The organism is Ruminococcus sp. AM26-12LB, assembly GCF_003480785.1.
Taxonomy (GTDB): domain Bacteria; phylum Bacillota; class Clostridia; order Lachnospirales; family Lachnospiraceae; genus Blautia_A; species Blautia_A fusiformis.
The window spans coordinates 1-48,310 of the sequence record NZ_QUJX01000024.1 but is presented as its reverse complement, the minus strand read 5'-3'; the positions used below and the strand labels follow the sequence as shown (position 1 = coordinate 48,310).

Sequence of the window (48,310 nt, the reverse complement as noted above, 5' to 3'; positions counted from 1 at the left end):
TTCAATTACTTGCATAAATTCGATGGACGCGTCTTATATCCCCATAGTTGAAGCAGGGGGTTTTACGACGCATTGGATAAAATACTATATTCCAAAACGACACAAAAAAATCGCCGAACCCCAGTAAAATCAAAAGGTACAGCGATTTTTTTGTTTAGCAACTGTCAAAGACAGGAGTATAAAACGGTTTCTGACCAATGTCAAGCCAGAAAGATTTAAGCCCTCTTACACTGTCTGATTTGCCAGACAGAATTCTTATAATTCCGGAACCACTGTAGTCCATAGATGATTTCCTATTTTCTGGAAATCCCCCTCCAGAGACATTACAGTTACTACTGCATCCTTGTCAGGAAACGCCAGACAGAACTGACCATAATTTCCATCGGATCGATAGGAACCGGCTTCCGGATTCATTACAAACTGATATCCATATCCAAAACCGGAATATAGATTTCCCGGACTTCCTGCCACTGAATTATCCACCAGATTGGACGTTGCCATCTTCATGTACGACTCTGGCACCAGCTGTTTTCCATTATAATTTCCCTTGTGAAGAATCATCTGTCCATACCGGGTAAACTCATCAATATTCACATAAAGTCCATTAGCCGCATGCACATGCCCTTTCGGACACAAAGTCCAGTCTGGATTTCCAATTCCCAGCGGCTCAAAAAAGCGATTTCTCAAATATTCCAGAAGATTAACTCCCGCACGTTTTTCAATCGCACAGCTGATCATATAAGTATTAAAATTGCTGTACAGCCATTCTGTTCCCGGTTTTTTTATCACTTTCGCATTCTCGAAGAAATATCGGATCCAGTCCGGAGTTGTGTAACGCTCCGGCCAGTCACAGAAAAACAGAGAGCTTTCCAAACCTGTAGTCATTGTCAGCATATTTTCCAGCGTTACATCCCCCAGATATCCGTCCGGATTCTCCGGTGCATACTCTGGAAAAATATCCACAATCTTCTCATCAAGTCGAATCAGCCCTTCATCAAGTGCGATTCCTGCCGCACAGGACACAACACCCTTGCATGCAGACCAGGTATTCAGGCGGGTTTTCACCGGCATTCTTTTATATTCTGCCGTTAACTGTCCTTCACGCCATATCTGCGCATACATAACATTGAGATTTTCTTTTAAAGTTTTGATAGCAAATTCATTGATCAGGTTCTGGTCTTTATTCATAAACATTAATCCTCCCACACACTTGTTTCCATCTTTACATCAGGACTTACACTTCTAAACCATCCGTAAGCCATGCATACTACAATGGCTATCAGACTGATGATTACTACCGGAAGTTTCAGGCTTCTGCAAGAATTGATAAAAATGCAGATATATGCAAACAGGCTCAAACAGCAGAGGAAATAATATTTTCCGTTAGAAATATGCATTGGTGATTTTTCCCATGCTTCTGCATGTTTTTTCGGAAGCTGGAAATACGCATAAATCTGCAGAAATGCCAATGCTGATGCCAGAAGCATAATATTATTTACAACATCACTGATAGAAAAGTCCAGTAACACAGGTAATATTCCCATAAGATAAGTAAATGTCATCAGTTTCCAGTAAGCCCCTCTTCTGTTCTGAGCTGCCCATGATTTCGGAAGCCATCCATCTTTACAGGACTGTGCAACCGGAATACAGTTATTGGAAATTGTTGAATTAATGGATGAAGACAGTGCAAGTACCGGACCACCAATCATAAATACTGTGAAAAGTGCCGGATTTAAAATATTTTTTGCAACCAGGGTAAGCGGCTGTCCGGCTACCTGATCCAGAGGAAGCACACCACTTGCTACAATTGCAACACCGCCATATACAACCATCAGTGTCGGAATACAGTACAGAAGTGCCTTTGGAATATCTTTATGCGCTTCTTTTGCCTGTTTACCATAATTCATAATGCAGGAATATCCGTTTGTTGAATATACATACAGCATGATTGCGGAAAAGAATCCGGATGGACCATTGGAGAAAAAGTCTGGTGCTGTAAACTCAAACACCGGATTTTTCAGCTGGAGGCATCCCAGAACAATAAACAGACCAAGTGCAACAAACAGCAGGATAACCAGAATTTTCTGTACCTTCGCCATTACATCCACACCACACAGATTGATGGCAAAGAACACACTCAGGGCTGCAATTCCAAACCATTTCGCATTAATCTGCGGCCACAGGGAATTTGCATACATACCAATTGCCACACCATAAGTCGCCAGATTGATCGTCTGTGGCAAAAATCCTACTGCATACATACCGGCAACTCGTTTGCCGGCCATATCTCCTACCAGAGAATAAAATCCTCCTCCAAGTTTCAGTGTAGATGTGATCCATGGAATTGGTGCAATCATCATAAATCCCCAGATACATGCAGCTACATATGCCAACCATGCTGACTGACCAGTCAAAAGAATTGCCGGTCCGATCAGTGTCAGAACACCCGATCCAATCGCCTGTCCTACACCGATTGTATAAAGATCACTTCGTTTCAGGTAACCTGTTTTTTCTTTTATTTCCTTTACTGTTGACGACATAAAAGCCCCCCTTTTTTATTGACTTTAACATTAATAGTGTAATTAATTCTTTTTCTGACGTCATATGAATTATTTAATGCTATATTAACATCTAGGTTTCAAGATTTCTATTGACAATATTATTAAAAATACACACTTTAATTTGTGCATTATTTACATCTTTTTTATATTAAGAAGAATTTTTTGCTCCATTATATTGTAATCAAACTTTACACCTGTTATAATTTATTATACTAATCGTACAGTACAGGAGGTTTTCATGAAAATAGAACAGTTGATCCGTGAAAAAGTATCTTTCCTTTCTGCCGGTCAGAAGAAAGTCGCCGAATATATATTACAACACCTTGATTCATTCAGTTATTCCACCCTTGCGAAACTCAGCAAGGAAATTTCCGTAAGCGAAACCACTATCATACGCCTTGCCTATTCCCTGGGATTTGAAAGTTTTTCTGAAATGCAGCGTACTGTACAGAATGATATTCTTTCCGTTCCTACGGTTATAAAAGACGATTCACGGCTGGATAGCGGAAATTTTTATCAAAACATCATTGCCAATGAACTCCATTCCATGGAAAACTGGGCATCTCATCTGAATCAGGAAGATATGGATCAGATTGTTACCCATCTGAGCAATGCCAAAAAACGCCTCATTGTTGGTGCACGCTCTTCCTACAGTGCCGCTCTCTGGATGGGAACTCTGTTGAATCAGCTTCTTGGAAATACCAAGGTGGTTCACGAATTTTACGATTCCAATTTCGAATATCTCACAGAAGCATCCGAGGATACAGTTGTTCTTCTGATCTCTTTTGCCCGCTATACCAAATGGTCTCTGAAATATGCACAGATTGCCAAAAATCATGGTGCAAAGATACTCGCCATCACAGACAGCATTTCATCACCGGCATGGGCGCTGGCAGACCACGCTATCATTATAGAGATCAATCTCAATGAAATGGGATTTAACTCCTTCTCATGCCTCTATTGTCTGTTTGACAGTATTGTTGCAAAAATCCGCAAAACCAGGTGCAAATCCATCAGTACACGACTTCATGACCTGGAAGAACTTTATTCAGACTTTGATCTTTTTTACGAATAATAATTTCAGGGGGGGATTATCATGCAGGAAATTTTAGATATTTTTCTTGAGAAATCAAAGCAACATCATTCCAATATCATCTACGCACAGATATATAAAAATGATCTTCTAAAAGAAGAATTCAGACTTTTTCCGGTCAAAACCCGTTTAAATATATGGTCTATCAGCAAGCCTTTTGTTGCAATGGCCGCAGGTATCGCAGAACGTGAAGGACTGATCACTCTTGATGAATACATTTATCCCTGGTTTGAAAAATATTTCCCTTCCGACCCTTCTGAAAATCTGTACAAGATAAAGATCCGTGATCTTCTTACCATGTCATCCGGTCAGAAAGATCCGCTCTTTTTCTGCGATGGACCAGAGCGATACAGAGAAAAGGACTGGGTGAGATATTTCTTTCAGAATGATTCTTTTCCATATACACCCGGTACTCATTTTGTGTACAGCAATTTTTGTTCCTATATTTTATCTGTTCTTCTGGAAGAGAAATCCGGAACGGGTCTGCTGAATTATCTGCGATATCGTTTCTTTGAACCGGTTGGCATTCCGAATCCGGACTGGACCCTCTGCCCTCAGGGACATTGTATGGCAGCTAACGGACTGTATCTGACGATTGATGAATTGGCTCGTTTTGGACATCTGCTTCTGCATGAGGGTTCCCTGAACGGAAAACAGATCGTCCCAAAAAAATTCGTGATTGATGCCTGTCAGAAACATATCGATTCTTACAATCCACTGACGGAGCATCCGGATTACCAGAGCTATGGTTATGGATATTTCATATATATGGGACCTATGGAAGATACACTGATCCTGTCCGGCAATTACGGCCAATACTGCGTCGTTGATAAAAAACGTCAGATGGTATCCTGTGTCATGTCCCTGGATGGCAATGACCACAAAAAAATCCGTGATGACCTGGTGGATTCTCTTGCAGAATATTACGGTGTGAAAATTTCACATATATAAAAAAATGCCACTCCGCGGCCACATCATATGATATTCGCAATCCGCTAACGCTACTTGCTCATAAAAAAATGCCGCTCCCGCGGCCACATCATATGTTATTCGCAATCCGCTAACGCTACTTGCTTATAAAAAAATGCCGCTCCGCGGCATTTTTTTATATCACTAACCAATCCTCAATCATAGCTGTATTATGTAGCAGTACTGCCTCATTTCCCTTCGTTACAAAAATCCTCTGCACAAACACATCCACAACTTCACCTTCCCGGACGGGTTCTTCGTCAAGGCTTCTTCTGGCGCTGAGTGTGGTGTTTCCTACTCGGACTTTCAGTTCCAGGCTGCTGCCGCGGAATGCGACTCGTTCTACGATGCCCTCTGTTGCGGAGCTTTTATATTTCTGTTCCTCGTTCTTCTTAGTCACTTTTACAAACTCCGGACGGACAATGGCTTTTTCGCCTCCCGGAACTTCCTCGAAGTGATTGAACACCTGGTAATCATCGATCACAGAAGTCTGCCCGAAAAATCCCGCCGTAAACGCAGTATCCGGATTCTGATAAACCTCCAGTGGAGTTCCCTTCTGCTCGATCCGTCCACGGTTGGTAATAATAATTTCATCCGCCACCTCAATAGCCTCATCCTGGTCATGGGTAACAAAAATACTGGTGATCCCCAACTTCTCGATCATATCCTTCAGCCAGCTTCGAAGCTCCGTACGGATCTTTGCATCGATCGCCGCAAAAGGCTCATCCAGAAGGAGAAGCTGCGGATTCGGAGCCAGAGCCCGGGCAAAAGCCACTCGCTGTCTCTGACCACCGGACAGCTGACTCGGATATCTTTTCTCCAGGCCCTTCAGCCCGATCAGCTCTACCAGTTCCATAACCCTCTGCTTAATATACTTCTTGTCCGCCTTCTGCACCTTCAGGCCAAATGCAATATTATCATACACCGTCATATACCGGAAAAGAGCATAATTCTGGAACACAAATCCAATGCCTCTCTCGCTGGCAGGCACATCATTGACCACTCTTCCGTCGATGATGATCTCACCGCTGTCCGGCTGCTCCAAACCGGCGATCATACGGAGAATCGTAGTTTTTCCGCTTCCGCTGGGCCCCAGAAGACCGATCAGCTTCCCCTTTTCGATACCAAAGCTTACGTTATCAGATGCCTTGTAATCCCCATATGTTTTATTGATATTTTTTAACTCAACGTACATCGCCTTTTTCCCCCTTTCCTTTATGCTCCAGAACATTTCTTGCGATCAGAAGGATCACCGCCAGGATCACCAGGATCGAAGAAACCGCAAATGCCGGAACATACTGGAATTCGTTATAAAGAATTTCCACATGAAGCGGAAGTGTATTTGTTTTTCCACGGAGATGTCCGGACAGTACGGACACAGCTCCAAACTCTCCCATGGCTCTGGCTGTACACAGCACAACACCATAGAGAAATGCCCACTTGATATGTGGAAATGTCACCTTGGTAAAAATCGTCCAGCCTTTTGCTCCCATCAGTGCTGCCGCCTCTTCCTCATCGAACCCTATGGATTCCAGAACCGGTATGATCTCTCTGGACACAAATGGAAATGTGACAAAAATCGTTGCTAGGATAATTCCCGGAACTGCAAACACGATCTGTATCCCTGCACTTTCAAGAACAGAATAAAGAGGACTCTGCTTTCCAAAAACCAGGATATAGATAAGACCTGCGATAACCGGTGATACTGTAACCGGAACATCGATCAAAGTGGTAAGGAGCTTTTTTCCCCGAAAATGAAATCTGGTCATTGCCCATGCCGCACACAGACCAAAGATCGTGTTGCATACAACAGCCGCAGCCGTCGCCCCAATGGTCAGCTTCAGCGCTTTCAGCGTGTACTCATCTGTCACCGCCTGCACGTAGCACTGCCAGCCCTTGCTCAGCGCCTGGGTTACAACAACCACCAGAGGCAGTACCAGCATCACAAAAAGAAAGATCACGGAAATCCCGATAAGAATCCATTTCACCGGCCCGGAAGCCTGCTTCTTTTTTTCATCCATTATGCATCCCTCCCTCTGATACGTTTCGTATTTCTTGCCTGCACCAGATTCACACCAAACAGGATCAGAAATGATACTGCCAGTGTAACCAGTGCGATAGCTGTTGCGCTTTCATAGTCAAACTCCTGAAGCTTTGACATGATGATCAGCGGCGTGATCTCTGTATAATAAGGCTTATTTCCTGCGATAAAAACAACGCTTCCGTATTCTCCCAGGCAGCGTCCGAAGGCAAGTCCCGCCCCGGAAAGCATTGCCGGCAGAAGCTCCGGAAGAATAACTCTGCGAAAAACGGTGAATGGCTTTGCACCCATGACACGAGCCGCCTCCTCATAAGAACCGTCCAGCTTCTCCAGCACCGGCTGAATGGCCCTGACTACAAAAGGGATTCCCACAAAGATCAATGCCACCGTGATACCGATCCTGGTATATGCGATCTTAATACCGAAATTTGCAAAAAAGCTTCCCACCAGACCTTTATCGGATGTCAGGGATGTCAGTGAGATACCGGCAACCGCAGTCGGCAGTGCGAAAGGCAGCTCGATCATTCCATCCATGATCCTTTTTCCCGGAAAATCATATCTTACCAGCACCCACGCAAGGACCAGGCCCATAATAGCATTGATCACTGTGGCCGCAAATGCGGTAATAAAGCTTACATAGAATCCGCACAAAACCCTCGGCCGTGTGATCACATCAATAAATTCCCGAAAACTCAGCCGCGCCGAGTATACTGCCAAAGACGCAAGAGGGATCAGAACTACGATACTCAGCATCGCCAAAGTCACTCCCATTGTCAGTCCAAAGCCTGGTATCACACGTTTACTCTGTTGTTTCTTCATTTCTGTCTCCCCTCTTTTCTATTCTAAGTTTCTGATCTGTTACAAATTCCCGGTCTGCTGCAAATCTCTGACTCTTCTACAATTCTCTAATCTGTTGCAAATCTCTGACTCTTCTACAACTCTCTGATCTGTTATAAAATCTCAGGCTCTTCTACTCTTCATAGATCTCATCAAACACTCCGCCGTCTGCGAAATGCTTTTTCTGAACTGCATCCCAGCCGCCGAAATCTTTGATCGTTGTCAGCTTCACCTTCAGATCAAAAGTATCTGCATGCTTTTTCAGGATCGTCTGATCAATCGGTCTGTAGTAATTCTCAGCGATCAGCTCCTGAGCTTCATCGGAATACAGATATTTCAGATATGCTTTCGCAGCTTCTGCATTATCATGCTTTTTCACATTTTCATCTACAACAGCAACGGACGGCTGTGCCAGGATACTGATGCCCGGCGTTACGATCTCGTAATCATCCGGATTGTCCCTTACAGAAAGAAACGCTTCATTTTCCCAGGCGATCAGCACATCCCCCTGCCCGTTTTCCACGAAAGAGGTTGTGGCACCTCTTGCACCGGAATCCAGAACCAGGACATTTCTATAAAGCTTCTTAATAAAGGCTTTCATCTCTGTCTCGTTGCCATTATATTTCTCATTTGCATAAGCCCAGGCTGCCATGTAATTCCAGCGGGCACCACCGGAGGTTTTCGGATTGGGAGTGATCACTCCCACACCATCCTTTGTCAGATCATCCCAGTCGTGGATATTCTTCGGATTTCCCTTCCGAACAAGAAATACAATGGTGGAAGTATAAGGAGCACTGTCATCCGGATATTCATCGATCCATCCCTTGTCGATCAGACCGGCATTCCGGATCGCATCGATATCATATTCCAGTGCAAGTGTCGCCACATCTGCAGGAAGTCCGTTGGAAATCTCAAGGGCTTGCTTTCCGGAACCGCCATGAGATTGGATCACATCCACACTCTGACCTGTTTCTTCTTTCCAATATTTTGAAAAAATCTTATTATACGCTTCATAAAATTCTCTGGTCGGATCATAGGACACATTGATGATCTCCACGTGATTTTTATCCTTTGTATTGTTTCCCGATACTGCAAAAGTTCCTGCCAGTACCACTGCTGCCAGTGCGATACAGACACCTGCAATGCGTTTTCTTTTCATGATCTGTGTACTCCTTTACAACCACATTTTTATTTGGAAATCTTTTTCCCACCAATGTAAATGCTTCATTTCGCTGTCAAATCATACCTGTTCTTTCCGTTTACTCTGATTCTGTGGTTCTATAATTTTTTTTATTTGAATTGAATACATTAAACCATATTATTCCCATTAATTAAATATGAATATCTGAAAACGTTTTCACGAAAATACTCTGGTCATTGCGCAACTGCATCCTGTCTGTCACTATATCTGCGCATCCGCAATCCTCAGATACAATAATCGCTCCACATACTGTCCTCCACACTGCTGCAGCTGTTCCGTATCATCAGTCTGCCTTCCAGCTCCATTCGCACAATACCGGAATGTCCGCCCTTCAGCCGGTCCAGCAGCAGGTATAATGCAAATTTTCCCATATCCTCCTTGGGCAGGCTCACCGTTGTCAGCATCGGTCTGGTAAACTGTGCCTCCTGTATATCATCGCTGGATATGATCGAAGGCATATAATACCGGTTCCGAAATTTATTCAGGCACTTCAGCATTCCGATCGCCGAAATATCATTGGCACAGTAGATTCCGGTTGGCATGTCGTCCGACTGAAAGAACTTTTCCATGGCCTCGTAGCCCTCGGCCTCAGTCTGCTTTGTTTCGATAACATACTCCGGTATCACATCCAGATCATGCTTCTTCAGTGTTTCCAGATACCCGTTATACCGGTCCTCGCTGTGACACTGGCCAATATAACCGATATTTTTGTGCCCCAGGGAGATCAGATATTCCACTGCCGCTGCTGCGATCTTTTTCCCATCGCAAAGGACCTCATCCACTTCATAATTGGTAGAATTCCGGTTCACCGATACCACACTCTTATACTTCTTATTCAGCTTCTTCAAAGCCTCTTTATTACATCTGCCGATGATGATCAGTCCGTCCCTTTTCCCTTCCACCTCGTCATACATTCCGTCGATCAGCCGGTCCAGATTCTCCCTTCGGCACTTCCGGTCATCGGAAAACACAGACATATACCATACTTTGGAAAGAATGCAGTTTTTATCATGGATCTCACTTTCGATCACCCGAAGGAGCTCCGCAAAAAACGGATCCGTTGTGGAAGAATCGGTTCTTGTCATCAGGATATTGATGTACCAGGTTTTCTCCTGCTTTGCGGAAACGCCTTTTTTCAGATTCCGGGCCGCCTCGTTGGGCACATAATTCATCTCGATAGCTGTTTTCCATATCTTATCCCTGAGTCCGGAAACAGAACATTTATAATTGGGATTATTCAAAACTCTGGAAACCGTCGCCGGTGAAACCCCTGCCTTTTCTGCGATCTTCTTGATGGACATGTACCCGTCCCCTCCCTCTGAAAAAAGTCTGCCCGCTGCCAGTCCTGTAAGCTGCTCAACGTCATCTGTGTAACTCAGCATCATCAGTGTAACAGAACTTTTTATCATTTCTTATTTCATAGTAATTAAATATGTTTTATATGATAATAAGAGTTTTGAAAAAAGTCAATCTTATTTTGTGAAAACGTGTTCTTTTTTTGCCTGCAATATATAAAAACAGACTGAGAACCTGATATATATTCTTATCAAGCTCCAGTCTGTTTTGCGTACTCAAACATATAAGATATAACTATGAGTAAATAACAAATGCTGATTACTAATATCCTTTGAATTATTTAACCGTTACCTTACAGGTCAGTTTTTTGGAACCACTCTGAACGGTAATGGTTGCAGTTCCTTTTTTGATGCCTTTTACAACACCTTTGGATGTGACCGTTCCCCCATTTTCCAATTCATATTTATACCAAAATTATAAATTTCCCATCACATTTAATCAAGCTTTGTTTAGAATATTTTCGTCATATTTTGTCTGTTTACAGACATTTTTGAACATTTTTTTACTGTAAAAAACCTGGCAGCTGCACATGTGAAAACTTTTGCACCTGCTTTATTACCAAAATACCAAAAATACGACGTGCAGTTATTCAAAATAAATATCTGTACTTTCTTCTCCTGTTCATAATAATCTCAAATACTCTTTCTTTATATTCCTGCGGATAATAACTTTCCATATCCAATATTTCTTTTACATCTTTTTCATTAAATTTCAGCCTTATCTGCTGACCATACAATTCTTCTGCAATCTCGATCTGCTCATCAAAATCTTCACACAGAGTTTTTGATCGTGCCTCCTCCATCAGATTATTTATGTTTTCTTCCATCGGATAATCCATCTGTATATCTGATAGCAGTCCTGCACCGTTATCAAATATTGGACATAAATGATATTTTTCTTCTGCATCCATTAAGACTCCAATATTATGCATATGCCGATCTTCATTCATAAAAAATGTATCAATTGCCAGGATCTTACTCATATACTTTCCAAAATCGCTAATTCCCGTAATGCGTTCCGTCTGATCTACTATAAATTCCAGTCTTTCCGAATGTTCTGGAATCGTGAATAATTTTTTATAAAGACTTTCATTATAAAATCCATAAAAAAGTCTTTCTAATGTAATAAGTTGCCATCCCTCAGGCAAAAAATTTTCACTTTTACATCCCAGATATTTTCTTCTCTTATAACTAATCTCTTCTGTTTTATATAAAACATACTCTTCCTGTTTCAGTGAAGATTTTTCCAACAAACGTGAAACAACATATTCCACCAATCCCTCATATCCCATATAATCAGCTTTATACCATACATTGTTCCTGCACCATTTCAATTGGTTTCCTTTTGACGATTGTCTGTCATTTGTTTTGATATCCTGTTCAAAAAGCTGTACCATCTTTACCTCTCAATCCTGATCCAGAAATCATCCTCTGCCATTCTTCCTTCGGTCTTTTCTATGATCATAAACGGATCATAGAATGGCAGATTCAAATCTTCTAATACCAATTTTATTTTGTCTCGTTGTCTCGGGAAACAACGAGATTCCAGAAATTCCTCGTATTCTTCAAAGGTTGGTTTTTCATTTCGGCCAAATGCTTTTTTAATAAAATTGTTTGTATAATTATATATTTTTACTTTTCTGCCTCTCTCATCCACATCAATAATCGTACATATTTCACTCTTAAACATGTACCATAAGCGTATCGGATATTCTTTTTCCGGCACGCGGAGGTTTTCCTCAATCTGAGGATACTCGTTTAAAATATGAACTAATGTCGTAACCGGTCCTGTAATATCCCGATTTTCACTTTCCCATCTTTCTATTGTTTTCTGAGATACATTTACTAACTTTGCAAAATCTTTTTGTGTAAGCTTCAATTTCTTCCTTAAAATTCGTATATCTTCTGCCCGTATCGAATGTTTCACAGCATATCCTGTCATTTTAGATTCCCCCTTTTTTATTAATATACCCTTATTTTAAGGGTATAACAAGCTATTTTATTCCTTATTTTAAGGGTTTCTATATTTATAAAAAACCCGGCAGCTGCACATGCGATAACTCTCCATGTTTCATCTGCCGGGCTTCTGTTTTTATTTTCTTTTGTATTATTTCACTGTTATGGCAATTTTACGTACGCCTGCTTCATCGTTACTTCACCGTTATCTTACAGTTCAGTTTTTTCGCTCCGCTCTGCACGGTGATCACGGCCGTCCCTTTTCGTATTCCCTTTACAACACCTTTGGAATTTACCGTAGCGATCCTGCGATCCGAGGAACGGAAAAGAATCTTTTCGTCGCTGTAATACGGCACGGTCACTGCCTGGATCGTGTATGTTTTTCCACGAAGTATGGTTTTTGTTTTGGGCACGCCGGTCATCTTTGCGGTCCTTACTGCGGCAGTATTGTTCAAAAAACGGAACCCATTTTTCTTTGCGTAAGTCTGAGCAGTAGAACCCTTTTTTCCGGCAATGACAAAAGTTTTATTTTTTCCACTATTGAAATTATAGCCGATCGCTTCTTTTTCTATCACTGTTTTACTGTTGAGGATCGTAATCTTTTTCATTGCCAGGCAATCATAAAAAGCATGGCTTCTGATCTTTTTCACACTGGCAGGTACTGTAATATTCCCCAGTTTTCGACAATTACTGAATACACCGTTCCCGATCTCTGTAAGCTTCTTCGGCAACGACACCTTTCTGAGATCTGGACAAAAAGAAAACGCACCTTCACCAATAACCGTAACACTGTCCGGAAAGCTTACTCCTGTCAAACCGCAATGCCGAAAGGCCGCTCTTTCTATCCTGGAAACGCCCTGTCCAAGCGTAACCTTTTTCAGCTTCATATCCGCCTCAAATAACGATTCCGGTAATATTTTCACACTTCCCGGAATGCTGACAGATTCCAGATTGTTACAGTAACTGAAAGCATATTCATCAATTTTTGTCACAGTTTTCGGTACATCCAGGCTCATAAGCTTACTCTGGTAAAAAGCATATGCACTAATGCTTTTCAGTCCATCAGGAAGCTTGATCCTGGTGATCGCAGTATCTCCAAATGCTCTTACTCCAATACTCCGCAGAGTTCCCGGCAACGAAATCCTCTTCATATTTCTGCAGTCTGAAAAGGTTCTGTCACCGATTCCCGTGATCCCAAATGCAACGGTTACTGTTTTTATCATCGCTGATCTGTATGAAAAATCATCGGTAACCTTAACCTCCCCTTTTCCCTGTATCTGCAGGTTTCCATTGGAGTACAATCGGTAAACAGCTTTGCTTCCACAGGAGCCCTTCGCAACAAGCTTTGCAGTGCTCTGCACACCTGCTGCCAATGCTTCCTGCGCATATTCAGCCGCATAACCAGTCTGTGCATGTACAGCCACAGAAGATACACAGGACCCTGTCAGGATCATTGCCGTTGATAACAGTATTGCGATTTTTTTCCCAAACATAAAAGCTCCCTCCCTGAGAATCGATCGGATATCCACGATCTTCTCCCATGTAGCAACAAAAGGACCGACATACATCCGGTCCTCCTGTTCATTATTTAGAATCTGTTGGTTAATCCAACCACATACATATCTTCTTTATATTCCGGGATCTTCACAAGAAGTCCCTCTGCAGTATCCTCAGTTTCTACCTTCACTGCCGGGTCAAATGGTCTCAGCGCTCCGTGGTAGCCTTTGATCAGGAATTCATTGGCACCTTCCTTCAGATGATCTGCAAACACATTCAGATTTCCGTCTTTCTGTGTATAATGGAGCTCGATTCCACTCTCAAGCAGCTCAGATTCACGGTCACTGCAGCGTGTTCCGTAAATACCGTCATGGTTTACCTTCAGCCATGCACCCAGGATCTTCAGTCTTCTTACCTGCTCCTCCGGGATAGTTCCATCTGCCTTCGGGCCGATGTTCAGGAGAAGATTTCCGTTATTTGCCACTGTTCCGACAAGAAGTGAGATCAGATCCGGAACAGAGATCAGCTTGTCATCGCCTTCGTTGGCATTATAACCGAAGGATAAGCCCATTCCACGGCACATCTCCCATTTCTCATTTCTGTTTACAGAACCGGATTTATATTCCTTAGTAAGGAAATCGTGATAACATCCGTTGAAACGGTCATTTACCACACCCTCCGGAACCTTATTGTAATAATGTGCAAAGAAATACGGCATCATCTCTTCACTCTGTGTCGGCCATCCGATATCATTCCAGAACACACTCGGTGCATAATCATCTACAAGCTCTTTCATCTGATTATAGGAATAATCTGCATATGCAAATGTCGGGCTGGCTGTTCCAAACAGATCATCATCCTCAAAAATAGGATCGTTTGCATACTGCCAGTCGATCAGTCCGGAATAATACAGGCCCATGCGGATTCCTGCGTCACGGACAGCTTCTGTCAGCTCACCGGTGATATTTCTCTTCGGTCCCATTTCTACGGAATTGAAATGTGTATATTTACTTGGGAACAGGCAGAATCCGTCATGATGCTTGGTTGTCAGAACAACATACTCCGCACCTGCTTCTTTGAAGATCTCTGCCCACTGCTTCGGATCCCAGTTTTCAGCTTTCCACATAGGAATAAAATCTTCGTATTTGAAATCTTTTCCGTATTTTTCTATATGATGCTTATATGTAGGACCTTTTCCAATGTTCAGAGAATTGTAATACCATTCTGCATACGGATTATCCGCAAACCATTCCTTTGAATCAACCTCTCCCAGCTCCCATGTATGCGGTGCAAATGCCGGCACGGAATAAATTCCCCAATGGATAAAAATTCCAAATTTACAATCCTCATACCATTTTGGAACTGTGTGTGCATTTACAGAGTTCCAGTTTCCTGTGAATCTTACATCTCCCATAATTAAAATACCTTATCCTTTCTGTCCTTTCAAAAAGACATTATAATTTACTTGCTTCCCCCAACAGCTATTCTACTGTGATCTTCAATACCACCGGCATATCTCCCGCCTCAATAACCCCTCTTCCGCAGGAAATATCCAGTTCTTTATTTCTCGCAAATGCCGGATGCAGATCTGTTCCGAGGATCTCAATATCCCGGATCGTGGATTTCAAAAGCTTCATATCATTGCCAAGAGCTTTGATATGGATCTCTCCATCCTCCGGCCAGTGCAGAACAGTCGCATAAATATGATTGCTCTTACTTGTAAAACGGATATCCTCAGAAGTAAAGTGCTTATCATAGGTATCCGTGAAATGTCCCTCCGGAACCACCGTCGGTCCCTCTCCGAATGTCTTCCAGTATCTGGTTCCGTATATCGCCTCTCCGTTTACCTTCAGCCATTTTCCCATTTCTCTCAGGATATGTGCATCCTCTTCCGGAATTGTTCCATCCGGCTTCGGTCCGATATTAAGAAGAAGTGCACCATTTTTGCTGACTACATCGATCAGATCCAGCACTACATCGGAAGGCTTCTTATAATCATTTCCAATGGTATAGCCCCAGGAATTCTTAGCTACAGACGTATCATTCTGCCACAGATCCGGTGTGATATGGTCTAACTGACCTCTTTCCAGATCATTGACTGCGCTGCCGTAAACATATGCGTCAAATTTGGCATCAATGGCTGTTTCTTTTCCCCACTGTGCAGAACGGTTGTAATAATATGCTGCAAATTTACGAAGATACGGTTTCCATGCATACTGCTGGATCCACCAGTCAAAATACACGATGGATGGCTGATATTTATCCACGATCTCGCAGGTGCGGACAAGCCAGTCCTGCATATGCTCCTCTGTCGGAGGATTGTCATAAATATCACTCATATCTCTGGTGATTCCTGCTGCCGGCCCATAAAGATCCGCATATTCCGGATCATTGACATCAGCCTCCGGGATCTGACGACCTCCATTAAAGAACCAGTAATGCTCTGCTCTGTGAGAAGAAGCACCGAGAACCATTCCCTCTTTCTCAACCTCTGTCTTCAGCTCTCCGAGAATATCTCTTTTCGGTCCCATCTCAGCAGCGTTCCAGCGACAAAGGTCACTTGCATACATCTGAAATCCATCGTGATGCTCCGCTACCGGAACTACGAATTTCGCCCCCGCCTCTTTAAATAAGGCCGCCCATTCCTTCGGATCAAACTTCTCAGCCTTAAACTGAGGAATAAAATCCTTGTAGCCGAATTTATCCAGAGTTCCGTATTTCTCTGTATGATGCAGGTTCTCCTTAGAGCCTTTCACATACATATTTCTGGGATACCATTCATTTCCGAAAGCCGGAACACTGTAAACACCCCAGTGGATAAAAATTCCGAATTTATCTCTTGCATACCACTTCGGCGTAGGATGCTCACAGAGAGAATCCCAGGTATCCGTGTACGGTCCCTGTGCGATCACCTCATCGATCAGAGAAAGGTATTCTTCTTTTTTCATCTGTTCGTCCTCTTTACATCTTTTATTTATATTGTATGGATGTCTCTATGTTATCATCAAACCTTTTGGTTGTATATGCCCAACAATCCACAAATAAAACGTTTCGTTTTTATACAAAACATACAACAAAAAAAAGACCTTGATGATGTTTTTGTTCCAACTTCATCAAAGTCTTTTCTTTTTTACATAATATTCTCTTCGATCACCTTTTCGATCCGTCTCTTCACTTCTTCTGCGAGCTCTGTGGTATGCATATCTTTGTATTCCTCATAATACATCGGAGGAAGGATATGCACCTGTACGGTGATCCTCTCTGTAGAACCGGTATCAAAAGCCTTAAAGGAATCGATCAGTGCAACCGGAACGATCGGGCATTTCGTCTTGGTGGCAGTCTTGAAGCTGCCGCCCTTGAACGGTCCCGGATGATTTCCGTTTTTACTTCTGGTTCCCTCCGGAAAGATCAGATAATTACGACCAGCCTTCACTTCCCGTATTACATTGACAATGACCTGCATGGACTGCTTCAGGTCTTCCCTGTCAATGATAAAGGCCTTCATACAGGCAAAAACCTGCTTCAGAAAAGGAATCTCTCCAACTTCCTTCTTGGCAACTACCGAAAAAGGAACCGGGCATGCCCGGATGATCGCCAGCACATCAAACAGTCCCTGGTGATTCGGAAAAAACATAAATCCCTTTTCTTTTGGGATATTTTCAGCTCCATGCACATCAATATGGATATTTCCGCCTTCGATGGCATGCTCATCTACCAGTCTCAGGAATGCGTATTTCTTCTCTTCCGGATAATCATCTGTATGCGCTGCATACCAGCAAAGCTTGATCCACCAGTAAGGAACAAAGACTATATTTCTGAGCACCATCAGCAAAATCCGCTTCATTCTTACATCCTCCCGCCTCTGCTTTATCCGTTCAGTTTCCCTGCGATCTTATCCTCGTATCCCGGATTCTTTTTCAGAAAAACCTCATAAGCCTTTGTATAATCTGTATAGGTTTTCGTAGTCATAAATTTCTGATAATCCTTGGCAGCCTGCTGGCTGATCTTATCTGAAATCTCAGAAGGCGCATACAGATAATACTTTTTGTCCTGGACCTTTACAAGATAGGTACTGATACATGGATATTCCTGCTCGTTCTCCAGAACAAGATTATAGCGGATATAAACATAAGAATAATTTTTGTTTTCAGAAATGGAGCCACAGCTGTCGATATTTACATCCTTTACTCCATGGGCCTGAAAATATTTTATCGTGGAGGAAATCTCTGTTTTCGCCTCATCCGATAACTTATCCGCACTGTAACAGCTCTGCATCTTTTTATTCTTGCCTGCTGCTGCCGCTTTGATGTAGCCTTCCACAACCCCCTCCGGAGTTCTGTGGCTGATCTTTCCGCAACCTCTGGCCGCCAGAACGATCACCAGCAGGATCAGAATGATCCCCGCCAGTGTCGCAATGTGGACAAAATTCAGTTTTTTATTAGAGTATTTCAGCTTCTTTACTGATTTTTTTCTGCGTTTTTTCTTTGTCGTCGTCATGACTTATCCTCGACCTTATTCCTCTTCACTGCCTGTGACAGCTTCCTCTGCAGAGCCTTCTTCGTTATCGCCGGTTTCTCCGTCAGCTTTTTCGGTAGTTGTATCTGCTTCCGGATCTTTATCTCTTACCTTGGCGATACTTGCAACGGTTACACCCTCTGTAAGATTGATCATCTTCACACCGGAGGTGATCCTTCCAAGAACAGAGATATCCGCACACTGCAGACGGATAATGATACCCTCTGTAGTGATCATCATGATCTCGTTCTCTTCGTTGACAGCCTTGGCGCCAACAACATTTCCGGTCTTCTCGGTGATCTTGTAGCACTTCACACCCTTACCGCCACGGTTCTGGACAACGAACTCACTCATAGCTGTACGTTTGCCCATTCCGTTCTCGGAAACTACAAGCAGATAATCTCCCTGAGTGTTCAGCTGCATGGCAACAACTTCATCACCGTCAGTAAGATTCATACCTCTTACTCCCATGGACGCACGGCCTGTGCTGCGGACATCCGTTTCCTTAAAGCGGATACACTGTCCGTCCCTGGTCACAAGAATAATATCTTTATTATTATCAGTAGCCTTAACCTCGATCAGCTCGTCATCATCACGAAGAACGATTGCTGTAAGACCTGTCTTACGGACATTCTCGTAATCCTTGATCGGAGTTTTCTTCACAAGGCCTTTCTTGGTGGCCATCATCAGATAATGCCCCTCTTCATATTTACGAAGCGGGATCACAGCTGTGATCTTTTCTCCCGGTGCAAGCTGCAGAAGATTGATGATCGCAGTTCCTCTGGCTGTACGACCAGCCTCCGGGATCTCATATACCTTCAGTCTGTATACACGTCCTGTATTAGTAAAGAACATGAGATAATGGTGCGTTGTCGTCATCAGAAGCTCTTCGATATAGTCATCCTCAATCGTCTGCATACCCTTGATTCCTCTGCCGCCACGGTTCTGGCTGCGGAAGTTGTCAACGGTCATACGCTTGATATAACCAAGCTTTGTCATTGCGATCACTGTATTTTCTCTCGGGATCAGATCCTCTGTAGAGATATCATATACATCGTATCCGATGGAAGTCTTTCTGTCATCGCCGTATTTCTCTGCAATGGCAAGGATCTCCTCTCGGATCACCCGGAGAAGGAGCTTGCGGTCAGCAAGGATTGCCTGGAACTTGCGGATCTTCTCCATAAGCTCTGCATACTCAGCCTCCAGCTTCTCTCTTTCCAGACCTGTCAGTGCACGGAGACGCATATCCACGATCGCCTGTGCCTGCACATCTGTCAACTCAAAACGGTCGATCAGCTCCTGCTTGGCGATCTGTACGTTGCGGGAACCACGGATGATGCGGATCACTTCGTCAATATTATCAAGTGCCTTCAGAAGGCCCTCCAAAATATGGGCTCTCTCCTGTGCCTTATTAAGATCATACTGTGTTCTTCTGCGAACTACATTCTCCTGATGCTCCAGATAGTACTCCAGCATCTCTTTCAGGTTCAGAACCTTCGGTTCCATACTTCCATGATTTGGAACAAGAGAAAGCATGATCACACCAAAAGTATCCTGCAGCTGTGTATGCTTGTAAAGCAGATTCAGGATCACGTTGGCATTGGCATCCTTACGAAGATCAATACAGATTCGCATACCCTCACGGCTGGAATGGTCGTTCAGGTCTGTGATCCCGTCGATCTTTTTGTCACGGACAAGCTCTGCGATCTTCTCGATCAGACGTGCCTTGTTTACAAGGTACGGGAGCTCGGTAACCACGATACGGGATTTACCGTTTGGCAAAGTCTCGATATTCGTCACCGCACGGACACGGATCTTGCCACGTCCGGTACGGTAAGCTTCCTCGATCCCTCTCGTTCCGAGGATGGTCGCTCCTGTAGGGAAATCCGGTCCCTTTACGATCTCAAGAAGCTCCTCCATAGCTGTTTCTCTGTCTTCTTCTACAATGTTATCAATGATCTTAACAACTGCATTGATAGTTTCACGAAGGTTATGCGGCGGAATATTGGTTGCCATACCTACCGCAATACCTGTAGTACCGTTTACTAAAAGGTTCGGAAAACGTGCCGGAAGTACAACCGGCTCACGCTCTGTTTCATCAAAGTTCGGCTGAAAATCAACCGTATCCTTGTTGATGTCAGCAAGCATCTCCATGGATATCTTGCTGAGACGTGCCTCTGTATATCGCATGGCAGCCGCACCGTCACCATCCACGGAACCAAAGTTTCCATGCCCGTCAACCAGCGGATATCTTGTGGACCATTCCTGAGCCATATTGACCAGCGCACCATAGATGGAGCTGTCACCGTGCGGATGATATTTACCCATGGTATCACCGACAATACGCGCACATTTTCTGTGTGGCTTGTCAGGACCATTATTCAGCTCGATCATAGAGTACAGAACTCGACGCTGTACCGGCTTCAGACCGTCTCTTACATCAGGCAAAGCTCGTGAGGCGATAACACTCATGGCATAGTCGATGTAAGATTCCTTCATCGTTTTTTCCAGATCCACTTCGTGGACTTTGTCAAAAATATTATCTTCCATTCTTCTTTATTCTCCTAGATATCAAGATTCTTAACGAATCTTGCATTTTCTTCGATAAATTCACGTCTTGGCTCTACCTTGTCTCCCATAAGAGTGGTAAATGTCAGATCGATCTCAGATGTGGCAGCTTCGTCCATGGTCACACGGAGAAGGATTCTCTTCTCAGGGTCCATAGTAGTCTCCCAGAGCTGCTCGGCATCCATCTCACCCAGACCTTTATAACGCTGGATCTTATTGTTTCCGTCACGTCCGATCTCGGTAAGGATATTGTTCAGCTCATCATCGTCATATGCATACCATACCTTTTTGTTCTTCTCCACTTTATAGAGAGGAGGCTGCGCCAGGTATACATATCCCTGCTTGATCAGCTCCGGCATGAAACGATACAGGAAGGTCAGAAGCAGTGTTGCGATATGCGCACCGTCAACATCGGCATCGGTCATAATGATGATCTTGTGATAACGAAGCTTGGAAATATCAAAATCCTCATGGATTCCGGTTCCGAAGGCAGTGATCATTGCCTTGATCTCTTTGTTTCCGTAAATCTTATCCAGACGTGCCTTCTCAACATTCAGGATCTTACCACGCAGCGGAAGGATTGCCTGTGTGGCACGGTTTCTCGCTGTCTTGGCAGAACCGCCCGCGGAATCTCCCTCTACGATATAGATCTCACAGTTCTCCGGATTCTTGTCAGAACAGTCTGCAAGCTTTCCAGGAAGTGACATGCTGTCCAGTGCGGATTTTCTTCTTGTAAGGTCACGTGCCTTTCTGGCTGCCTCTCTGGCTCTCTGTGCAAGAACAGATTTCTCAACGGTAGCCTTGGCAACTGCAGGATTCTGCTCCAGGAAAATCTCCAGCTGTTTACTTACAACACTGTCTACCGCACCTCTTGCCTCACTGTTTCCAAGCTTCTGCTTGGTCTGACCCTCAAACTGCGGATTCTCGATCTTAACACTGACGATCGCAGTCAGGCCCTCACGGATATCATCACCGCTTAAGTTCGGCTCACTGTCCTTGAGAAGCTTGTTCTTACGTGCATAATCATTAAATGTATTGGTGATCGCATTACGGAAACCGGTAATGTGTGTACCGCCCTCCGGTGTATTGATATTGTTTACAAAGCCATAGGTGTTCTCTGTATAGGAGTCATTATGCTGCAGCGCAACCTCTACAGACACGCCGTCCTTCTCACCCTCACAGTAAATGATCTCCGGGTAAAGAGCCTCCTTGCTTCTGTTCAGGTAGCTTACAAACTCACGGATACCCCCCTCATAGTGGAATACCTTCTCGCGCTCCTGACCCTCTCTCTTATCCTCCAGAACGATACGAAGACCCTTAGTCAGGAAAGCCATCTCACGAAGTCTCTGTTTCAGGATATCATAATCATAAACAGTCTCCTCAAAGATCTCCTTGTCCGGAAGGAAATAAACCTTCGTTCCTGAAAGCCCCGGATCACAGTCACCTACCACCTTCAGCGGGTACATAGTCTTGCCACGCTCATATCTCTGTTTGTATTCCTTACCCTCTCGGTAGATGATAACCTCCAGCCATTCGGAAAGTGCATTTACAACAGATGCACCAACACCGTGAAGACCACCGGAAACCTTATATCCTCCACCGCCGAACTTACCGCCTGCGTGAAGAATGGTAAATACAACCTCAACTGCCGGAATACCAGCCTTATGATTGATACCAACCGGAATACCACGACCATTATCTGTAACTGTAATGGAATTATCCGGATTGATATCTACATGGATCTCCGTACAAAAACCAGCCAGTGCTTCATCGACTGCGTTATCCACGATCTCATATACGAGATGATGAAGTCCACGGCTGGAGGTACTTCCGATATACATTCCAGGCCTCTTACGTACGGCTTCCAGTCCTTCCAGGATCTGGATCTGATCCGCGCCGTATTCTGTATTCTCTGCGCCCATGTCATTCCTCCTGTTCTTGTCGTCCGGACGTGTTTGAAAATTCATTTCTGCAGAACCATAGCAGCTTCAGAAATCATTACATCAAATCCTGAGCAAGATAAACTGATCTGTTAATTTCAGGAAATACTGTATTTTCATTTTGCAGAAAGCAATTCTCAAACCCGCTCCGGAAGTGTCATTTATACCTGTAAAATAAATATTTTTTACATACGAATACAGAGTTTATTATAGCACAAAAAAGCCTGTATTTCCACGCAAAATCATAGGAAATACAGTCAAAAAAGTATCTTATTAAATGCAATCCCAAAACATAGCACAATATGCTCTTAAAACATATGGAATATTCAGCTACTCCGGCAAAAGCCCAAATTCCTTTAACAATTTCTTCTGGTATTCCGGATCTGATGCCGATCTTATAATATCAGACGTCCTCCCCAGCTCAGCAAGGCAGAGGATCAAACTGTTAATACTATGTTCTCCCCGCTGCATTCCCTGCTGCATTCCCTGCTGCATTCCCTGTTGCATTCCCCGCTGCATTCCATCCTTTATTCCATCCTGCATTCCAATTCCATACCCTTCATCATAGCCAGCCTGTAAACTTTTTCTTATCTTTTCCTCGATCTGATCCTGTATGATCCGATTTAATGCTTCACACATACAATCCGCCTCCCTGAATTTTTCTTCATTAGCCCTTACGATCATCTGCATAACTGATTCGTACAAAGGATTTTTCTGCTTTTCTCTGTATTCATTGAGAAGTCGTTTCATATCTTCCTTATCTTTTATTCTATCAGTCAGACTTCTCAGCCACAGATTTTTCTTCTTTGACAACTGCTCTGTTACAATGACCTGGATTGGGATCTTAGATCCTGTTACGTAATAAATTCCTTCTTCCATCTTTTTTACCCGGCATTTCCAAAACTCCCTCAAATGACGGAGCATCTTCCGGGGATATGCCCTACTTACCAAAGAGATTGTAATCTCCTCAATTGGGATTTCATCCTCAGTTACCGTATCTGCTTTATAAAAAAAGGCATATCCACACACCTTATAAAAATCATTGATGCTTATATAATCCGTCGGACTCTTATATTCAATGATATTATATTTTCGGAAGATCCTTCCTATGTTTTTATTAATGGGGATATCTGATTTCTTTTTGATCACAAGCGCATCGATCTCCATTGGTTTCGTCCCAAGCTGATGCTCATTCTCAAAAATCAGATTCTCCCTTTCTGCCTCCAGTTCTATCTGGATATCAGCAAAAAATGCAGGATGCCACTGCCGCAGGTTAGAGCTGTTTGTTCTGTTATTGTTTACGATCATACACGACTCCTCTGTTTTGATCTCAAGGAGCCTCATCTGAAAACTCCTGCTGAAAAATGGAAAAAAGCATGAATTTTCTGAGATGACAGGCAATCTGCCTGATATATGAAATGTAATAGAAAAATAAGATTATTTTTAGAAAATATGCTTTTACAGCATTTCCATAGAATCCCGGAACTGCTTTTTATTTTTGATAAGATCAGCTTACCACAATATGGTCTATACTGCAAGCAAATCATTTCGACAAAATCCGCACAGTACTTTTTATTACCACAAAAAAAAGCCACATACGTTCCCAAAAATCCTTGGTCACAGTATGCAGCTTATTCAATCATCCACGATCACGTTACCTACGATCCGTACCACAATTACACCTGATCATTCAGCAGAATCTTCTCCATCCAGAAGCGCCTTATAAATATCCCGCTTGGAAACACCACGATCCTTGGCAGCAAGCTTCATGGCATCCTTCCTGGAATTCCCCTGCTGCTCATACATCGCCACATGCTCCGCAATGGAAATCTCCTCCCAGGAAGCACGCTTCTCCGCCTCCATCTCACTGCGGCTCCTGCCCTCGATCACAAGAACACACTCACCCAGCGGCTTCTCATCTTTATAAAAATCCATCAGATCATCGATCGTAGTCCGGAATGCCGTCTCATGCTTCTTGGTCAGCTCTCTGCAAAGAGTCATCCGGCGGTTGCCAAGCGCCTCTCTGAGCTCACCAAGAGTCCGTACAAGCCTGTGAGGTGCCTCATACAGAATAATAGTCCTGGTTTCACAGGAAAGCTCCTCCAGGATCGTTTTTCGTTCTTTCTTATCCGCCGGAAGAAAAGCCTCGAAAGCAAAACGCCTGGTATGCAGGCCTGACAAAGTCAGAGCAGTGATACAGGCAGCAGGACCCGGAAGTGAAGTCACTTCAATTCCGGCTTCATAACACATGGCGGCAAGCTCCTCCCCGGGGTCTGAGATACCCGGAGTACCTGCATCTGTGATCAACGCAATGTTTGTACCCGCCAGCAGCTTTTCCACGAGGACATGGCCCTTATCGATCTTATTGTATTCGTGGTAGCTGGTCATGGGGGTTTTTATATCAAAATGATTCAGAAGTTTTATGCTGTTGCGGGTATCCTCCGCAGCGATTAAGTCCACTTCCCGAAGGGTTCTTAGTACTCGAAGGGTGATGTCTTCGAGGTTTCCTATGGGGGTGGCGCATAAGTATAGTTTTCCGTTTTGTTTCATATTTGCCTCTTTTCTCGCTTGACCGCGGGGAGTTGTTTTCCACTTGGCCGTGGGGGAGTTGTTTTGCTTAACCGCGGGGGGATATTCCGCTTAACCGCGGGGGATATTCCGCTTGACCGCGGGGGTTTGTTTAAGTTTGGGAACTTTGAAAACCGCAAAGGGGCCGCAAAGCCGCGCCCCCTCTGCACACCCCTTGGGCTTTTTTTAAGTAGTGCAAGGGATTCGTTGTTCTTATTTGTTGACTTGTGTCTGTATGCTTCGGTATTCAGCGCACTACGCTGTGCCGATGTTGTTTTATTTCTTCACTTTCTCTGTGATTCACTTCCGGCAAGATGCCTGTATTCTTCGGTACTCAGCGCGCCACGCTGTGCCGATGTTGTTTTATTTCTTCACTTTCTCTGTGGTTCACTTTCGGCAAGATGTCTGTATTCTTCGATACTCAGCGCACTATGCGTTGCGATCTCTCGCTTTGAATCTCAGCCTGCCTCCCCTCGCCGTCCCTTCACCAACCGAAGTACCACAGCCACCACTACCTCCCAGCCATCCAGCGCAGCGCCGATGGCCCAAAACCTCCCGAGTAGCCTCCCAATCTCTCACAACCAAACAACCAACCAGGCAGCCACCCTAAGCCACAATATCACAACATTCACACCATCCGATACAACTCCAAAACATCCTCCGTATAAACCCCAGGCCGCTCATAAACCACCAGCGGCCGCTCAACCCGGATCCTGGAATTCCCGCCCTTACAAGCCTCGATCAACACCATATTCGGCTCCTTATCAATAAAAGGATACACCAGCTGCATCCTCTTAGGCTCCAGCTTATACTTCGTCAAAGTCGCCATCAGCTCCACCAGCCGAAACGGCCTGTGCACCAGAAAAAACCGCCCCCGGTCCTTCAGGACCCGGGCAGCCTGACAAGCCACATCATCAAACGAACACAAAATCTCATGCCTCGCGATCGCCTTCGGAAGATGCGGATTCGTCAACCCATGCTGCCCGATCATATACGGCGGATTACACGTCACCACATCAAAAGAAGCCGCCCCAAAAATCCCGGCAGCCTCCCTGATATCACCCTCAACGATCCGAACCCTGTCCTCAAGACCATTATACCTCACACTACGGTCAGCCATCTCCGCACACTCATGCTGGATCTCCAGCCCCGTGAAATGCTCCCCATCCGTACGATCAGAAAGCAAGATCGGAATGATCCCCGTACCGGTCCCCATATCCAGCGCAACCTCACCCCTCTTCACCCGGGCAAAGCCAGACAACAGAACCGCATCCATCCCAAAGCAAAACTTCTTCGGATCCTGGATCACAAACAACCCATTCTGAAGATCATCCACACGCTCACCGCAATAAACCAGATCACTTCTCATTCGGCTTCGAATCTCCCTTTTTAACCTCTTTCTCCTCGTGGTCAGCAGAACCACCCTTACCCTTTTTTCTCTTAGGGCGGAACCTCAGATCACGGACCGGAAACTCCTGGATCTCCTTCTCGTCATTCACCTCAACCACGATCTTAACCATCTGCCTGAGAACATTCACACTCTGGACCGTACCCGAAACACCCTGCGGCGTCGTTACCATATCACCGATACCCGGAAGATTCCGGTTCAGCTCCTCATAAGTCTCCTGCTCATTCTTCAGACAGCACATCAGACGACCACAGACACCAGAAATCTTCGTCTGGTTCAGAGAAAGATTCTGCTCCTTCGCCATCTTGATGGAAACCGGCGCAAACTCCGAAAGATACGTATGACAGCAAAGCGTCCTTCCACAGATACCAATACCGCCAAGGATCTTCGTCTCATCACGGACACCGATCTGACGAAGCTCGATCCTGGTCTTAAACACAGACGCCAGATCCTTAACCAGCTGCCGGAAATCAATACGGCCATCCGCTGTAAAATAAAACAGCACCTTGTTATTATCAAAGGTATACTCCGCATCGATCAGCTTCATATCAAGCCCATGCTCACGGATCTTCTTCTTACAGATCTTAAAAGCCTCTTTCTCCTTCTGGCGGTTCTCAGCCTCATGATCCTCGTCCTCCTTCGTTGCAACACGGAGAACCTCCTTCAGCGGATGGACCACCTCGTCCTCCTTCACGCTGCGCGGCTCCAGGACAACACGGCCATACTCCACACCACGGGCAGTCTCCACGATCACATGATCGCCGACCTTCACCTTATAATTCTTAGGATTAAAATAATAAATCTTACCAACGTTACGAAATCTGACTCCAACTACCTTTTCCATTCTATTTCTCCCTAATTGTCAGGAACAGGAGCTCCAAGGCAAGTTCGAGATTAACATTGGCACGGAGACGCACCTTCGTCTTCTCCAGTGCCTCAAGGATTTTTTCGATATTCTCATAAGAACGCTCGCTGGCCTGCTCTCTGATAAAATTAATCTCCTGTTTAAAAACCAGGTTGTCAATTTCCCTTGTTGCCTTAAACATCAGAACATCGCGGAACCAGAACTGGAAAATATCCAGATAATCATTGATATTATTCTTATCAGCAGTCAAAGTCTTGATCGCCTCTGTCAGCTCATAAACCTCCATGGAATTGGCATATTTCAAAATCTTCAGGGCATTGGCAGTCATATCTGCAAACTCCTGAGAAGTCGCAGCCTCCTTCGCCTTGCCGATACTGCCCTGCGCATAAGACGCATCGATCTCAGCCTGATAATCCGGCACCTGAAGATGCTCCATCAGATATTCCTTCACAAGACTGTCATCCACCACCTTCAGATCCAGACGCACACATCTGGAACGGATCGTAGGAAGAAGACTGTCGATATTGCTTGTCAGCAGCATGATCACCGCATATTCCGGCGGTTCCTCGATAGTTTTCAAAATGGCATTCTGCGCCTGCACCGTCATCATCTCCGCATCCGGAATGATATAGATCTTATACGGACTGCAGTACGGCTTGATATCCACATCACGCACAACCTGATCACGCACCTCGTCAATGCTGATGCTTCCAGGCTTCTCATGAGTTACTGTAATGATATCCGGATGATTCTTGCCGATCACCTTCTTACAGGAATCACAAGTCATACACGGTTCAGACTCTCCCGATTCACACTGCAGCGCTGCCGCAAAAGTCCCCGCAAGAAGCTTCTTGCCGGATCCCGGTTCCCCTGTAAAAATATAAGAGTGGGATACCTTCCCTGTCTCTATCGCATTCTTCAAATGCCTGATTATATCGTCATGGCCGATGATGTCATGAAATCCTGCCATAAGAATCACCTCTTTCTGCCTTTTGTGCCCTCCGTTATACCCGGCGGACATCTTTCAACTAATTATAACATAATCTTCTGTATAAAAAAAACTATTTTTCCTTATTGTACAGATTTTATATAATTTACGATCTCCTTCACACATTCATCCAGATTATGATTCTCAAAACGCTTCCATATACCTGCTTTAAGAATATTTTCCTCAGAAAAATCATTCTGGTCTGCAAGAAAACGCCTGCACATCTCCTCGTACTTCGGCACCTCCTGGGTCTTCTCCCTGGCAAGCGCACGCTCCAGACGCTCTCCGTCTTCCACCTCTATATAAACCGGCCACATCACTTCATTGCCGTAATACTCCCGGAGCCTCACAAAAGACTCCAGTGTACCGATCCCCAGATAGCTGTCATTACCCACAGACACCTGCCCGTCATCCGCAGTAAAATATGTCCACGGCCCGTAAACTGTCTGATAAGTACGCGCCTCGATCAGCTTCCCGTTTCTTCGGAACTCCTTCAGTTTATTCTCATCTGCAAAAAAATATTCTCTTCCGTTCTCCTCTCCATCCCGGATCGGACGGGTAGTATAGATCACAAGCCGCTTAAGCCCCAGCTCCTGGTTCCCCTCCAGCTGTCTGTAAATACTGTCCTTACCGGAAGAGCTTTTTCCCATAATGTAAAAAATCTTTCCCATATGTCTCCTCTGTTACATCTCATTTCTCACAACACACACCGTCTCACTGGTCTGGTCGCTCAGACCCTGGACCTCAAAGCCCTGTTCCAGGTATCTTCTCACATTTTTCACGAAATGTCCAGAAATCTGTTCCCCCGGAACGATCAGCGGGATTCCCGGCGGATAAAGATACGCAAACTCCCCGGACGTACGTCCGATACACTCATCCAGCGGACACCGTTCACTCTCCGCATCCATAGCCTGGGAGATCCGCATGATCTGCTTCATTTTTCCGTTTTTCAAAGGCTCCTTCTCCACAGCCTCTTCTCTGTATTTTAACGATTCACGGCGGTCAATTTCTTCAATAGCATCACAAAGCCGCTCAAAACCCTCCGCCGTATCACCCACAGCCGCCAGCGCCAGCACATAATTCTCCGCCTCCATCTCCATTTCCAGATGAAACTCCCTCCGGAGGATCTGATGCAGCTCCCGGCCGTTCAGCGAACTGTCCACAGTAGAAAGCAATATCTTGGATCTGTCAAAATCAAAAACTCTCTGGCACTCACAGGCCTGCGGCGTTACCAGCCGGATATACTTACACTCGGAAAGACGCCTGCGTGCTTTTTCCAGATTCTCCGTAAACACACGGAACATCTCATCCCCCTCACGCTCCAGCTTATCCATGCACGCATCAATGCTGCTCATAAGAATATAAGAAGGACTGCTGCTCTGATAGATTCCCAGAAAACGCTTCAGTTTTTCCCGGCTCACACGATCACTGCACAGGTGGATCACCCCCGTCTGGGTCAGACAGGGCAGCGTCTTATGCACACTGTTGATCACCACATCCGCACCAAGCTGCGCCGCAGACACCGGAAAATAATCCGAAAACCGAAAATGCGCCCCGTGAGCCTCATCCACGATCAGCGGCACACCATAGCGATGCGCGATCTCCGCGATCCTCGCCACATCCGACACGATCCCGTCATAAGTCGGCGAAGTGATCAGCACCGCCTGGATCTCCGGATTTTCCGCCAGATACATTTCCACACGGCCAGGTGAAATCCCTCCGTTTATCCCCAATTTCGGATCCTCATGTGGATAAATATACGTGACACTCAGCTCCCGCAGATAAATTGCATGGTAAACCGCCTTATGGCAGTTCCTTGCCACCAGGATCTGTCCCCCCTTATCCACAGCCGCAGACACCGCCGCCAGGATCGCCCCGGAGCTTCCATTAATACTGTAAAAACTCTCCGGCACACCATAAAGCCGTGCAACATCCTCCTGCGCCCTTTTCAAAATATCCTCAGCATGATGCAGGTTATCAAACCCGTCAATCTCCGTAATATCCATCTCCACCGGAAAATCCCCCTCCACAGCCAGCGGATTCCTCTTATGCCCCGGCATATGAAACGGATAAAAATCACTCTTACCGTACGCTTCCAGTTTCTTGTATAATCTGTCTTCCATAGTTCGTCCTTTTCATCCTAAAAACAAGGAGGGGCTATCACCAGACGATATTCCCCTCCATTTTTATCACATCTCAGCAAAATCGATCCTCAGCTCCTCATAGATTCCCACCTTGATCGAATCCTGAAATGTATACTGCTCCGTATCCTCATTTTCAAAATCATACACCATTACCAGCTTCTTCACAGGATCCACGATCCAGTACTCTCTCACACCGGCAGTCCTGTATTTAAACAGCTTGGTATAATAATCCATACGCCTGCTCGCCGGAGAAACGATCTCGATGATCCAGTCCGGAGCCCCCTTACATCCCCTGTCATCCAGCTTATCCGGATCACAGATAACAGAAACATCCGGTTCCACATAAGTATTCGTCTTCTCATCCAGATACACCGCAAACGGTGCGGCAAACACCTCACATTTGCCCTTGTTAGAATCTATATAGTTACCTATTTTTCTGGACAAAATACTTGAAATCCTCTGATGCATCGTATTCGGCGGCGCCATATAATAAATATGTCCATCGATCAGTTCCGCTCTTTCACCCTCCGGCAAAGCATAAATATCCTCTATCGTATAAATTCTTTCCCTCAACAGCGGCATATCTCCACTCCTCTCAAAAGCACCCGGCAGATCATACACCATCATTCCGATCTGCACTCATACACCTGCAGCAGCTCCATCCGAAGCCTTCCCCACAGACTCACACCTTAAACCGGTACCCCACACCCCAGATCGTCTCAATATACTGAGGCTTGGCCGTATTAAACTCGATCTTCTCACGGATCTTCTTGATATGCACCGTAACCGTAGCGATATCACCCACAGACTCCATATCCCAGATCTCCCGGAAAAGCTCCTCCTTGGTAAAAACCCTGTTCGGATTCTCAGCCAGAAAAGTCAGAAGATCAAACTCCTTGGTAGTAAACGTCGTCTCCTCACCATTGACCCACACACGCCTGGCCGTCTTATCGATCTTAATACCACGGATCTCGATCACATCATTCTTATGCACATTGGAACCAACCAGCCGGTTATAACGCTCCATATGCGCCTTCACACGTGCAACCAGCTCACTTGGGCTGAACGGCTTGGTCATATAATCATCCGCACCAAGACCCAGTCCGCGAATCTTATCGATATCATCCTTCTTGGCAGAAACCATAATGATCGGCGTATTCTTCTCCTCACGGACCTGCCGGCAGATATCGAAGCCATCCACCTCCGGAAGCATCAGATCCAGGATGATCAGATCAAACTCCTCCTTCATGGCACGTACAAGCCCCGTATCACCACGGTTCTCGATCTCCACCTCAAAACCCGAAAGCTCCAGGTAATCCTTCTCCAGATCCGCGATCGCTTCCTCATCCTCTATGATCAAAATCCTACTCATTCATCGGTACCTCCTGATATTTTCTGAGAACAAAATACATGATCGTTCCAATCCCCAGCCGGCTTGTAGCCCAGACCTTTCCACCATGATCCTCCATGATCTTCTTTACGATGGAAAGTCCGATACCGCTTCCTCCCTTGGAAGAATTTCTGGAAACATCGGTACGGTAAAAACGGTCAAAAATATACGGCAGATCCTTGGCGGCAATACCCTTGCCGTTATCCTCGATCTCCACCTGGATAAAATCACCCACATCCTTCACACGAAGCTGGATGATCCCCCTTGGCTTCTCCATATACTTAATGGCATTACTCACGATATTATGGATCACACGGCGGATCTGCTCACCATCCGCAATAACCTGCACACCCTTCTCCACATAATTGGCATACACAAGCTCGATCCCCCTGGTCTCCATCTCAAGCCCAAGCTCCTCCGCACAATCCGAAAAATAATCCTCCACATTCAACTTGCTGAACGTATACGGAATACGGTTGGTATCGATCTTGGAATAAAAGGTCAGCTCATTGATCAGATGATCCATCTCATTGGTCTTATTATAAATGGTACGCACATACCGGTCCATCTTCTCCGGCGTATCCGCCACACCATCCATGATCCCCTCCACATAACCCTTCACCGCAGTGATCGGCGTCTTCAGGTCATGGGAAATATTGCTGATCAGCTCCTTATTCTCCTTATCCATCAGGATCTTCTCTTCCGTGGACTCCTTCAGACGCTTACGCATCTCCTCAAAATCCTGGCAAAGCTGGGAAAATTCATCATTCCCCTCAACCTCCAGCACAAAATCCAGATTCCCCTCCTTGATGTTCTTGGTAGCCTTCTTAAGCTTCACCAGCGGAACCGCAATGCTCCGATAGATCCACAGCCCTACGGACAATGCGGTAAAAACAAGGATGATCGTTGCGGTCAGGATCATATCCTTAGCCATCAGCTTCACCTGGCTGCTGGAAGACTGCGGCAGCGAAATATCATAGACCATCTGGCTGGAATCCGAAGCCTGGCTGCTGCTCTCCTGCACATGCTTCGCCTGCGTCTGGCTGAACCCGTACAGACTTGCGGAAAAAAGAAGCAGCGGCAGCAGGATGATTGCAACGAAGCCTACAATAATACGTGTTTTTAACTTCATCTGTATCTCCGTCCTTTATAAATTCACACATTCACATACACGTATTATAACATAAACTATATTCCCTATCTCTAAATTTTCTATAAAAAACCCCATCTCACCATGCAAGAAGCCCCCGGTACTGGCACTACCGGGGGCTTCACTCTTTATTCTTCTGAAACGATTATTCGTAGCTGTTGCAAAGATACTTCTTCAGAGTCTCAACCTTGTCCAGATGCTCCCATGGAAGATCAACATCTGTACGGCCGAAATGACCATAAGCAGCAGTCTGCTTGTAGATCGGACGGCGAAGGTCAAGCATCTTGATGATACCAGCCGGACGAAGATCAAAATTCTCACGAACGATCTCAACAAGCTTAGTCTCAGAAAGCTTACCTGTTCCGAAGGTATTCACACTGACAGAAGTCGGATGCGCAACACCGATCGCATAGGAAAGCTGGATCTCACACTTGTCAGCAAGACCGGCTGCAACAATGTTCTTTGCAACATAACGTGCAGCATAAGCAGCAGAACGGTCAACCTTTGTGCAGTCCTTACCGGAGAAAGCACCGCCGCCGTGACGTCCTGTTCCGCCGTAGGTATCAACGATGATCTTACGACCTGTCAGACCACTGTCACCGTGAGGTCCGCCGATAACAAAACGACCTGTCGGATTGATGAAATACTTCGTATCCGCATCAACCATATCAGCCGGAATGATCGCATCAAAAACATACTTCTTAATATCCTCATGGATCTGCTCCTGAGTAACATCCGGATCATGCTGTGTAGAGCATACAACAGCATCGATTCTCTTCGGCTTGCCGGCCTCATCATACTCAACAGTAACCTGAGTCTTTCCATCCGGTCTTAAATATTTCAGAGTGCCGTCCTTACGAACCTTTGTCAGCTGCTGAGCAAGCTTGTGAGCCATATTGATGGCATATGGCATATACTCCTCAGTCTCATTGGAAGCATAACCAAACTGAAGACCCTGGTCACCGGCACCGATGGAATCCAGCTCGTCCTCATTCATATCGTCCTCTTTCTGCTCAAGAGCCTTGTCAACACCCATAGCGATATCTGTGGACTGCTTGTCAAGTGATGTGATAACCGCACAGGTATCCGCATCAAAGCCATAATCCGCATTGTCATATCCGATCTCACGGATAGTATCGCGAACGATCTTCTGGATATCAACATTAGCCTTGGTTGTGATCTCGCCCATAACAAGTACAAGACCTGTTGTAGTAGCAGTCTCGCAGGCAACACGGCTCATCGGATCCTGTGCCATCATAGCATCAAGGATCGCATCGGAAATAGAGTCGCAGACCTTGTCAGGATGACCCTCAGTTACAGATTCAGATGTAAATAAAATTTTCTCCATGATCTTCTCCTTTTGTAATAAAACAATGGTTATATACATAAAAAACAGCCCGTACAATCCGGACTGTTTAAGTTCTGTAAACAATCCTCTTATTGTTCGATTGCTCGCTCAGGTTGGCACCTTCCTGGATTCTCCGGGGTTGCCGTGGCTTCATAGATCCTTTGTATCTCCACCACTCTGAATAAAAGGCTATCTTTTATGAAATTTACTGCAACACATACAATATACTTATCATACAAAAATGTCAAGAGCAATTTTCGATAAAAAATATCACCCGCTGCTTTTTCATCCCCAATACATAAATATTCCAAAAAAAGAACCGGGCATCCACATCGCCCGGTTCTTCCATCGATCATCCTTCAGAATGATCCGTTATTTATTTTTTCTTCTTTCTCTTAACTCCATAAGCTGCACCACCGCCAACAATGATCGCTGCTGCAAGGATTCCAACCCATACACCGATCGGTGTATCATCGCCGGTCTTTACAGAACGTCTTGCTGTACCGCTGGTATCGTTCGGAGCAGTTCCGCCCGCTGTACCGTTATTCGGGATCGGAGTGATCCGATCATTTCCACCATGATTTGTTCCAGGTGTAACAGTCGGAATCGGTGTCGGCTCGGAAGAAAGACTGTTGGTGATCTCCTTTGTTACAGTATATCGGTTATCATTATTCAGTGTAACCTCACCCTGACCGGTAACTGTATACTTAAAGGTATCATCATCAACCGGATTTCCATCCTTATCCGTCTCCAGAACAGTATACGTAACACTGTTGATCTCCTGATCCTTTGGAAGATCCAACATTACCTGAACACTATCATTCTGTTTCAGAGTCACTACCTTCTCAAGCGTCAGCTCACCGTTACTCTCAGTGGAGAACACACCTGCATAGAACGTATCATCCACAGTAGAAGCAACACCATCGATCATCACATTCTTCTTAATGTTGATAAATCCGTTACGGCTGAATATATCGGAAATCTTTGTATAATAGTTATTTACATAAGCCGCTGCCTCAGTAGCACCACTATCTCCACCGATCACAACCTGATTGGACTTCTCTTCACTCTCGCCATTCAGCTTCGTTACATTGTAGTAGTAAAGATTCTCCTCATCCACCTCGATCTTCGTATTCTGCTGAAGAAGATTTCCATCCTCATCCAGCTCAAATACATAATAGGTGCCATCCGGAACATCCGTCCATGTAGCTGTACCACTGGAAGCATTCTGGATATGGATTTTCTGCATTTCTCCGTAAGGGGCATTTCCATCCGGATCAAGGTAAAGCCCAACATTATAAGTTACATCCTCCTTCGTTTCCAGAGGAATCACATTGTCGTTCTCATCAACATTATAGATCCTCTTCGTAACCTGGATCTGTGTATGCTTCTGCGGATTACTTACAGACTTCGGATAAGCCTGTACATCGTACATCCAGCCCTGCTCCTGATCTGCAAAAGGAACGGAGATCAGCATCGGTGAAACCGTAACATCACTGGTGTCAACGTCATTCTGTACCACCAGATACATCCCCTCAGCAAGCTTCGAGAAAATCATATTTCCATTTTCATCCGAAGAATCAGTTTTTACCTCCAGCTCCACACCAGTCACAGCACCGGCCAGCGTCTCTGCTGCAGAACGCCAGGCATCTGCGGTAGTAATAGAATCAAAATTGATCCCCGTTGAAGCCAGTGCACTATCCAGCACAAAATGCACATTACCATCAGAAGTATCAACACCTCCGACCTTATAAAGCGCCAGGTTCACACCCTGAAGCGGAGTCGTTGCAGTACCATCCTCCGATTCCTGCTGAACCGTCAACGTCAGATTACCCATTGTTCCAGCTACATAATCCCCGGCGAAAACCGGCTGCAAAACACTCGTGACCAGCATAGCCGTCAGCATCAGAACAGCCAGAAGGCTCCGGAATATTTTCCCTTGCTTTCTTCTATTTTTCATCGCTCTCTGCCTCCTCTTTCCTTTCTGAAAGCTGTTTCATTCTGCGTTTTTTATCCTTGCGGCGGACAATCAGGTAAATCAGCAGAATCAGAATAACAAGCGCTGCCGCACCGCCGGCAAGAACCCTCTTCGGATCCACAACCGCAAGCTTCTGCGGAATCGTTTCGTCATTCTTAGTAACTTCTTCCTCCACATACTTCGTCCGAATACCACGAACAAGAAGTCTGTGTGTATTCACCGCATAAGGCGTACACGTAACCAGTGTCACATGATCCTCACCCTCAACAATATCCAGGTCACTGGTCTCATTCGGAAGCACCGTCTTGATCTGATCCACCTTGTAGGCCAGATTCTTGCCAAGAATATGCAGGATAAAAATATCTCCCTTTTCCATCTGATCCAGATCTGTAAAAAGCTTTGCGTTAGGAAGACCTCGATGCGCCGCCAGAACCGCATGGGTGCTCTTTCCTCCAATCGGAAGGCTGGTACCCTCCACATGACCGACACCCTTTTCCAGGACCGTTTTGCTCAGTCCGTGATAGATCGCCAGTCTGGCTTTGATCTTCGGGATCTCGATACTCCCCATCAGACCATCACCGTTCGGATCCAGAACCATGTCATAAGGATGACTCAGCTCATAAGTATCCTCTTCCTCAAAAGCATCTACAATGGCATTCACCGGATGCTCGGCATTATACTCCTTCGCCTCTTTCCACAGCCTGTCATAGTCATTGTCCGAAAGCTCTGTTACCGCTTCCTCGTACTTACTGACCAGCTGTGCGTTACGGTACTGGTTCCACATATCACTGATCGTAGGATAAAGGAACACACCCGCACCTGCCAGAAACACCAGGGCGATAAAAATGTTCAGGACAACATTACTCTTTTTCTTTTTTTTCTTTTTAGCCATAAATCATTTCCTGCGTCGTTTTTTGTTCTGAACAGAATTGATACCGGCAACCAGGATCACCGCGATCACAATTCCGATCACAACACAGAGAGCAAGCATCGGAAGCGTCGGATTGGTGATTCCGGTAACCTTCTTCTCTGTTTTCTGAACCGCCTTCGCAGCCTTCATCGGAACTCTGTGTCCCCTCACCAGAAGTCTGTGCGTATTCACCGCATAAGGCGTACACGTAACCAGCGTTACATAATCATCCCCATCCGTGATACCCAGAGACTCTGTCTGCTCCGGAAGAACGGTAAGAATCTGATCCACCTCGTAGGCAAGCGTCTTACCCAGCACATGCAGGTAAAAAACATCTCCCTCTTCCACAAGATTCAGATCTGTAAAAAGTTTCGCACTTGGAAGTCCTCTGTGTGCCGACAAAATACAATGGGTACTCTTGCCGCCAACCGGAAGACTGCTGCCAAACAAATGACCGGCACCCTTCTCCAGAGACTCATCTGTCGTGTAATGATAGATTGGAATGCTCACATCAATCACAGGAATCTCCACATACCCCATCATTCCATCACCATTCAGGTTCAGAAGAGACTCATATGTACTGTCCGTCTGTCCATCCCTCACGGAAAAAGCATCCGGCACACTTTCCTGCTTGATCTGTTCATTATACTCCTGCGCTGCCTTCCACATGCTGTCAATCTTCTCCGAATTATCATCCGAAGAAACACTGCTGCTATAATTACTGATCAGCAGGCTGTCCCTGTACCGGTTCCAGGCATCACTGACCATTGGATACAGCAGTATGGACAACCCTATCAGAAACAGCAAACCAAGTCCAATATAATTTTTCTTCTTATTCTTTCTCATAGGTTTCTCCATACTGTTGTATTACCATTCCGGCCCCCGAAGGGGCCGGGCGGTAATGATTTCTTCAACAGAATAATCAGAAACTATTCTGTTCTAATACTTGCTTTGTCGTTGCTTATAAATAATTTTTGAATTGAATCGATCCGGCAATCAAACGATTACTCCTCAGATCCTTTTCTGCGGCTGATGAAGAAAGCACCAGCAGCGCCAGCCATAACTACAACACCGATGATAGTGAAGAGGTATGTTCCCATGCCACCTGTGGATGGAAGGGAGTTGAGTTTGGTATCATTTAAGCCACCTTCATTATACAATTTAGCTGTAGCAACTTTTCCGTTTACAGTAAGTGTAAGTGTCTTACCATCTGTATTAATAGAATATCCTTGTGGTGCTTTTGTTTCTTCAAAGTGATAAGAACCAACATCTAAACCTTCTACGTCAATATAACCATTTGCATCTGTCACAAGTTTTGAATCAGCACCTTCTGTATCTGGAGCATATTTATATTTTCCAGTTTTTTCTTCCTTTACGAACGTTAACGGTACTTCTTCTCCATCTTTATACAATACAAACTCAGCACCTTCCAATGCCTTATTCACATCACCATCGCCATATTTCATCAGAACTAATTCTCCAGTAAATAACTTAACCGGAACATTATTTCCGCCGTAATCTACACCTGCTGCATGGCTACCTGCTTTATTTTCTACTGTTGTTTCATTTACTTTTACGGTATAAGTAACTGTAATTTTCTTTCCAGCATTCGGATTAGCTGTATCTGCAACTAATTCACCTAAATCAACAGTAAATCCATTGCCTTTATCATTTACTACGATTTTACCAACCTGGCCATCTTTGCCTTCCATTGTTACACTATTAACAGCATTTGGTCCTGCTAAATAGTAATCAGCACCAGTAATTTTATCAGTGATTGTAAATGTTCTGTTCTCTGTATTTGCTGCATCAATAAAAGGTACGTATGCTTCGATTGTATAAGTTACAATATCTCCAATTGCTACTACATGATCGGCATCTTCTGTTGTTTTATCTACAGATGTTGAAGATTTTTTAGCAATTACTTCTGTACCTGATAACGCTGGATATGGCTCGCCAAATCCTACATAAGCAGTTGCTGTTTTATAAGTATAGCCTTCCTCTTCTGCTTTAATTGCATAAATACCAGCTTCACTTACTTCAATTTTTGTCTTATCTGTTAATTTTGTGAATCCAGTAAGTGCTGCAACTTTACTTAATGCTAAGTCAATATTTGCTGCTGTTACCTGTTTTGCTGTTACACCAGTCGGTAAAACAACATTAGGATCTTGAAACTTAATTAATCCCCAGATAACTTCCTGCTGTGCATCAGCGGAATCTGTCATTCCTAATGCTTCTATGAAGCATGCTCCTGCTCCATTCGTAAATGCCCAACCAGAAGTTGTGCTCTCATCCTTTTGAATGATCTGCATACACTCAACACTGTCTGCCGTATTAAAATCTGTAAGTTTAATTGTAGCATTTCCATCTGCAAATACCGCTGTGCACATAGACAGTACCATAACCGCTGCCACTAATAATGCACCAATCTTTTTAAATAAATTTTTCATAAGGTTTGCTCCTTTCTTTCTCTGCATTTTTCTTTTTCGCCCTTCATCGGCCATTTACAATTAATGTGTTACGATCTCTTTGCTTCTTCCTCCCTTCGTTTATTATTTATAAACAACAGGAGTGCAGTTGCAAGAATCGCTACACCACTGATTGTAAATCCATAGGTTCCCGGACCACCGGATTCTGGTAAGGAATATACCTTTGCGTTTTCAATCATATATCTCTTATCAGAATTCTTTGCTATTACTGGTTCTCCGTCATTCTTTGTAACTGTAACTTCTCCGTTATTTTTAATGACGATTTTCCAAGGCTCAGTTACTAACGAATAGCCTGTAGCTGCTTTTGTTTCATTTAACAGATAATTACCTGGAAGCAATTTTTCAAATCCAAATGTTCCACCATTTTTAGATGTCACCCTTTCGACTTCTTTACCTTTAGTCCAGCTTTCATCCGCTTTATAAAGTGTAAACATTGCTCCATTAATCGTTATATTATTATCTGCCGCATCAACTTTTACAAAATCTACATTAGCCACAGTTTCTTTGTTAGTATAATCAACTTTACCAACACATCCTGGACCTGCATAATTTGCATAATCAACACTTCCAACGTTCAGTGCTTCAGCCTCTAATGCATTTTTGTTATCGTTGTCTGTACCAATTGTAAATTTGATATCTTCACTCTCTTCAGATTTACAATTTGTTACCTTTGAATCATTACTTGCATTTAACAACTGATAACCACTCTTGCTTACTTCCTGCACAATATACTCACCACGAGCCAACCCGGCAACAATGGCTTTTTCGGATTCATTATTCCCCATAGTGAACTTAGCGTCGGTATTCCCAGCTTTTACAGTCGCAGTTACTATTGTTACAAGATTTGATTCATCTGCACTACCTTTATAAATATTAAAGGTAAATGTTCCATCTTTCTTTGCAACATCTTCAAGCTTCTTAGTAATCTGAATCTGACCTTTGATAATATGGATTGTATAAACTCCATATTCTTTATCTGGATAATTCTTAGTGTCGCTATTTATAGCGGTTACTATGTGGGTCTCTCCACCAGCAATATGCCCATCTGTATTTGCTGTACTACCTGGCTTTTTGCCAACTGTCTCTGTCGGTTCACCAGCATTATACGTTACTTTCAGATAATATCTAGTAGGATCTTCTGTTGGATGATCCCCTGCCATACTCTCCAAATCAGTAAGTTCATCATTTCCAAATGTTTCATCTTTCGCCCAACTACAAGTAAGATCATCTCTAGTTACCCGTACTGGCTCCAGTTCTTTAGTCGTCTCATTATAGACATAGTTTTTGCTTTTCTGCAAAATAGAACTCAACATAGAATCTGGTAAATCAGCTGTCGGTGTTGGATCTCCTAAGAAAATAACCTTCTCAAGATTATCCACTGTCAGATCTGCTTTTACATTAACTGTTGGCTGTGGTAAAATCGCGTCTCCATATCCTGTAGAAATCTTGGAATCCGGTGATACGTTGGTTGGAACATTGTTGCCACCGATGTAATCATCTTTGGCTTTTACTTTAATAGATCTACTCCAACAAGCATCGCCGGCTTCATTTTCCTTTTTATTAGGAATTCTCTGTCTTTCCCATTTAATACACTGATTTCCCTTAGCATCAAGATAAACTGTTCCGTCTTTAACTTGGACTGTTTTTCCATCCTTTAACTGATCCGCTGTGATAGCATTTCCCTCTTTGTCAAGAATTACAAATCTCGGATCAATTACATCTGTAACAGTAGCATTCTGAATAGCAGTATCCTCAGTAACTGTATGTTGGATTTTCTCAAAAATTTTAGCAAGATCCTCCGCATTAGTCGCATTAAATGCACAACCTTCAGATGCAATTCCTGGATAATTTTTCGAATCTTTTTCATCACCTGCCAGGAATTTTTGTCCTCTCTCACTTAATGCAAAACCTACCGTAAATACTTTGATACCTTTATCCTTTAAGCTCTTAGCGGCAGTTTCTGCCTTTTGCTGATAATTCTTATCCCACTTATCACTAGGACCTGTTGGTTCTCCATCGGTAAACAAGATTACATATTTAGGATTTTTAGCATTATTCAAGAGTTCCAATGCTTTATTTAATGCTGTATCTGGTGATGTTCCGCCTGTTACAGACAACTGACTAACATTTTTTATCAAAGTATCCTTATTTTTATCAACATTTAACAATGTCTCTGTAGCATTTGTAACAGCTGTATTAAATGGCGCTAGTCCTATATTACTCTCAGATGAACTTGTAGCCGTATTTCTTATAAATTGATTTACTACTTCTTTTAACGCAGTTATTCTTGATGGCCACTGATATATTTTAGTATCATCAGAATCCCCAATCTCCTGCCAATAGCTCCCTATCAAACTAGTATAATAATACATCCACTTATTACCTACATTAATCATTGGATACTTATAATACTTATTATAGTAATAAATCTTATTTGGATTCAATGAATTTCTAATCTCATTATATCTTCCAACTTTACTGTAGTCTGTCTCCGTATCTCCCGCTGTCTGTGTATATCTCATGGAGCCAGAAACATCTAATGCCATTACTACATCCGCAATTCCACCTGTTGTTACTACGCTAGAACTTGTTGTTTTGGATGATGCTGTAATATTGATGTCATAAATTCTCTTATCCCAGTCGTTTACAGTTGCAGTCTTACTGTAATCCATACTGGATTCAATAATCTCCTGCTGTGTATAATTCATGATATGATACAATGAATCACTTGTATCTTTTTCTATCTTTGTCTTGCCATCTGCTTTATAAAGAGTTGCCACTGCCTTCTTATCATCAGATAACGTAACCTTTACAATCCAAGATTCATTTGATGCTTCATATCCATCAGGTGCAAGGTCTTCTGTTAATGTATATGTCCCAAGTCCTAACCTTGTAAAATTAACACGTCCTGTTCCATCTGCTGATATAGCACTCTGTGATTCTTTGGTTTTTGAATTTACAAGAGTAAATTGAGCACCACTTAACGCTTTCTGATCCTTATTGACTTTTTTGAGATCAAGTTCTGCAACACTGGCAAGTACATTGGTAACCACTACCACTGGTCTACTGCCAACTGTAGCTTCCTTAGAAATAACATTTCCATTCTCATTTGTTGTCTCTTCACCATTGATTAAAACCCGATCATATCTGTCCTTTGATACACCAAGTTCTCGAACCTTATAATTCTTATTTTCCTCAAGTCCAGAGAAAATTGCCTTCTGACCAGGTTTCAACGTAAACACATTATCGTAGGGAACGCCATTTATTTCTTCACAATTGAACTCAACTTCGCTATCATCGCTTAAAGTACCTGCAGTATTTGATGGAACATACTCCCCTTTGTCATCCTGAAGAAGTAACTGAAATTTAAACTCTACATTTGCATACTTCTCCTTATCCGTATTACTCAACTGTTTTTCAACCGTAACCGACTTCTTCGGAACTGTTGGAAGATTGAACTTAAGCTTACAGTTGGAATCACCCTTACCTCTTTCGAGATAATAGAAATTGATTGTATGCGCTGTGTAATCTTTAAAAATACTCTTTCCGCTAACAAAATCTCCTTTTATATTTGCATCATTAAATAATTTTTTTAAATTTGTATTAATGTTACTACCAACTTTAACTGTACCATCAGCAAAATTAATAGAACCAAGCACTTCATTATGAATACCACCAATATCCAACACCAAAACGCCATCGATGTAAACCCATACATCATCATCTCCAGAAAACTCAAATACCATATTATTACCATTAATTTTTCCGTCTTTTGGCTGAATGAATTTAGCTGACATTGTCATACCAAAATGGAAATCTGGAGATTTTTCTGAAATTTGAGGAATACCCCAGTATTTATGATCACCTAATGTATTGAATGGAAAGAAACTTCCATGTTTCGAACCTTGTTGTAGGTCTATTGGATCTTTACTACTTCCTGGTACCTTATATACAGTAAACTCTTTTGTATTTTTATTAAACTGTGCAAAATTTTTAGTACTATCATATTCATAGTAACCATCTGCATCTTGTTTAAATAAGTAATTTGCATCAGAATAAAACTCCTTGCCCGTACCTTCCTTCGTTGAGAATAAATACGAACTACTCTCTTTTTTACCCTTATCTACTATCGGATATGAATCTTCTCCCAATCTCTTTTGCATAATGCCAAGAGAGAGATCAGATGGCCCTCTATACTTATTATAATCCTCGTTTCCTCCATCACTTCCATTACTAAACTTCAAAGAATGACCTTCATTTATTCCAGCAGTATCGTAATTAAACATATTGATAGTAATACCTCTTTTAGCACTATCAACAGTTTCCTCCACACCATAACTACTAGTTGTCTGTACAGAAGTGAAATCATCTGCCAACCATACAACTGAGAAAGTAGAAAAACTCTCTGTTTCAAAGTTTGCACTTTCAATCTCTCCATTGTCGGTTGTACTTACTTCAGCCTGTCCATCGTTGCTCATATTAACAACTTCTGTGACATTACCATTTGCATCCTCCACAAAATGTACCAGAGATACATTCATGTTTTCCTGTGCTGTATCTGTTTCAGCTACATCTTCTGGGATTTCTGCTTCTTTGTAGGCTATAGATACCCTGACACTTCCGTTCTGCGGTTCGATCTTAGTTCCATCGTCATTCAGAAAACTAATATCGTATGCAAGAAAACCTGCTACTGTATAACTCTCATTTTCTGCGCCCTCGTGAAGCTGTTTCTCGATATCTGCATACTGGTCAGAACCTTTCTCGATCGGAGTCACAACAAACTGTGCACCTTCCGGAATAACGCCCTTCGCTGCTGTTGCAGTTACAACTACATTACCAACTTCCTGGGAATAAGAAACTTCTTCGCTTTCCAGAACATCCTCAGGCTCTTCTGCCTCATCACTGCTGTCAACAACCTGTGCCATATCACTTCTTATGTAAGCCTCGGTTCCTTCCCAGGAAACCTTGTACCAGGTTGCTCCGTCCTCTGCTGTTACGGTATCCAGAAGTGTGAACTGTGTTCCTGCGTTTACAGTTGCCAGAACCTCTGCCTCGATAGATGGGCTGACGCGAAGATTCGTATCGTCTCCCAGAACCTCGATCAGGCTTGTCTCACCATTCTCATCTGCTGCCGGAACCTCCTCCGGGCTCGCAATATCCTCTGCCGGTTCTTCCACCACATCCGGATCCTCTGCCGGCGCTTCGGTAGGTTCAGCATCCGGATTCTCTGCTGCCGGTGTCTCAGCTGCATCCTGCTCAGGCTCGTCCGAAATATCCATTCCGTCCGTAAGCTCCTCTGATGCGATAGGCACCTCGTCCTCATTACCGGAAACAGCTTCCGCCTCGACATCTGCTGTCTCAGGAGAATCCCACATAACGGCAAAAACAGCTGCGTTGCCAGTCTCAACCTGAAGTGTCTGGATCTGTTTGCCCTCGTTGACATTCAGAACCTTCAGATCCTCGTTGGCCTGTAAGGTGTTAACATCAGTATCACCGGTACTGCTGTTATAATGAAGCTTCTCAACGGTTACACTCGTGCTGGCTGCATCGGTAAGCTCCGGTGCTGCCGGTGTCTTGTACTCAAAAGTTACTCTGACTCTGCCGTTCGGCTCGACTCTGTTTCCGTCGCCATCAGCAAAATACACATCATACGCAAAAAAACCTCTCAGGCTGCTGCCCTTGTCTGTAGCTGCTGCTGAAAGCTTCTGAGAAACTGTATCATAAGATACGGATGAATTCTCGTTTACGCTGTCAGCCTTCAATGCTGTATTCTGCGGAAGAGCTCCGTCCTCCAGTGCCTCTGCTGTTACTTTAACAGAATCATTTTCATATGTAAGCGTCGATTGCTGCGCCTGTTCCGTTTCCTCCTGGTCAGCGCTGCTTACATCCGGTGTCGATTCTTCGGCCGCTGGTTCAGATGTAATTTCGCCATCTGTAAATATATCCTCCGTTCCATCTCCGAACGCCTCACTCGCGGAGATCGTATATGCACTCGGCATACAGGATACCATCAACGCCAAAGCCACCATAAATGCCAGGAGTTTTCTGATCTTATTATTCCTTAATTTTTTCATACCTTTCCCGCTTTCCTATGTGTGCATTAACGTGTACTGTATTTCTTATTACTTTACTTCTGTTTATATTCCTTTCTCTTAAAAAAGCTTCATGTTTTTAGCCGGTGAGTAAACAGGTTACACCTTTTCAGTATTTTACCCTTATGTGATTGTAGTGTCAATATACCAGGCATTTTTGGTAAGGATATTGACATTATCAGATGCTATCGAAAATCAGTCTTCAACTCCTCCTTCTTAACTTACTCGTTTACTGGTTCTTTTCGCCTGATTTCTCCGATAAAATCTGACTATTCGTGATATTTATTATACAACACTACCAGTTGTTTTGTAAGGCCCGTTTTTTCAAAAAAAAGTGCCTCTGTCACTATTTTAACATGAATTTTTTCAGCTCATCCCGCTTCTTGACATTCAGCTTGCAAAAGATATCCGTAAGGTAATGCTTGACAGTATTAATGGAAATCCCCAGATGCTCTCCGATCTCCTTATTGGTCCATCCCCCACTTGCCAGCATGGCAATAGAAAACTCCATCGTCGACAGCTCCCCCGTAACCTTTCTCCGGTTTTCCGGATTATGAAGCGCCATCCAGCCCCTGCTGAAAGAAATCACACCCTCCGTGATCCGCTGATACGCCTCCGGATCCCGGTTCCGGATACAGGCCTCGATCAGCCCCCGCAAAAGCTCATGATGCTCAATAAAAGGCTCCAGAAACCCATCCATCTTCGCCAGCTCCCAGCTCCGGAGCATCTCCTCCTGTGCCTCCTGCTTATGCTTTCGGTTGATCGCACACACCGCCATCATACAGTGGATATACGTCATACTGATCGGATACGACCTCTCCGCCATAAACAAAGCAGCCTTCCCCATCCCATAAGCACTCCATATCTCCCCGTTAAGATAAGTATGGTGCGCCATCACATACGTGGCAAAAAGCCTCAGCCCCTCAGGAAGCATCCTGCTGTACTCCCCAAAAGCAGGCATCCCATCCGTAGGCAGATGAAGCAAAACCGCCCCCACATACCCCGCCAGAAGACAGGACGCATAAACATCCTTAGGAACCTTCTTCTTCATAGCAATCTTCACACAGGACTGGATTCCCTCCATCCCCCGCTTAGCCGCCGCCACATTCCCCAGAGTCAGATTAGAATACCCATACAAAATACACGCCGAAAGCTTCAGCTCAATAACCCTGCTGGACAGATACCCCCTCGTGATCTCACAACACTCCTCCGCCTGCCCCGTAAAATAAAAAAGCTCAGCCCGCGCAATATTCCTCAAATCCACATCCACAAACCCCTCAACAACCTCCCGAGCCCTCCCAGGCTCAAAAGACGAATTCAAAAGCGGCAAAACCACATAATCACACATACACTCCACTCCCCTCCAAAACCAAAACCCAGGCAGCCCTCAAAAAGACCACCCTCAAAACCAAACCAACAAACCTCCGAAGCCCTCACACAAGCCACATCAACACACATCCGAAGCCCATCACACACCCCTCATCAACACACATCCAAAGCTCTTCTCTCAACCCTCATCAGCATACATCCGAAGCTCTTCTCTCAAGCCACATCAGCACACATCCGAAGCTCATCTCTCAACCCTCATCAGCACACATCCGAAGCCCATCTCTCAACCCTCATCAGCACACATCCGAAGCCCATCTCTCAAGCCACATCAACACACATCCGAAGCCCATCTCTCAAGTCACACAAAACAGTCACCAAAACTCCGGATATCAATCAACCAGTCAATCAGTCAACCAATCAGGCCAACCATCTTTTTCCATAATTATAATCCAAAATACTCCAAAAATAAATTTAAATATTACACAAAAACACCACACCCTATCCAAAACAGCCTCTATCCCCCAATCCCCTCACGACAAATCGCAAAAAACTCACCCCACACACATCCAACGCAGCGCCGATGCCACACCACCTCCCGGCACATCACAAGGAAACTCAGCCCCTGCAGCCACCCCGCTGGCAGACTGTCCGTTCGTCCCTCCATTCATCCCACAAAAAAAGAGCCCCCAGGCCCAAACACCCAGGAACTCTCCCAAAACCAAACAACATCATCTCCTCCGCAGCTTCCTCAGTTCCCTCTCCAGCCGATCCGCACGCGCCTTCTCCCTCAACGTATTCACCCTCTCTTCACTCCGCCCCTGTTCAATCCCTTGAGTGATTCCCTGGCTAATTCCCTGGCTGATTCCTTGGCTAATTCCTTGGCTAATTCCCTGTTCAATCCCTTGGGCGATTCCTTGACTGATCCCCTGTTCAATCCCCTTATTAATCCACATCTGCTCAATCTCAAAACTCTTCATATACGCCACCGTAACCTTTCCATCATCTTTAACAACCCTGACCATCTCCAGCAACTCCCTCAAAACATCATTTACCGCATTCACCTCCCTGGTATCCGTTACTGAAAACTTATAAAAAGTTATAAACTTCTATGTTTCATT

At 44.2% G+C, this 48,310-nt stretch carries 36 protein-coding genes and 1 riboswitch; of the genes, 2 read left to right on the top strand and 34 right to left on the bottom strand.

All coding sequences use genetic code 11. The features are described 5' to 3' along the window. Positions 1-255: 255 nt before the first annotated feature. Positions 256-1,188, bottom strand: a complete 933-nt coding sequence (locus DW694_RS15545; protein ID WP_173746717.1) for a serine hydrolase — start codon at positions 1,186-1,188, stop codon at positions 256-258. Positions 1,189-1,193: 5 nt separating this feature from the next. After that, positions 1,194-2,540, bottom strand: a complete 1,347-nt coding sequence (locus DW694_RS15540) for an APC family permease (protein WP_021653084.1) — start codon at positions 2,538-2,540, stop codon at positions 1,194-1,196. A gap of 259 nt (positions 2,541-2,799) precedes the next feature. On the opposite strand from DW694_RS15540, the gene DW694_RS15535 reads away from it, so the two are divergent. Further along, positions 2,800-3,636, top strand: a complete 837-nt coding sequence (locus tag DW694_RS15535; protein ID WP_118753298.1) for a MurR/RpiR family transcriptional regulator — start codon at positions 2,800-2,802, stop codon at positions 3,634-3,636. A gap of 21 nt (positions 3,637-3,657) precedes the next feature. Beyond that, positions 3,658-4,605, top strand: a complete 948-nt coding sequence (locus DW694_RS15530; RefSeq protein ID WP_015526597.1) for a serine hydrolase — start codon at positions 3,658-3,660, stop codon at positions 4,603-4,605. Positions 4,606-4,759: 154 nt separating this feature from the next. Here the strand turns inward: DW694_RS15530 and DW694_RS15525 are convergent, their stop codons facing one another. The 32 genes from DW694_RS15525 to DW694_RS15370 all read right to left on the bottom strand — a co-directional run bounded on the left by DW694_RS15525 (position 4,760) and on the right by DW694_RS15370 (position 48,253). Then, positions 4,760-5,818: an ABC transporter ATP-binding protein gene (locus tag DW694_RS15525; RefSeq protein ID WP_118753297.1), complete on the bottom strand. Its 1,059-nt coding sequence runs from the start codon at positions 5,816-5,818 to the stop codon at positions 4,760-4,762. After that, positions 5,808-6,644, bottom strand: coding sequence for a sulfate ABC transporter permease subunit CysW (cysW, locus tag DW694_RS15520; RefSeq protein WP_118753296.1), 837 nt, complete (start codon positions 6,642-6,644; stop codon positions 5,808-5,810). The genes DW694_RS15525 and cysW overlap by 11 nt, the downstream gene beginning before the upstream one ends. After that, positions 6,644-7,483: a sulfate ABC transporter permease subunit CysT gene (gene cysT, locus DW694_RS15515; protein WP_118753295.1), complete on the bottom strand. Its 840-nt coding sequence runs from the start codon at positions 7,481-7,483 to the stop codon at positions 6,644-6,646. Before cysT ends, cysW begins: the two co-directional genes overlap by 1 nt. 151 nt (positions 7,484-7,634) lie before the next feature. Beyond that, positions 7,635-8,660, bottom strand: coding sequence for a sulfate ABC transporter substrate-binding protein (locus tag DW694_RS15510; protein WP_118753294.1), 1,026 nt, complete (start codon positions 8,658-8,660; stop codon positions 7,635-7,637). 266 nt (positions 8,661-8,926) lie between these two features. Then, positions 8,927-10,111, bottom strand: a complete 1,185-nt coding sequence (locus DW694_RS15505; protein ID WP_243121568.1) for a LacI family DNA-binding transcriptional regulator — start codon at positions 10,109-10,111, stop codon at positions 8,927-8,929. Positions 10,112-10,647: 536 nt separating this feature from the next. Continuing rightward, positions 10,648-11,454: a hypothetical protein gene (locus DW694_RS15500; RefSeq protein WP_118753293.1), complete on the bottom strand. Its 807-nt coding sequence runs from the start codon at positions 11,452-11,454 to the stop codon at positions 10,648-10,650. A gap of 2 nt (positions 11,455-11,456) precedes the next feature. Beyond that, positions 11,457-11,999 carry a helix-turn-helix domain-containing protein gene (locus DW694_RS15495; RefSeq protein WP_015526587.1) on the bottom strand — a complete coding sequence of 181 codons (543 nt, stop codon included), beginning with the start codon at positions 11,997-11,999 and terminating at the stop codon, positions 11,457-11,459. 208 nt (positions 12,000-12,207) lie between these two features. Then, positions 12,208-13,506, bottom strand: coding sequence for a leucine-rich repeat protein (locus DW694_RS15490; RefSeq protein ID WP_182465510.1), 1,299 nt, complete (start codon positions 13,504-13,506; stop codon positions 12,208-12,210). A 95-nt stretch (positions 13,507-13,601) separates the two neighbouring features. Next, positions 13,602-14,924: an alpha-L-fucosidase gene (locus DW694_RS15485; protein WP_118753291.1), complete on the bottom strand. Its 1,323-nt coding sequence runs from the start codon at positions 14,922-14,924 to the stop codon at positions 13,602-13,604. Between the two features lie 67 nt (positions 14,925-14,991). Next, on the bottom strand, positions 14,992-16,458 hold the full coding sequence (locus DW694_RS15480) for an alpha-L-fucosidase (RefSeq protein ID WP_021651688.1): 1,467 nt from the start codon (positions 16,456-16,458) through the stop codon (positions 14,992-14,994). Positions 16,459-16,640: 182 nt separating this feature from the next. Further along, the gene (locus DW694_RS15475; RefSeq protein WP_021651689.1) at positions 16,641-17,354 is read right to left on the bottom strand and encodes a lysophospholipid acyltransferase family protein; all 714 of its coding nucleotides are present in this window, start codon (positions 17,352-17,354) and stop codon (positions 16,641-16,643) included. Positions 17,355-17,377: 23 nt separating this feature from the next. After that, positions 17,378-18,007 (bottom strand): hypothetical protein, encoded by a 630-nt coding sequence (locus tag DW694_RS15470; protein ID WP_021651690.1) that lies wholly within the window; start codon positions 18,005-18,007, stop codon positions 17,378-17,380. A gap of 15 nt (positions 18,008-18,022) precedes the next feature. Beyond that, positions 18,023-20,575 (bottom strand): DNA gyrase subunit A, encoded by a 2,553-nt coding sequence (gene gyrA, locus DW694_RS15465; RefSeq protein ID WP_059086495.1) that lies wholly within the window; start codon positions 20,573-20,575, stop codon positions 18,023-18,025. Between the two features lie 14 nt (positions 20,576-20,589). After that, positions 20,590-22,515: a DNA topoisomerase (ATP-hydrolyzing) subunit B gene (gyrB, locus tag DW694_RS15460; RefSeq protein WP_059086496.1), complete on the bottom strand. Its 1,926-nt coding sequence runs from the start codon at positions 22,513-22,515 to the stop codon at positions 20,590-20,592. A gap of 348 nt (positions 22,516-22,863) precedes the next feature. Next, entirely contained in the window at positions 22,864-23,841 is a 978-nt protein-coding gene (locus DW694_RS15455; protein ID WP_110104099.1) for a 3-isopropylmalate dehydrogenase, read from the bottom strand. Between the two features lie 378 nt (positions 23,842-24,219). Next, positions 24,220-25,083, bottom strand: coding sequence for a 16S rRNA (cytidine(1402)-2'-O)-methyltransferase (gene rsmI / locus DW694_RS15450; protein WP_092072414.1), 864 nt, complete (start codon positions 25,081-25,083; stop codon positions 24,220-24,222). Positions 25,084-25,729: 646 nt separating this feature from the next. Next, positions 25,730-26,470 (bottom strand): tRNA1(Val) (adenine(37)-N6)-methyltransferase, encoded by a 741-nt coding sequence (locus DW694_RS15445; protein WP_059086497.1) that lies wholly within the window; start codon positions 26,468-26,470, stop codon positions 25,730-25,732. Beyond that, on the bottom strand, positions 26,460-27,353 hold the full coding sequence (locus DW694_RS15440) for a stage 0 sporulation family protein (protein WP_021651243.1): 894 nt from the start codon (positions 27,351-27,353) through the stop codon (positions 26,460-26,462). Before DW694_RS15440 ends, DW694_RS15445 begins: the two co-directional genes overlap by 11 nt. 1 nt (position 27,354) lies before the next feature. Next, positions 27,355-28,344 carry a DNA polymerase III subunit delta' gene (holB, locus tag DW694_RS15435; RefSeq protein WP_015526578.1) on the bottom strand — a complete coding sequence of 330 codons (990 nt, stop codon included), beginning with the start codon at positions 28,342-28,344 and terminating at the stop codon, positions 27,355-27,357. Between the two features lie 101 nt (positions 28,345-28,445). Then, positions 28,446-29,033 carry a guanylate kinase gene (locus tag DW694_RS15430; protein WP_092072411.1) on the bottom strand — a complete coding sequence of 196 codons (588 nt, stop codon included), beginning with the start codon at positions 29,031-29,033 and terminating at the stop codon, positions 28,446-28,448. Positions 29,034-29,045: 12 nt separating this feature from the next. Continuing rightward, complete coding sequence (locus DW694_RS15425; RefSeq protein ID WP_118753290.1) at positions 29,046-30,485, bottom strand: aminotransferase class V-fold PLP-dependent enzyme; 1,440 nt, start codon at positions 30,483-30,485, stop codon at positions 29,046-29,048. 66 nt (positions 30,486-30,551) lie between these two features. Beyond that, positions 30,552-31,088, bottom strand: a complete 537-nt coding sequence (locus DW694_RS15420) for a Uma2 family endonuclease (protein ID WP_022426158.1) — start codon at positions 31,086-31,088, stop codon at positions 30,552-30,554. A 100-nt stretch (positions 31,089-31,188) separates the two neighbouring features. Next, positions 31,189-31,878, bottom strand: a complete 690-nt coding sequence (locus DW694_RS15415) for a response regulator transcription factor (protein ID WP_015526575.1) — start codon at positions 31,876-31,878, stop codon at positions 31,189-31,191. Then, a complete protein-coding gene (locus DW694_RS15410; RefSeq protein WP_059086499.1) occupies positions 31,871-33,028 on the bottom strand; it encodes a HAMP domain-containing sensor histidine kinase in 1,158 nt (385 codons plus the stop codon). The genes DW694_RS15415 and DW694_RS15410 overlap by 8 nt, the downstream gene beginning before the upstream one ends. Positions 33,029-33,191: 163 nt before the next feature. Beyond that, a complete protein-coding gene (gene metK, locus DW694_RS15405; protein WP_022427323.1) occupies positions 33,192-34,394 on the bottom strand; it encodes a methionine adenosyltransferase in 1,203 nt (400 codons plus the stop codon). 86 nt (positions 34,395-34,480) lie between these two features. After that, positions 34,481-34,582: riboswitch (SAM riboswitch) on the bottom strand. 188 nt (positions 34,583-34,770) lie between these two features. Then, positions 34,771-36,354 carry a pilin N-terminal domain-containing protein gene (locus DW694_RS15400; RefSeq protein WP_118753289.1) on the bottom strand — a complete coding sequence of 528 codons (1,584 nt, stop codon included), beginning with the start codon at positions 36,352-36,354 and terminating at the stop codon, positions 34,771-34,773. After that, a complete protein-coding gene (locus DW694_RS15395) occupies positions 36,344-37,264 on the bottom strand; it encodes a class C sortase (protein ID WP_118753288.1) in 921 nt (306 codons plus the stop codon). Before DW694_RS15395 ends, DW694_RS15400 begins: the two co-directional genes overlap by 11 nt. A gap of 3 nt (positions 37,265-37,267) precedes the next feature. Next, positions 37,268-38,128 (bottom strand): class C sortase, encoded by an 861-nt coding sequence (locus tag DW694_RS15390; RefSeq protein ID WP_227752307.1) that lies wholly within the window; start codon positions 38,126-38,128, stop codon positions 37,268-37,270. 158 nt (positions 38,129-38,286) lie between these two features. Further along, positions 38,287-39,732 carry a SpaH/EbpB family LPXTG-anchored major pilin gene (locus tag DW694_RS15385; protein WP_182465509.1) on the bottom strand — a complete coding sequence of 482 codons (1,446 nt, stop codon included), beginning with the start codon at positions 39,730-39,732 and terminating at the stop codon, positions 38,287-38,289. Positions 39,733-39,800: 68 nt separating this feature from the next. Then, positions 39,801-45,845 carry a SpaA isopeptide-forming pilin-related protein gene (locus DW694_RS15380; protein ID WP_118753286.1) on the bottom strand — a complete coding sequence of 2,015 codons (6,045 nt, stop codon included), beginning with the start codon at positions 45,843-45,845 and terminating at the stop codon, positions 39,801-39,803. A 364-nt stretch (positions 45,846-46,209) separates the two neighbouring features. Continuing rightward, positions 46,210-47,211, bottom strand: a complete 1,002-nt coding sequence (locus DW694_RS15375; protein WP_118753285.1) for a helix-turn-helix transcriptional regulator — start codon at positions 47,209-47,211, stop codon at positions 46,210-46,212. Between the two features lie 709 nt (positions 47,212-47,920). Continuing rightward, positions 47,921-48,253, bottom strand: coding sequence for a hypothetical protein (locus DW694_RS15370; protein WP_147420739.1), 333 nt, complete (start codon positions 48,251-48,253; stop codon positions 47,921-47,923). Positions 48,254-48,310: the final 57 nt, after the last annotated feature.

What these genes read in the sequence shown, in the direction of transcription:
- DW694_RS15410 (WP_059086499.1), bottom strand. Translation starts at nt 33,028, where the DNA reads ATGAAGTTAAAAACACGTATTATTGTAGGCTTCGTTGCAATCATCCTG.
- cysW (WP_118753296.1), bottom strand. Translation starts at nt 6,644, where the DNA reads ATGGATGAAAAAAAGAAGCAGGCTTCCGGGCCGGTGAAATGGATTCTT.
- DW694_RS15485 (WP_118753291.1), bottom strand. Translation starts at nt 14,924, where the DNA reads ATGGGAGATGTAAGATTCACAGGAAACTGGAACTCTGTAAATGCACAC.
- DW694_RS15530 (WP_015526597.1), top strand. Translation starts at nt 3,658, where the DNA reads ATGCAGGAAATTTTAGATATTTTTCTTGAGAAATCAAAGCAACATCAT.
- rsmI (WP_092072414.1), bottom strand. Translation starts at nt 25,083, where the DNA reads ATGAAACAAAACGGAAAACTATACTTATGCGCCACCCCCATAGGAAAC.
- DW694_RS15545 (WP_173746717.1), bottom strand. Translation starts at nt 1,188, where the DNA reads ATGAATAAAGACCAGAACCTGATCAATGAATTTGCTATCAAAACTTTA.
- DW694_RS15490 (WP_182465510.1), bottom strand. Translation starts at nt 13,506, where the DNA reads ATGTTTGGGAAAAAAATCGCAATACTGTTATCAACGGCAATGATCCTG.
- holB (WP_015526578.1), bottom strand. Translation starts at nt 28,344, where the DNA reads ATGGCAGGATTTCATGACATCATCGGCCATGACGATATAATCAGGCAT.
- DW694_RS15380 (WP_118753286.1), bottom strand. Translation starts at nt 45,845, where the DNA reads ATGAAAAAATTAAGGAATAATAAGATCAGAAAACTCCTGGCATTTATG.
- DW694_RS15395 (WP_118753288.1), bottom strand. Translation starts at nt 37,264, where the DNA reads ATGGCTAAAAAGAAAAAAAAGAAAAAGAGTAATGTTGTCCTGAACATT.
- DW694_RS15470 (WP_021651690.1), bottom strand. Translation starts at nt 18,007, where the DNA reads ATGACGACGACAAAGAAAAAACGCAGAAAAAAATCAGTAAAGAAGCTG.
- DW694_RS15440 (WP_021651243.1), bottom strand. Translation starts at nt 27,353, where the DNA reads ATGGAAAAGGTAGTTGGAGTCAGATTTCGTAACGTTGGTAAGATTTAT.
- DW694_RS15425 (WP_118753290.1), bottom strand. Translation starts at nt 30,485, where the DNA reads ATGGAAGACAGATTATACAAGAAACTGGAAGCGTACGGTAAGAGTGAT.
- DW694_RS15495 (WP_015526587.1), bottom strand. Translation starts at nt 11,999, where the DNA reads ATGACAGGATATGCTGTGAAACATTCGATACGGGCAGAAGATATACGA.
- cysT (WP_118753295.1), bottom strand. Translation starts at nt 7,483, where the DNA reads ATGAAGAAACAACAGAGTAAACGTGTGATACCAGGCTTTGGACTGACA.
- DW694_RS15385 (WP_182465509.1), bottom strand. Translation starts at nt 39,732, where the DNA reads ATGAAAAATTTATTTAAAAAGATTGGTGCATTATTAGTGGCAGCGGTT.
- DW694_RS15390 (WP_227752307.1), bottom strand. Translation starts at nt 38,128, where the DNA reads ATGAGAAAGAATAAGAAGAAAAATTATATTGGACTTGGTTTGCTGTTT.
- DW694_RS15375 (WP_118753285.1), bottom strand. Translation starts at nt 47,211, where the DNA reads ATGTGTGATTATGTGGTTTTGCCGCTTTTGAATTCGTCTTTTGAGCCT.
- DW694_RS15540 (WP_021653084.1), bottom strand. Translation starts at nt 2,540, where the DNA reads ATGTCGTCAACAGTAAAGGAAATAAAAGAAAAAACAGGTTACCTGAAA.
- DW694_RS15480 (WP_021651688.1), bottom strand. Translation starts at nt 16,458, where the DNA reads ATGAAAAAAGAAGAATACCTTTCTCTGATCGATGAGGTGATCGCACAG.
- DW694_RS15500 (WP_118753293.1), bottom strand. Translation starts at nt 11,454, where the DNA reads ATGGTACAGCTTTTTGAACAGGATATCAAAACAAATGACAGACAATCG.
- DW694_RS15430 (WP_092072411.1), bottom strand. Translation starts at nt 29,033, where the DNA reads ATGGGAAAGATTTTTTACATTATGGGAAAAAGCTCTTCCGGTAAGGAC.
- DW694_RS15415 (WP_015526575.1), bottom strand. Translation starts at nt 31,878, where the DNA reads ATGAGTAGGATTTTGATCATAGAGGATGAGGAAGCGATCGCGGATCTG.
- DW694_RS15505 (WP_243121568.1), bottom strand. Translation starts at nt 10,111, where the DNA reads ATGATAAAAAGTTCTGTTACACTGATGATGCTGAGTTACACAGATGAC.
- DW694_RS15400 (WP_118753289.1), bottom strand. Translation starts at nt 36,354, where the DNA reads ATGAAAAATAGAAGAAAGCAAGGGAAAATATTCCGGAGCCTTCTGGCT.
- DW694_RS15420 (WP_022426158.1), bottom strand. Translation starts at nt 31,088, where the DNA reads ATGCCGCTGTTGAGGGAAAGAATTTATACGATAGAGGATATTTATGCT.
- DW694_RS15445 (WP_059086497.1), bottom strand. Translation starts at nt 26,470, where the DNA reads ATGAGAAGTGATCTGGTTTATTGCGGTGAGCGTGTGGATGATCTTCAG.
- gyrA (WP_059086495.1), bottom strand. Translation starts at nt 20,575, where the DNA reads ATGGAAGATAATATTTTTGACAAAGTCCACGAAGTGGATCTGGAAAAA.
- gyrB (WP_059086496.1), bottom strand. Translation starts at nt 22,515, where the DNA reads ATGGGCGCAGAGAATACAGAATACGGCGCGGATCAGATCCAGATCCTG.
- DW694_RS15525 (WP_118753297.1), bottom strand. Translation starts at nt 5,818, where the DNA reads ATGTACGTTGAGTTAAAAAATATCAATAAAACATATGGGGATTACAAG.
- DW694_RS15455 (WP_110104099.1), bottom strand. Translation starts at nt 23,841, where the DNA reads ATGATCGTAAACAATAACAGAACAAACAGCTCTAACCTGCGGCAGTGG.
- DW694_RS15510 (WP_118753294.1), bottom strand. Translation starts at nt 8,660, where the DNA reads ATGAAAAGAAAACGCATTGCAGGTGTCTGTATCGCACTGGCAGCAGTG.
- metK (WP_022427323.1), bottom strand. Translation starts at nt 34,394, where the DNA reads ATGGAGAAAATTTTATTTACATCTGAATCTGTAACTGAGGGTCATCCT.
- DW694_RS15475 (WP_021651689.1), bottom strand. Translation starts at nt 17,354, where the DNA reads ATGAAGCGGATTTTGCTGATGGTGCTCAGAAATATAGTCTTTGTTCCT.
- DW694_RS15535 (WP_118753298.1), top strand. Translation starts at nt 2,800, where the DNA reads ATGAAAATAGAACAGTTGATCCGTGAAAAAGTATCTTTCCTTTCTGCC.